The organism is Streptomyces sp. NPDC016851 (assembly GCF_055562795.1).
Genome location: NZ_JBVHEP010000017.1, coordinates 112725 through 168754, shown reverse-complemented (window position 1 = coordinate 168754; position 56030 = coordinate 112725). Strand labels below are relative to the sequence as shown.

Below are 56030 nucleotides of genomic sequence, written 5' to 3'. Positions count from 1 at the left end.
CCGGGGCGGGCGGAGCGCATCAGGTGGAAGGCCTGCTGGAAGACGCCGGGGACCTGCGCGGCCTCCAGCACGGTCACGGCCATCTTGGTGACCGGCTTGGCGATCGAGGCGATGTCGACGGCCTGGAAGTCCTCTTTGTGGATCACGGCGGTCGGGGCCTGGCCGGTGATGCACAGGATCGGGACGGAGTCGCCGGTCGCGGAGTACAGGCCCGTGATCATGTCGGTGCCGGCCGGGCCGGAGGTGCCGATGCAGACGCCGATGTTCCCTGCGTGGGTGCGGGTGTAGCCCTCGGCCATGTGCGAGGCGCCCTCCACGTGGCGGGCGAGGGTGTGGTGGATGCCGCCGGAGGCCTTGAGCGCCGCGTAGAAGGGATTGATCGCCGCGCCCGGGACACCGAACGCGTCGGTGACGCCCTCACGCTTGAGGATCTCAACTGCCGCGCGGGCAGCGGTCATTCGAGCCATCGAGTACTCCTGCTTCGGCTGTCGGATTCGCACTCCCGTCGCGCCCCGCGGTGAGCTCTTCCGTATTGCGGAAATAAACTTCTACGATCTGGAATGAATGTATGTGGGGTGGGCGAAGGGCGTCAAGAGAGAGGGCAAGCGGCGGACAGGCGGGGCCTCGCCGGAGCACGATGGGCGCGCTGTCCCGATGTGACGCCGTACGGGAGTGGTCATGGCCGAGAGCGTGCCGGTGCGCTGTCCGTCCTGCCGACGAGAGCACCGCTTCACGGCCCCGTCGTACCCGTGTGTGTGCGGAGCACCCGTCGCCCCGCGGCTCGACCCGGACGGCACGGTGACGCCCGTCGCCCATCGCGTCTGGCAGGACGACTGGGTGACGGTGCGGTGCGCGTCCTGCGGCCGGTGCGGGCAGTGGCCGCGGCCGGAGGTGGGGTGCCCGTGCGGGGTGGTGCTGCGGGTGCCGGTCGTGGAGGGGAGAGGCGGGGCCGGGCGGGGCGGCGCGCCGGGCGCGAGTGCCGAGGCCGGTCCGCGCGACGCCGCAGCCGCCGTCAAGGGGGCCCCTGCATCAGCCGGTGCCGCCGACGGTACCGGCGCGGCCCGGCCGCCCTTCCGTTCCGTACCGGTCCGTACCGCGCTCGACGCCGTCACCGCCGCCGCGCTCTATCTGCGCTGGCTCGGCTACCGGGGCGTCCGGCGGGCGGATCAGCGGCCGCCGTCCGGGATCGGTCTGGCCGCCCGCGGCGTCGTCGCGCTGGTCGACCCGGCGGTGCGCCCCGCGACCCTGCGGGACGTGGAGTGCCTGTGGCTGACGGCCATGACGGAGTCGGCGGACTGCGTCTGCTTCTCCCTCGCCGGGTACGCGCACGACGCCCGGGCGCGCGCCGACACCCTCGGTGTCCCGCTGTTCGTCCTCGAACTCACCGGCACGCCGCGGCCGGTGAACGCCCCGGCCGGGGCACTGGACGCCACCGGCACGGAGAACCGGGCGCCCTGACCGGCCCGAAGCGGTCAGTCGTCGGCGGGCCCGGGCCTGCTGAACTCCTCGATCAGCACCGGGTACTGCTCACCACCGTGTCCCGCGGCGATCGAGCGGTCGGCCATCGCCTTGAACAGCTTGGGCAGTTCGGCGTTGACACCCACCGCCTCGCTCTCCTCGATCAGGTGTGCCATGGCCCGCGCGTCGGTCTCCAGGGCCGACACCTCGGCCGGGAAGGAGCCGCTGTCGATCTGCTCGGCGTATCCGGGCAGCCAGTCGGCCACACCGGCGGCGATCCGCCGCGCGAACGGCGCGTACGTCGCGGCGTCGACACCGGCCGTCCTGAGCAGCGCGGTGCCCTGGAGCCAGGCGTTCAGGACGCTCCACATCATGGCCAGTCCGGCCACGTCGTACAGGGACGCCAGGCCATGGTCCGCACCGAGGTGGGTGACGGTGCCGAGCGCGTCGAGGGTCGGCTTGTGCGCGTCGAAGTCCGCCTGGGGGCCGCTGTGCAGGATCACCGCCTCGGGCGTGCCGATGGCCGGCGGGACGGCCATGACGGCGCCGTCCAGGTAGCGGGCGCCGCGCTGCTCGGCCCATCGAGCGGTCTCCCGGGCCTGGGCCGAGTCGCCCGAGGTCAGATTGACCAGCGTCGTGCCGCCGAGTGCGACGTCGCTCGTGCCGAGCAGCTCCCGCACGGCCTGGTAGTCGGTGACGCAGATGATCGTCAGGGAGCCCGCCCCGACCGCGTCGCCGACTGTCGGTGCGAGCCGTGCGCCCCGGGCCACCAGCCCGTCGGCCTTGGAGGTCGTGCGGTTCCACACGGTTGTGGGATGCCCGGCTTTCAGGAAGGCGCCGGCGAGGGCCTGGCCCATGAGTCCGAGTCCGATGACTGTCACGGGTGTGTCGGTGTTGTTCATGGCAGCATCGTCAACGTTGATACCGGTGTGAAGGTCAAGTGAGGTTTCGATGCGTATCGGGGAACTGAGTCGCCGGACGGGCGTCAACGCCCATCAGTTGCGCTACTACGAGGCCCAGGGCCTGCTGGAGGCGGACCGCGGCACGAACGGATACCGCGAGTACGACGAGAGCGCGGTCCTGCGGGTGAGACAGATCCGCCACCTGCTCGGTGCCGGCTTATCGTCGGAGGACATCGCTTATTTGCTGCCCTGCGCGGTCGGAGAGGCGCCGGAGCTGCTCGGGTGTCCCGAACTGCTGACGGCGATGCGGTCGCGGCTGCGCCGGCTGGACGACCAGATGGCCGCACTCGCCCGCTCCCGGAACGCCCTCGCCGACTACATCGACGCGGCCGAGCGCATGAGCGACCGGACCTACCCGCCCTTTGACGGCGCCGCCCCTGAGCGCGTGCCCGCCTGACGAGCTCGACGCGGTCCGTGATGGGACGGCCGGGTCCGGTGCAGTGCTTCCCGGCCGGCCAGACGCGTCGTGGACCACCAGTGGGGGCCGGCCCGGTCGCGTGCCTCTTCCCACTCCCCGTCCGGGAACTGCTGCTCGGTGTAGGCGGCGATCCCGCTGCGCACCGCGCCGCATACTCACCCCATGCGTATCCGCCCCGCGACCGCCGCCGAACTCCCCGCCCTCCAGGACATCGAACGTGCCGCCGGTGCCCCCTTCCGCGGCCTCGGCATGGCGGAGATCGCCGACGACGAACCGCCCCCGCTCGACGTACTGGAGCGCCACCGCGGGGCGGGCCGCTGCTGGGTCGCGGTGGACGAGCGGGATCGCCCGGCCGCGTACCTCCTCGCCGAACCCGTGGACGGCGCCCTGCACATCGAGCAGGTCTCGGTCCACCCGCGCGCCGCGCGCCGGGGCGTGGGCCGGGAACTCCTCGCGTACGCCGCCGACCGCGCCCGCGAGCAGGGCCTGACCGCCCTGACCCTGACCACCTTCACGGAGATCCCGTGGAACGCCCCCTACTACGCCCGCCTCGGCTTCCACACCCTCGCGGAGGAGGACCTCACCCCCGGCCTGCGCGAGATCCGCGCGACGGAGGCCGAACACGGCCTGGACCGCTGGCCCCGCGTGTGCATGCGCGCACCGCTGTGACCGAAGCGCGGTAATCCGCGCGCGGTCCGGCGCGCACCGCTGCCACGATGTGTCCCATGGGCGACATCGAACCCGGCACGCTCGTCGTGCGCCGCGCCGAGCCGTCGGATCACACGGCGCTGACCGAGACCGATCCGATCGCGGCGGCGGGAGACCGGGCGCGCCGCGCCGGCATCCGGCGCTGGTGCGAGCAGGGCCTGGCACTGCTGGCCGAGGACGCGCGCGGGCCCGTCGGCTACGGCGTGCTGGAGTACACCTTCTTCGAACAGGGCTTCCTCACCCTGCTGACGGTCGCGCCCGCCGCACGCCGGCAGGGTGTGGCCACGCGGCTGCTCACGGCCGTCGAAGCCGCGTGCACCACGCCCAAGCTGTTCACCTCGACCAACGTCTCCAACCAGCCCATGCAGCAGCTGCTCCTGAGCGCCGGCTGGCAACCCGCCGGTCTGGTCCACGGCCTCGACGACGGCGACCCGGAGCTCTTCTACCTCTGCCCGCCCGCGAACCTCTCCCGCAGTTCCACCTTGCGCACCTTCCCGGACACCGTCATCGGGAAGGAGTCGAGGAGCTGAAGACCGGTCGGGATCTTGTAGTGGGCCAGGCGGTCCTGGCAGAAGGTCTGGAGTTCCTCCAGGGTGAGCGGGTCGGCGGGGTCGTGGGGGATGACGCAGGCGAGGACCTCCTCGCCGTAGCGGTCGTGCGGGACGCCCACGACCTGGACGTCCTGGATCTTGGGGTGGGCGTAGAGGAACTCCTCGATCTCGCGGGGGTAGATGTTCTCCCCGCCCCGGATGATCATGTCCTTGATGCGGCCGACGATCTCGACGTAGCCGTCCTCGCGCATCACCGCGAGGTCGCCGGTGTGCATCCAGCGGCCCGCGTCGATGGCCTCGGCGGTCTTCTCCGGCTCGTTCCAGTAGCCGAGCATCACGCTGTAGCCGCGGGTGCACAACTCGCCCGCCGCGCCCCGCGGCTGGGTCACGCCCGTCGCCGGGTCGACGATCTTCACCTCGATGTGCGGCAGCACGCGGCCGACCGTGCCGGTGCGGTGTTCCAGGTCGTCGTCGCGCCGCGTCTGCGTGGAGACGGGCGAGGTCTCCGTCATGCCGTAGCAGATGGACACCTCGGCCATGTTCATCTCGTTGACCACCCGCTTCATCACCTCCACCGGGCAGGGCGAGCCCGCCATGATGCCGGTGCGCAGGGAGGAGAGGTCGTACGAGGCGAAGCCGGGGAGGTTCAGCTCCGCGATGAACATGGTGGGAACGCCGTAGAGCGAGGTGCAGCGCTCCTGCTGGACCGCCTCCAGCGTGGCCTTCGGGTCGAAGGACGGGGCCGGAATCACCATGCAGGCGCCGTGCGAGGTGGCCGCGAGGTTGCCCATGACCATGCCGAAGCAGTGGTAGTAGGGCACCGGGATGCAGATCCGGTCCTGCTCGGTGTAGGCGATCGACTCGCCCACGAAGTAACCGTTGTTGAGGATGTTGTGGTGGGAGAGGGTGGCCCCCTTCGGGAAGCCCGTCGTGCCCGACGTGTACTGGATGTTGATCGGGTCGTCGCAGGACAGGCCGTCGTCCGTGATCCGGGCGCCGGGTGTCCCCCGCCCGAGCAGCGCGTCCCAGCTCGGGTCGCCGAAGTACACGACCTCGCGCAACTCGGCGCATCTGCCCCGCACTTGGTCGACCATCGCCCGGTAGTCGCTCGTCTTGTGGCTGAGGGAGGCGAACAGGAAGGAGATCCCGGCCTGGTTGAGGACGTACTCGACCTCGTGGGTGCGGTAGGCCGGGTTGATGTTCACCATGATCGCGCCGATGCGGGCGGTGGCGTACTGGACCAGGACCCACTCGGGACAGTTGACCGCCCAGATGCCCACCCGGTCGCCCTTGGCGACCCCGGAGGCGAGGAGGGCGGAGGCCAGTTCGTCGACGGCCGCGCCGAACCGCGCGTACGTCCAGCGCCGCCCGGACTCCACGTCGACCAGCGCCTCACGGTCCGGCCAGGTGGCCACCGCCCGGTCCAGGTTCGCCCCGACGGTGTCGCCGAGCAGAGCCGTCGCGCTGGTGCCATGACTGTACGAGTTCACCGGAAGTCCTCCTCGCGGTACTCGGCGTCCGATCCGGCCGCCGTCGCCTCGCGCAGCTCGATGCGGCGGATCTTGCCCGAGACGGTCTTGGGCAGGGCCCCGAACTCCAGGCGGCGGATGCGCTTGTAGGGGGCGAGGGCCTCACGGGAGTGCTCGAACAGCACCTTCGCCGTGTCGGGGCCCGGCTCCCAGCCCTCCGCCAGGACGACGTACGCCTTCGGCACCGCGAGCCGCAGCTCGTCCGGCGCGGGCACCACCGCCGCCTCGGCCACCGCCTCGTGCTCCAGCAGCGCGCTCTCCAGCTCGAAGGGGCTGATCTTGTAGTCGGACGCCTTGAAGACGTCGTCCGCGCGGCCGACGTAGGTGACGTAGCCGTCCTCGTCCCGTGCGCCGATGTCGCCCGTGCGGTAGTAGCCGCCGGCCATCGCCTCCGCCGTGCGGTCCGCGTCGCCGTGGTAGCCGGTCATCAGGCCGACGGGGCGGTCCGACAGGTCGAGCGCGATCTCGCCCTCGCGCGCGCCCGGCGCGCCCGAGACGGGGTCCAGCAGCTCGACGCGGTAGCCGGGGCTCGGCCGGCCCATCGAGCCGGTCTTGAGGGGCTGGCCGGGGCTGTTGGCGACCTGCACGGCCGTCTCGGTCTGGCCGAAGCCGTCCCGGATGGTGACGCCCCAGGCGCGGCGGACCTGCTCGATGACCTCCGGGTTGAGCGGCTCACCGGCGGCGACGACCTCGCGGGGCCGGGTGCGCAGCTGCGTCAGGTCGGCCTGGATGAGCATGCGCCAGACGGTGGGCGGGGCGCAGAAGGTGGTGACGCCGGCCCGGTCCATCTCGGCCATGAGACGGGCGGCGTCGAAACGCGTGTAGTTGTACAGGAAGACGGTCGCCTCGGCGTTCCAGGGGGCGAAGAGGTTGGACCAGGCGTGCTTGGCCCAGCCGGGTGAGGAGATGTTCAGATGCACGTCGCCGGGCTTGAGGCCGATCCAGTACATGGTCGACAGGTGCCCGATCGGGTACGAGGTGTGGGTGTGCTCGACGAGTTTGGGCCGGGCGGTGGTGCCCGAGGTGAAGTACAGCATCAGCGGGTCGTCGGCCCGGGTCGGGGTGTCGGGGGTGAAGCCGGCGGGGGCGCCGTAGGCGTCGTCCAGCGGCAGCCAGCCCTCGGGCACGGCTCCCGCGTCTCCCCCGCCTCCCCCTCCCCCGTCTCCCGCGGCGATGCGCGTGTAGTCGCCGGGGACCTCGGCGAACTTGCCGGTGTCCTCGGAGCGCGCGATGACGTGCCGGACCCGGCCGCGGTCGACGCGGTCGCGCAGGTCGGCGGGGCCGAGCAGCGGAGTGGCCGGGATGACCACCGCGCGCAGCTTCATCGCCGCGAGTGCGGTGATCCACAGTTCGGCCTGGTTGCCGAGCATCACGAGGATCCGGTCCTCGGCGCGCACGCCCCGGGCGCGCAGCCAGTTGGCGAACCGGTCGGAGTGTCCGGACATCTCCTGGAAGGACAGCCGTGTCTCGCGGCCGTCCTCCTCGACGATGTGCAGCGCGGTGCGGGCGTTGCCGTGCGCGATCTCGTCGAACCAGTCGAGCGCCCAGTTGAAGTAGTCGGGACGGGGCCAGCGGAAGCCCTCGTAGGCCGTGCCGTAGTCCTCGCGGTGCTCCAGCAGGAAGTCCCGCGCGCTGCGGAACGCCTCCGTCGCCGATGTCATGTGTCCTCCTTGGTACCGGACCATTGCCGGGCGGCTCCGAGCCATCGTGTAATCCGTGATGCAGGTCTCACTACCCCCGAACGGGGGGTGCGCCCGCGCAGGAGCCGTAGTGAAGGGGCGAGCAGGTGACAGCAGACGCGTCCGACGCGGTCGAGATACGCAACGCGCTGCTGCGTCTGCGGCGCGCCACCGGCCTGCCGGTCGCCTTCGGCGGCCTGATGGAGGCCGGGCAGCGGATGCGCATCAGCGAACTGAGCGGCACGGCGACGCACGCCCTGCGTTCCCTGGTGGTGACGTCGGGGAACGGGCTGGGCGGCAAGACGGTGGTGCTCGCCCGGCCGTGCGTGGTGACGGACTACTCGGTGTCGCGGCAGATCAGCCACGAGTACGACGCCCCGGTGGCGGTGGAGGGACTGCGCTCGGTGCTGGCCGTGCCGGTGATCGTGCGGCACTCGGTGCGCGGGGTGCTGTACGGGGCGCTGCGCACGGCCCTGCCGCTGGGCGGGCGCATGCTGGACGAGGCCGTGGAGGCGGCGCGGGACGTCGAGCGGGCACTGGTCGTGCGGGAGGAGGCCCGCACGCTCGCCGCGGAGGGCGGGTCCGGCGCGGGACGGGAGTTCACCGCCGGGGGCGGGCCCGGCGCGGGACGCGAGCAGGTGCGGGAGGCGCACGCGGCGCTGCGGGCGCTGGCCCCGAAGATCGCGGATCCCGGGCTGCGGGCCGAGCTGCTCGACGCGTGTGCCCTGCTCACGGCCGGCACCACACCGTCGGAGCGGGTCCGGCTCACCCCCCGCGAGGTGGACGTGCTGGCGTGTGTCGCCGCGGGGGCCACGAACGCGGTCGCGGCCGAGCGGCTGGGGGTGACGCCCGAGACGGTCAAGGGGTATCTGCGGTCGGCCATGCGGAAGCTGCGGGCCGGGACCCGGGGCGAGGCCGTGGTCGCGGCCCGCCGGGCGGGATGGTTGCCGTAGGTTTGTGATGTTTTTCCGTTGCCCCTGCCGTTCGATATGCCGACGGGTTCCCGACCGGGCGCCACCGCCGTGTTCCGCCGCTTTCCGGAGACCCATAAATTCACGCTCGGACCTGCGTTGTTATTTCCCTCACCACACCGTCCGTCCGAAATTCAAAGAGCTGTTGCCTAATATTGGCCAGGACACGCCACACGGAGGGGAGCGGTGACCGTGCCACGGGACTTCCAGGAGCCTCCCAGGAGCCGCCCCGACGTGGTCATCGGCCGGGAGGACCTGTTCACGTCGGCGCGTGAACAGCTCGGCCGAGGCGGCAGTGTGCTGCTCCACGGCCCCGCGGGAATTGGAAAGTCGACGGTCCTGCGTGCGCTGGCCGCCGATTACGCCGGTGCGGCCCGGACCGTGTTGCGCTGCTCGGCCACCGAGTCCGAATCCCACCTGCCGTTCCTGGCGCTGGCCGATCTGTTCGGACTGGTGCTGGACGACGTCTCCGGTGCGCTGCCCGCCGCGCAGCGCACCGCGCTGGAGTCCGCGCTCACCGGGCGCGGCGAATCCACCCTCCAGAGCGACGGACTCGCGCTGCGCCTCGCCGTGCTGTCGGCGCTGCGCGCGCTGGCCGCCAAGGGCCCGGTGCTGGTCGTCGCCGACGATCTGCAGTGGCTGGACGCGGCCAGCGCCGAACTGCTCGGTTTCGCCGCGCGCCGGCTGGGCGACACGCCCGTGCAGATGCTGTGCGCGGTGCGGACCGAGGGCCAGGAGTACGACCGGCATCTACGCGCGTCTCCGCCCGACACGCTCGCCGTCCGGCTCGGCCCGCTGTCCCGCACGCAGGTCTCGACGCTGCTCGACCACCGCGGCTACACCCCCCTGTCCCGCTCCACGATCCGCGACATCCACCGCACCAGCGGCGGCAACCCCCTCTTCGCGCTGGAACTGGGCCGTGCCCTCGCCGAGAGCCCGACCCGGCCCCGGCCCGGCGAGCCGCTGCCCGTGCCCACCTCGCTGCGGGCGCTGGTGCTGAGCCGGCTGGAGATGCTGTCCGACGAGGCGCGCCGCACCCTGCTCGTGGCCAGCGCCGGTGCCCGCCCCACGCTGGCGCTGCTGCACGCGGCCGGCCGGGAGCACGCCGAGGCCGAGACCGCCCAGGCCGCGGCGCTGGGACTGCTGGCGACCGAGGGGGAGGGTCCCGCCGTACGGTTCGCGCATCCGCTGATCTCGGCCGCGCTGTACGCGGAGGCCCCGGCGCGCGAGCGGCGGGCCGTGCACGCCGCGCTGTCCACGGCGGCCTCCGATCCGATCGAGCGGGCCCGGCATCTGGCCCTGGCGACCACGGGCACCGACCCGGAGGTGGCGGCCCGGCTCGCCGAGGCCGCCGCGCTGGCCCGGGACCGCGGGGCCCCGTCGGTGGCCGCCTCGCTCGGTCTGCTCGCGGCCCGGCACACCCCGGCGGACAGTGCGCCCGGCCCGGACGAGCGGCGGCTCCAGGCCGCGGAGGACGCGATCACCGCCGGCGAGGCCGACCTCGCCCGGGACATCGCCCGGGACGTGCTGACCCGGGCCAGCGTGCCCGCGGAGCGCGTGCGGGCCTGGATGGTGGTCATCGAGGCGGCCGGGCAGGCGCTCGGCGACGTCGACGCCGTCTTCCCGCAGGCCCTGGCGGACGCCGGCGACGACCCGCGGCTGCTCGCCCTGGTCCACTACCAGCTGGCCTGGCGCGGCCTGGTCGTCGAGGGCGACTTCGCCGAGGCCCGGCAGGAGGCCGCGCACGCGGCGGAGCTCGCCGCCCGCGGCCAGGACCGGCGCACCGAGCTGATGGCGCTGTCCTTCCAGGCCTCCACCGAGACCCTGATGGGCCACCCGGACGCGCCCGCGACCGTCAAGCGGGCGCTGAAGGAGCCTCAGGACCCGTACGTGGCCTGCCATCACAACGGCGCCGGCTCGGCCCGGTTCCGCTGGCTGATCATGAGCGACCAGCTGCCCGAGGCGCGGGCGACCATCACCGCGCTGCTGCGCGAGGTGCGCAGGCGCGGCATGGTCGAGAGCGAGGTGCACTTCCTGCGCTTCCTCGCCGACACGGAACTGCGCTCCGGGCACTGCGGCCGGGCCCTGGACCTGGCCCGCGAGAGCCTGCGGCTCGCCCGGGACGCCGGGATCGGCGAGGGCGCCTCCGCCATGCTCGCCTCCCTCGCGGAGGCCTCCGGCGGGGACGTCGACCGGGCGCTGGCCCTCGCCCGTGAGGCGGCCGACCACGCCGAGGTCGACGGCGACCAGATGTATCTGTCCCGGGCGCTGGCGGCGCTGGGCTACGCCCAGTCGGTGGCCGGGGACCCGGCGGGCGCGGTCCGTTCGCTGCGCCGGGTGCGCGAGCTGGAGCAGGGCCTCGGCATCAACGACCCGGCGCGCGGCCGCTGGCACGGCGACCTCGCCGAGGCCCTGGTCCGCGTCGGCGAACCGGGCGAGGCCCAGGACGTCATCGACACGGCACGGGTGCACGCGCGGCGGCTGGGCCGGGAGAGCGTGCTGGCCGTCCTCGACCGGGCCGAGGCGCTGGTGCGGGCGGCCCGCGGTGAGCACGAGGCCGCCCTGGTCCGGCTGACGTCCGTCCAGGACCGGCTCGGCAGGCTGGGCTACGGCCTGGAGGAGGCCCGGGCCGCCTTCGCACTGGCCCGGCTGCGCGCCCAGACCGCCGCTTTCCCCCGCGGCGGCGGCACTCCCCTGCCGGGGCCGGCGTCGTACGACGAGGCCGCCCGGCTGTTCCGGCGCTGCCGTGCGCTGCCCTGGCTGCGGCAGGTCGACGCGGCCGCCGCTGCCGGTCCCGCGGCGGTGGAGCCGGCCTCCGCCGCACCGCCCGTCGCGCTCGACGCGCTGGAGGGCCTCGCGGCGATGGAGCGTCAGGTCGCCTCGCTGGTGATGGAGGGCGCGACCAACCGGGAGATCGCGGCCCGGCTGTTCATCAGCGTCAAGACCGTCGAGGCGACCCTGACCCGGGTCTACCGGAAGCTGGGGATCCGTTCCCGGGTGGACATCGTCCGGCTGGCGGCGGGCCGGCGCACGACCTGACCCACGCGCGCCCACCAGGCCCGTTCGGCCCGACCGAGGGTTTTCCCTGCCCAACTCCCTTAGGGGGTTCCCTCATTGGGAGCCCGCCGTGGTGGGCTCTAGCTTTGTCGCGTGCCGCTCGCCGGGCACACGGAGATCCGAACAACGGCGTCAGGGTCACCGTGCACCACCACCCGCGCGACCCCCCACCGGCAACTCCCCGAGGAGACGCATGTTCGGGTTCGACCGTGTCAGGAAAGCCGCCGCCGTCGCCACAGCGACCGCTGCCGCCGCCGCCACCGCGCTGCTCGCCGCTCCCTCCGCCGTCGCCGCGCCCCAGCCGATCGTCGGCGGCACCACGACCACGACGACCGCCTACCCGTTCGTCATGCAGATCACGGACGCCTCGCAGAGCCAGTTCTGCGGCGGCACGCTCGTCTCGCCCACCAAGGTCGTCACCGCCGCCCACTGCATGGTGGGTGAGACCACCAGCAGCGTGCGCGTCGTCGGCGGCCGCACCTACCGCAACGGAACGAACGGCACGGTCAGCAGAGTCAGCAAGATCTGGATCCACCCGAACTACACCAGCGTCACCGACGGCGAGGACGTGGCCGTGCTGACGCTGTCGACGTCGATGCCGTACACGCCGGCGAAGTACGTCTCCTCCTCGCAGACTTCGGTGTACGCGGCCGGCGCCACCGCCCGCATCCTCGGCTGGGGCACCACCTCCTCGAACGGCAGCGCCTCCAACCAGCTGCGCACCGCGACCGTACCGACCGTGTCCGACTCCAGTTGCGCGAGCTCCTACGGCTCCGACTTCCTGAAGAGCGACATGGTGTGCGCCGGGAAGACCTCCGGCGGCGTGGACACCTGCCAGGGCGACAGCGGCGGCCCCCTGCTCATCGGGGGCGTCCTGGCAGGCATCACCTCCTGGGGCGAGGGCTGCGCCCAGGCCGGTTACCCGGGTGTCTACACCCGGCTGACCACCTTCTCCAACCTGGTCACGACGCAGATCAACTCGTAACCGGGCAAAGTTCCTGAGTACCCCTCAGGTGACAGACCAGGGGGCGTTGCGGGCCTCCACGAGCGGCCCGCAACGCCCCCTCTCCATGCGCGGGGCCGGGCCGCCGTCACGCGTCGCGTACGACGCCGTAGCGGATGTCGTACGACGTCTCCGGGTGCATCACCCGCAGCATCCGCTCCCCCTCGGCGGTGACCTCCTCCCGCTGGGCCCTGGTGAGGCGGCCGAAGGGCTCGATGACGAGCGCGTGTTCCTCCAGGCGCCACAGGCCCGCGAGGAATCCGTCGACGAGAAGGGTGCGGTGGGCGATGTTGCCCTGCCAGGCGCGGCCCCGGTACTCGGGCGGGACGACGCGGGTGCGGTCGGCGTGGGAGAGCAGCAGGTTGTCGAACTCGGGCAGGAAGCGCGGCGGGGCCGGGGTGTCCGGGTCGGGGCGGGGGGCGTCCGGCAGGTCGAAGAGCTCGACGCCGCTCTCGTCCCGGAAGGTGACCAGTCGCGGGCGGAGACGTTCGAAGGCGTCGCGCAGGCGGGTCAGTCCGGCCCAGGTCTGCATGTCCCGCACGGAGGCCGGGCCGAAGGCGGCGAGGTAGCGCAGCACGACCGCGTCGGGCGTGGCGGCCGGTCCGGCGGGACGGCCCAGCCAGTGCTCGGCGGTGGTCAGAGCCACCTGTCCGCTCCGGCCCCACAGGCCGCGCGGAGTCACCTGCACGAGCGGCAGCCGGCACCGGGCGGCTACGGACAGGGCCTGCGGGTCGGCGTCCGGCCATTCCTGGAGCAGGGCCTCGCGCAGCTGCTTCATGGTGCGGGGCTCGGTCTCGACGAGCTCGCGGGCGAGGGCGGCGAGCCGGTCCAGGTCGACACCGGCGAGTCCCTTGCGGAACTGCGTCAGCTCCCGGTCCCGGGCGGGCTGCACCAGCGGACGCAGCGTGAGGCAGTCGTCCGCGGTGTGGGTGTGGATGGTGGAGCGCATCGTGACGATCCGGACGACCTCGCGGTCGGCCATCAGCCGGGACAGCGCCTCGGGGGTGAAACCGTCGAGGCGGGCGGCGAGCGCGTAGTACGGGGGCTTGACGTTCTGCGCCTGGAGACCGACCAGGTGCTCGACGGCCGCGGCGGCGGAGACCCGGGCCGGCCGCAGGAGCAACTGGCGGTCGAGGGTGGCGCGGTTGAGGGCCCGGGTACCGAGGAGGGGTGCCGTGACGCTCCGCTTGGTGTTCGTCATACGGGCACGGTAGCGGGAGTTGCGGACAGGTTCTGTCCGCAACGGACGGGACTGCCGGAGCCGGCGGTATTCCGGGCGCGGCGGGGTAATGGGAGGTCGATCAGCCCCCAGTTGAGAAGGAGCCGAGGATGACCGACGACGCCTACCTGTTCCTGCTTGACGACGCGTCCGCGCGGCTCGGCGTGGCCCCCGCCGCCGTCGGGGAGCTCGCCTGCATGGAGACTCCCGCGGTGCGCGCGTGGCTGGACGCTCAGGGAAGCACGCCGGCCTCCCCGCACCTGCGCCTGCTGCCGCCGGAGGAGACGGCGGCCATCCCCGAGGGAGCGGAACGGCTGCCCGTCCCGCTGAGCGAGGAGGAACTGAGCCGGGTCCGCCCCCGGATGGCACCGGAGCCGCTCGCCCGGATCGAGGAGGAACTGCTCGCCTACCGCGACTGCGCGGACGGGCGGGACGGCCTGATCGGACGCGCGCTGGCCGCCGGCGTGCCACCGCACCGCATCGCCGAACTGACCGGGGTGGACCCCGCGACGGTGACCGACGCGGCGAGCCGCTGAGGACGCCGCGGCTGCTCGGCCGGCGTCCGGGCTCACGCGCCGGGTCCCGGGTCCGGCTGGACGGCTGACTCGATGCCGGCGCGGGCCGCCTCCAGCTGGGCGGCGAACGCGATGCCGAGGAAGAGCGCGACCGCGGTGAGGTTGGCCCACAGCAGCAGGGCGATGAAGGCGGTGAGCGGCCCGTACACGGCGCCGAAGGCACCGCTCTCCTCGACGTACAGCGCGAGCAGCCAGGTGGCCGACACCCACAGCAGCAGATGCACGGCCGAGCCGAAGGCGAGCCAGGTGTAGCCGGGCTGGACGCGGCGGGGCGACCAGCGGAAGATCACGGCAGAGGCCACCCAGGCCAGCGCGAGCCCCACGGGGATGTCGAGCGCGCCCCACCACCGCGACCCGCTGTCCTCCCAGCCGGCCGAGTCCGCCACGGCGTCGACCACGGCCTCGCCGGCGACGAGCACGACGAACCCCAGCACCAGGGGCAGACCGGCGGCGAGCGCGAGAACGATCGCCCGCCCGTACTTGCGCGGGAAGGGCCGGTCGCGCTCGATGCCGTAGATGCGGTTGGCGCCGCGCTCGATCTGGCCCATGGCCGAGGCGAGGTTCAGCAGCGCGAAGCCCAGACCGAGCCACAGGGCGAGCGTGCCCCAGACATCGCCGTGCGCGGTGCGGCGTGTCCCTTCGAAGGCGTCCTCGACGATCTGCGCGCTGGCCCCCGGCACGATCCGGCCGAGCGTGAGCTCGATGACCCGGCCCACGCCCTCCGTGTGCACCGACGTGGCAAGACCGACGAGTGCCACGGTGCACGGGACCAGCCCGAGCACGACCTGGAAGGCGAGGGCCCGCGCGTTGGTGAAGCCGTCCGCGTACCGGAACCGTGCGAAGGCGTCGGCCAGCAGCCGCAGCCCTCCGTAGTGGCGCAGGGCGGTGAACGCCTCGTCTCCGGAGAGCTCGTCTCCGATCATGTCCCGGGTCTGCGGGACGTGGACGGCGGTACCCATGGCGTGCACGCTCCTTGTCGTGAGGCGGCTCCCTGGCGGAGGCTGCTCCCTGTCCGGTCCGGTTGCCTTGTGTACGTCTCCCCTCAGGGGAGATCGGGATCACAGAAACGGCGAGGGAAAGGTCACAGCCTCGTCCACTGCTGCTCCTCTGTGTCCGTGTCCTAGCATCCGAGCATGACGGTCCTGCCTGACGACGGGCTCGAGCTGGCCGGCGACTTCCCTGATGTGCCCCATGAGCAGTGGCAGCGCCTTGTGGCGGGTGTGCTGCGCAAGTCGGGCAAGGAAGTGGAGGGCGCCGAGGCCGAGGAAGCCCTGTCCACCGCGCTGGAGGACGGGTTGCGCACCCGGCCTCTCTACACCGCGCACGACACCGCGCCCGAGCCGGGCCTGCCCGGATTCGCTCCCTTCGTGCGGGGCGGCCGGGCCGAGGGGAACACGCTCGGCGGCTGGGACGTACGGCAGCGGCACACGGTGGCCGACGGCGGCGCGGTGCTCGCGGATCTGGAGAACGGCGTCACGTCCCTGTGGCTGGCCGTGGGTGAGGGCGGCATCCCGGTGCCGGAGCTCGGCCGGGTCCTCGACGGTGTCCACCTCGACCTCGCCCCCGTCGTCCTCGACGCGGGGCGTGAGACCGAGCCCGCCGCGCGGGAGTTGCTGCGGCTGTACGAGGAGCGCGGTGTCGCCCGGGAGGCGGCGCGCGGCAATCTGGGCGCCGACCCGCTGGGCCAGGAGGCCCGGAGCGGGCAGCAGGGCGACGTCGCTCCGGCGGCGGAGCTCGCGCGGCTGTGTGCCGAGGAGTACCCGGGGCTGCGGGCCCTGACCGTGGACGCGCTGCCGTACCACGAGGCCGGCGGCTCGGCCGCCCAGGAGCTGGGCTGCTCGCTGGCCACGGGAGTCGCGTATCTGCGGCACCTCACCGAGGCCGGGCTGAGCGTCGAACAGGCCTGTGCGCAACTGGAGTTCCGGTACACGGCGACCGCCGACCAGTTCCTGACGATCGCCAAGCTGCGGGCCGCGCGCCGGCTGTGGGCGCGGGTCGCCGAGGTCTGCGGGGCGCCGCGCGCGGGGGCACAGCTCCAGCACGTCGTGACGTCCCCGGTGATGATGACGCGCCGCGACCCGTGGGTGAACATGCTGCGCACCACCATCGCCACACTGGCCGCCGGGGCGGGCGGGGCCGACTCGGTCACCGTGCTGCCCTTCGACCACGCCCTCGGCCTGCCGGACGCGTTCGCGCGCCGCATCGCCCGCAACACCTCCACCATCCTCATCGAGGAGTCGCACCTCGCCCGGGTGATCGACCCGGCGGGCGGCTCCTGGTACGTGGAGCGCCTCACCGACGAACTCGCCCACGCGGGCTGGGAGTTCTTCCGGCGGATCGAGCGGCTGGGCGGCCAGGCGGCGGCCCTGCGGTCGGGGGACCTCGCGCAGGACCTGGCCGAGACGTGGCAGGCCCGCCGTAAGAAGCTTGCGAAGCGGCGCGAACCCGTCACGGGCGTCAGCGAGTTCCCGCACCTCGCGGAGAAGCCGGTGGTCCGCGAGAGCGCGCCCGAGCCGCCGTCCGGCGGGCTGCCGCGGGTGCGCCGCGACGAGGAGTTCGAGGCGCTGCGCGCCCGCTCCGACGCCCATCTCGCCGCGACCGGCTCGCGGCCCCGGATCTTCCTCGCCGCGATCGGCCCGGCCGCCGCGCACACCGCGCGCCTCACCTTCGCCTCGAACCTCTTCCAGGCGGGCGGCATCGAGCCCGTCACGGACGGCACGTTCGAGGACAGCGGCGCGACGGAGGCCGTGCTGTGCTCCAGTGACGCGCTGTACGAGGAGAAGGCTTCGGAGGTGGCCGCCGAACTGCGGTCGGCCGGCGCCTCGCACGTGTTCCTCGCGGGCCGTCCCGGGCAGTACGCCGGTGTCGACGCGTACGTCTTCGCGGGCTGCGATGCCGTGGCCGTGCTCTCCGCGACCCTCGACCGCATGGGAGTGTCCTGATGACCGCCCCCTCCGACCGTTCCGTCCCCGACTTCTCCGGGATCGAGCTGGGGACCCCGTCCTCGGACGGCGGCCCCGACGAGTGGCGTACGGCGGTCAAGAACGCCTCCGGCGGTGACGACCTGCTGTGGGAGACCCCGGAGGGCATCGCGGTCAAGCCGCTGTACACCGGGCGTGACCTGGAGGGCCTGGACTTCCTGGAGACGTATCCGGGCGCGGCACCGTATCTGCGCGGCCCGTACCCGACGATGTACGTCAACCAGCCCTGGACGATCCGCCAGTACGCCGGTTTCTCCACGGCCGAGGAGTCCAACGCCTTCTACCGGCGCAACCTCGCGGCCGGGCAGAAGGGCCTGTCGGTCGCCTTCGACCTGCCCACGCACCGGGGCTACGACAGCGACCATCCGCGCGTGACCGGTGACGTCGGCATGGCGGGCGTGGCGATCGACTCGATCTACGACATGCGGCAGCTGTTCGACGGGATCCCGCTGGACAAGATGACGGTGTCGATGACGATGAACGGCGCCGTGCTGCCGGTGCTGGCGCTGTACATCGTCGCCGCGGAGGAGCAGGGCGTACCGGCGGAGAAGCTGGCGGGGACCATCCAGAACGACATCCTCAAGGAGTTCATGGTCCGCAACACCTACATCTATCCGCCGAAGCCGTCGATGCGGATCATCTCCGACATCTTCGCCTTCACCTCGCAGCGGATGCCGCGCTACAACTCCATCTCCATCTCCGGCTACCACATCCAGGAGGCGGGCGCGACGGCCGACCTGGAGCTGGCGTACACGCTCGCGGACGGCGTGGAGTACATCCGGGCGGGCCGTGAGGCCGGTCTGGACGTGGACGCGTTCGCGCCCCGGCTGTCGTTCTTCTGGGCGATCGGCATGAACTTCTTCATGGAGGTCGCCAAGCTGCGGGCGGCGCGGCTGCTGTGGGCGAAGCTGGTGAAGCAGTTCGACCCGCAGAACGCCAAGTCCCTGTCCCTGCGCACCCATTCGCAGACCTCCGGCTGGTCGCTGACCGCGCAGGACGTGTTCAACAACGTGACGCGCACCTGCGTGGAGGCCATGGCGGCCACCCAGGGCCACACCCAGTCGCTGCACACCAACGCCCTCGACGAGGCGCTGGCCCTGCCCACCGACTTCTCGGCGCGCATCGCCCGCAACACGCAGCTGCTGCTCCAGCAGGAGTCCGGCACGACCCGCGTGATCGACCCGTGGGGCGGCAGCGCGTACGTGGAAAAGCTGACGTACGACCTCGCCCGGCGGGCCTGGCAGCACATCCAGGAGGTCGAGGCCGCGGGCGGCATGGCCAAGGCCATCGACGCGGGCATTCCCAAGCTGCGCATCGAGGAGGCCGCGGCCCGCACCCAGGCCCGGATCGACTCCGGGCGGCAGCCGGTCATCGGCGTCAACAAGTACCGCGTCGAGACCGACGAGCAGATCGACGTCCTGAAGGTCGACAACTCCTCGGTGCGGACGCAGCAGATCGAGAAGCTGCGGCGGCTGCGCGCGGAGCGGGACGAGACGGCGTGCCAGGACGCGCTGGACGCGCTGACCCGGGCCGCCGGCGGCGAGGGCAACCTGCTGGAGCTGGCGGTGCGCGCGGCCCGCGCGAAGGCGACCGTCGGGGAGATCTCCGACGCCCTGGAGAAGGTGTACGGCCGGCACGCGAGCCAGATCCGTACGATCTCCGGCGTGTACCGCAACGAAGCAGGGGAGTCCCCGTCCGTGGACCGCACCCGAGCCCTGGTCTCCGACTTCGAGGAGGCCGAGGGCCGCCGCCCGCGCATCCTGGTCGCGAAGATGGGCCAGGACGGCCACGACCGCGGCCAGAAGGTGATCGCGACCGCCTTCGCCGACCTCGGCTTCGACGTGGACGTCGGCCCGCTGTTCCAGACCCCGGCCGAGGTGGCCCGGCAGGCCGTCGAGGCGGACGTGCACATCGTCGGCGTCTCGTCGCTGGCGGCCGGTCACCTCACGCTCGTCCCGGCGCTGCGCGAGGCGCTGGCCGAGGAGGGGCGTGAGGACATCATGGTCGTGGTCGGCGGTGTGATCCCGCCACAGGACGTGCCGACACTGCTGGAGATGGGCGCGGCGGCGGTCTTCCCGCCCGGGACGGTGATCCCGGACGCGGCGTACGACCTGGTGAAGCGGCTGTCGGACGGACTCGGGCACGACCTGTGATCGATGTCGACGCGTATGTGAAGGGCGTACTCGACGGGAAGCGGGCGATCGTCGCCCGGGCCATCACGCTCGTCGAGTCGACCCGCCCCCAGCACCGGGTACTGGCCCAGGAGTTGCTGACCGCGCTGCTGCCGCACAGCGGCCGGGCCCGGCGGATCGGGGTCAGCGGGGTGCCGGGCGTGGGCAAGTCGACGTTCATCGACGCGTTCGGCTCGATGCTGACGGGGCTCGGGCACCGGGTGGCGGTGCTCGCCGTCGACCCGTCCTCCAGCCGTACCGGCGGCTCGATCCTCGGCGACAAGACGCGCATGGAACGGCTGGCCGTGGACCCGGCGGCGTTCGTCCGCCCCTCCCCCACCGCGGGCACGCTGGGCGGGGTCGCCAAGGCCACGCGTGAGTCGATCGTGGTGATGGAGGCAGCGGGCTATGACGTGGTCCTGGTGGAGACGGTCGGCGTCGGGCAGTCCGAGACCGCGGTCGCGAACATGGTCGACTCCTTCCTGCTGCTCACCCTCGCCCGCACGGGCGACCAGCTCCAGGGCATCAAGAAGGGCGTCCTGGAACTGGCCGACGTGATCGCCGTGAACAAGGCGGACGGGCCGCACGAGCGCGACGCCCGTGCCGCCGCGAGGGAGCTGGCGGGCGCGCTGCGGCTGATGCACGGCAAGGACGCGTTCTGGACGCCGCCGGTGCTGCACTGCAGCGCCCGCGAGTCGTCCGGCCTGGACACGGTGTGGGAGCGCCTGGAGCAGCACCGCACCCTGCTGGACTCCACGGGCCGCCTGACCGCCAAGCGCCGCGACCAGCAGGTCGACTGGACCTGGAGCATGGTCCGCGACGAACTCCTCGGCCGGCTGCAGGCCGACCCGGCGGTACGGGCTCTGGCGCCCGTGCTGGAGCAGCGGGTCCGGGAGGGTGAGCTCACCCCGACGCTGGCCGCCGAGCGGATCCTCGGCGCGCTCGGCGGTGGCTCCGAGGCGGGTTCCTAGACCGGAAACAACCGGAACGGCGATTTCGCATACCCGGCTTGCATGACTATGCAAAGTGATACATACTCTTTCTATGTCCAAGGTCCTCACCTCCCTGCCCGCCGGCGAGCGCGTCGGCATCGCCTTCTCGGGCGGTCTCGACACCTCCGTCGCGGTCGCGTGGATGCGCGACAAGGGCGCCGTCCCGTGCACCTACACCGCCGACATCGGCCAGTACGACGAGCCCGACATCGCGTCGGTGCCCGGCCGTGCGAAGACCTACGGGGCCGAGATCGCGCGTCTGGTCGACTGCCGTGCCGCGCTGGTCGAGGAGGGCCTGGCGGCGCTGACCTGCGGCGCGTTCCACATCCGCTCGGGCGGGCGGGCGTACTTCAACACCACGCCGCTCGGCCGTGCCGTCACGGGCACGCTGCTGGTGCGCGCGATGCTCGAGGACGACGTCCAGATCTGGGGCGACGGCTCGACCTTCAAGGGCAACGACATCGAGCGGTTCTACCGCTACGGCCTGCTCGCCAACCCGCACCTCAGGATCTACAAGCCCTGGCTGGACGCGGCGTTCGTGACCGAGCTCGGCGGCCGCAAGGAGATGTCGGAGTGGCTCGTCGCGCACGGGCTGCCCTACCGCGACAGCACGGAGAAGGCGTACTCCACCGACGCCAACATCTGGGGCGCCACGCACGAGGCGAAGACCCTGGAGCACCTGGACACCGGCGTCGAGACCGTCGAGCCGATCATGGGCGTGAGGTTCTGGGACCCCGAGGTCGACATCGCCACCGAGGACGTGACGATCGGCTTCGAGCAGGGCCGCCCCGTGACGATCAACGGCAAGGAGTTCTCCTCCCCCGTCGACCTGGTCATGGAGGCCAACGCCATCGGCGGCCGGCACGGCCTGGGCATGTCGGACCAGATCGAGAACCGGATCATCGAGGCCAAGAGCCGCGGCATCTACGAGGCCCCGGGCATGGCCCTGCTGCACGCCGCGTACGAGCGTCTGGTCAACGCGATCCACAACGAGGACACCCTCGCCCAGTACCACACCGAGGGACGGCGGCTCGGCCGGCTGATGTACGAGGGCCGCTGGCTGGACCCGCAGGCGCTGATGATCCGCGAGTCGCTCCAGCGGTGGGTCGGCGCGGCCGTCACCGGCGAGGTGACGCTGCGGCTGCGGCGCGGTGAGGACTACTCGATCCTCGACACGACCGGCCCGGCGTTCAGCTACCACCCGGACAAGCTGTCCATGGAGCGCACCGAGGACTCCGCGTTCGGCCCGGTGGACCGGATCGGTCAGCTCACCATGCGCAACCTGGACATCGCCGACTCCCGCGCCAAGCTGGAGCAGTACGCCGGCATCGGGCTGATCGGCACCGGCAGCCCGACCATCGGCGCCTCCCAGGCGGCCGCGACCGGGCTGATCGGCACCATGCCGGAGCTGCCGCAGGGCGGCGCCGAGGCCATCGCCTCCCGGGGCGCGGTCTCCGAGGAGGACGCGTGGCTGGACCGCGCCGCGATGGACTCCGGCACGGACTGAGCCCACGAAGGGATCCGAAAGGCCGGCTCGACGGTGTCGAGCCGGCCTTCGCGTTCGGATCCCCGGTGGGTCAGCGGGACGTGCCCGCCATCTCCCGGACCGGTGCGTCCAGGGCGTCGAGGCTGCGCAGGATGTCCTCCACGCGCTGCTTGGCGTCGCCGAAGAGCATCTGGCTGTTCTCCCGGAAGAACAGCGGGTTCTGCACACCCGCGTACCCGGCGGCCATCGACCGCTTGAAGACGACGACGTTGGCCGCCTCCCACACGTGCAGCACCGGCATGCCGGCGATGGGGCTGGCCGGGTTGTCGGTGGCGGCCGGGTTGACCGTGTCGTTGGCGCCGATGACCAGGACGACCGAGGTGTCGGCGAAGTCGTCGTTGATCTCGTCCATCTCCAGGACGATGTCGTAGGGCACGTTCGCCTCGGCGAGCAGCACGTTCATGTGCCCGGGCAGCCGGCCGGCCACGGGGTGGATGCCGAAGCGCACCTCGACGCCCCGCTCGCGCAGCTTGCGCGCCAGTTCGGCGACCGGGTACTGGGCCTGGGCGACCGCCATGCCGTAGCCGGGCGTGATGATCACCGAGGAGGCGTCCCGCAGGAGTTCCGCGGTCTCCTCCGCGCTGATCTCCCGGTGCTCCCCGTGCTCGCCGTCGTCGGCAGCCGCCGCCGGCGTGCCGAAGCCGCCCGCGATCACCGAGAGGAAGGAGCGGTTCATCGCCTTGCACATGATGTACGACAGGTAGGCACCGGAGGAGCCGACCAGCGCGCCCGTGACGATCAGCAGGTTGTTGGCGAGCAGGAAGCCCGAGGCGGCGGCGGCCCAGCCGGAGTAGCTGTTGAGCATGGAGACGACCACCGGCATGTCACCGCCGCCGATGGAGGCGACCAGGTGCGCGCCCAGGGCGAGGGCGATGACGGTGACCGCGATGAGGAGACCCATGTTCGGACGGGCGACGAACGCGACGGTGAGCGCGACGAAGGCGACCAGGGCACCGATGTTCAGGACGTGCTTGCCGGGCAGCGTGAGCGGGCGCGAGTTGATGCGCGCCGAGAGCTTCAGGTACGCGACGACGGAACCCGTGAACGTGACGGCGCCGATGAACACGCCGATGAACACCTCGGCGTGGTGGATGCCGAGCAGCGAACCGGTGAGCTCGGCGTCGACGTCGAGGTAGCCGTTCCAGCCGACGAACGCGGCGGCGAGGCCGACGAGGCTGTGCATGATGGCGATCAGCTCGGGCATGCCGGTCATCTCGACCACCCGCGCCCGCCACAGTCCGATGCCCGCGCCGATGGCGGTGGCGACGGCGATCAGCACGAGACCGGTGGCGGTGATGTCCTCCGACGCGAGGCCGACGGTGGCGGCCAGCGCGACGACCATGCCCGCGATGCCCCAGACGACTCCCGAGCGGGAGGTCCGGTGCTGCGAGAGCCCGGCGAGGCTGAGGATGAACAGCAGCGCGGCGACGACGTAGGCGGCTTCTGAGGCCGTGACTGTGGTCATCCGTGATCAGCCCTTCGAGAACATGCCGAGCATCCGGCGGGTGACGGCGAATCCGCCGAAGATGTTGATGCTCGCCAGCAGGATCGCGGCGAACGACAGCACGGTGACGGCGGTGTTCCCGTGCCCGATCTGGAGCAGCGCGCCGACCACGACGATCCCGGAGATGGCGTTGGTGACCGACATCAGCGGGGTGTGCAGGGCGTGGTGCACGTTGCCGATGACGTAGAAGCCGATGACGATCGCCAGCACGAACACCGTGAAGTGGCCGATGAGTTCGCTCGGCGAGAAGGCCGTCACCGCGAACAGCGCGAGCGCCCCGGCGGCGACGAGGGCGTACGAGGACCAAGCCGGGCGGGAGGGCTTCGCCGGTGCCTCGGAGGGGGTCGGTTCCGGCTCCTTCACCCCGCCCGGGGCAGGTGCGGCGGACACCTGGACCGGGGGCGGCGGCCAGGTCTTCTCGCCGTCGCGGACCACGGTCATCGACCGCTGCACCACGTCGTCGAAGTCCAGGACGAGCCGGCCGTCCTTGCCCGGGGTCAGCAGCTTCATCAGGTTGACGACGTTGGTGCCGTACAGCTGCGAGGCCTGGGCCGGGAGCCTGCCGGGCAGGTCGGTGTAACCGATGATCGTCACGTCGTTGTCGGTGACGACGGCCTTCCCGGCGACCGTGCCCTCGACGTTGCCGCCCTGGGCCGCCGCCATGTCGACGATCACGCTGCCGGACTTCATCCGCGCCACGTCCTCGGCGGTGATCAGCCTCGGCGCGGGGCGGCCCGGGATGAGCGCGGTGGTGATGATGATGTCGACGTCGGCGGCCTGCTCGGCGTACAGCTGCGCGGCGAGCCGGTCGTAGTCCTCCGAGGTGGCCCTCGCGTAGCCGTCGGTGCTCACCTCCTGCTCGACGCCCACCGTCAGGAACTCACCGCCCAGCGAGCGGACCTGCTCGGCCACCTCGGGCCGGGGGTCGGTGGCGCGGACCACGGCGCCGAGGCTGCGGGCCGCTCCGATCGCGGCGAGCCCGGCCACCCCGGCCCCGGCCACGAGCACCTTGGCGGGCGGCACCTTGCCGGCGGCGGTCACCTGGCCGGTGAAGAACCGGCCGAAGGCGTGCGCGGCCTCGACCACGGCCCGGTACCCGGCGATGTTCGCCATCGAGCTGAGCACGTCCAGGGACTGGGCGCGCGAGATGCGCGGCACGGCGTCCATGGCGAGCACGGTGATCGGCCGCCGCGCCAGCTCGTCGACCAGTTCCGGGTGCAGCGCGGGGCCGATGAGGGCGATCAGCGTCGCCCCGTCCCGCAGCCGGCCGATCTCCTCGCTGGAGGGGCCGTTCACCTTGAGCACGATCTCCGCCTGCCACGGGTCGCCGAGCCGCGCTCCGGCCTCCTCGTAGGCCGCGTCGGAGAAGCGGGACGAGGCTCCCGCCCCCGGTTCGACCACCACCTCGTAGCCGAGCGCGGCAAGTCTTCCCACGGTGGCCGGCGTCGCCGCCACCCTGGTCTCGCCCGCAGTGGACTCGGCGGGTATGCCGATCCGCTGGGGTTCCGGTTCCGCTGGGACCATCGTCTGCCTCTCCGTCGTTGGGGTGCCTGTCCTCCTTGGTGCCCGCATCCTGCACCCTCGACGCCGCATAGGCGGCGGGCCGTGGTCACATGGCCGACGAGGTCGTCCTCACATCACCGAGGGGTTGCCGTGAGGCGCATTCAGGGGTAGCGGTGTGTGTCCAGTGGGGCGGAAGGTTCTTCTGATGCGTCACGGCGGCGCCGGGCGCAGACTGAACCCGTGAGCAGCACGCGCCCGGGGCACGGCGGGACCGCGGCACGGCTTCGTCCTCGCGCCACCTCCCGCGGCATGCCCGCCGGCGACGCGGACGCCGTGGCCCGGGACATCACCGAGTCGGTCACGGGCAACGGCGACTCCCGGCCGCCCACCGGCACCGGCCCCGCCGCCGAGGCGACACGGGACGCCATGGGTGCCGTCCGCATGGACTTCGCCGAGGCCAACCAGTGGGTGTTCCACGGCATGGCCATCGCCCTGGGCATCGGCTTCCTGTGCGCCCTGCGCCACCCGGGCGGCCGGGTGTCCACGACGGCGGCGGAGCAGGGCGAGCCGGTCGGGCAGACACGCTGACCGCCCGTACGGCGCACTCGTCAGGTGAACAGGTCGGTCGTGCGCCTCTGGATCTCCTGCGGGGTCAGCTCCTCGATCGTCTGGGAGATCATCCAGAGATGGCCGAACGGATCGGCGAGACGGCCGCCGCGCTGCCCGTAGTGCTGGTCGGCGACCGGATACACCACGCTCGCCCCGCCCCGCAGCATGGCCTCGGCCACGGCGTCGGCGTCGGACACGTCCAGCGCCATGATCACCGGGCTGCCGCCGAGCGAGTCGGGCGCCGGGTCGCTCTCGTCGGCGTCCTTGACCGCGATCACCGCGCCGCCGAGCCGCAGCATGGCGTGCACGATCTTCCCGTCGGGGTCGGTGTACCGCTCGATCTCCTCGGCGCCGAACGCGGTCCGGTAGAAGTCGATCGCCCGGGGTCCGTCGGAGACCACGAGGCGGGCGTAGAGCCGGGTGAGGGACGGAGTGCCGTTTGTGTTCGTCATGCCTTCACGATGGCCGGTCCGGGCTGCCGTGGATTGTAGAAAACGGTCGGCCGGGCAGGACCCGTCAGCCGCCGAGCGGAACGTGGTTGCGTTCCCGGGGTGAGCGCGGCGCGTACGCGGTCGGGGTGATCCCGGCGAGCGCGCGGAACTCGTGGATCAGATGCGCCTGGTCGTGGTAGCCGCACTCGGCGGCCAGGAGCGCCCAGTCCGGCTCCCCGGACCCGGCGTTCACACGGCCCAGCAGCCGCTGGAAACGCCGTACCCGCGCATACCGCTTCGGCGGGAGTCCCAGCTGTTCGGTGACCCTGCGGGCCAGCCGCCGGGAGGTCCAGCCGAGCCGGTCGGCGACCTCGCCCACCGGCGTTCCGCGGTCGAGCAGCACCGCGGCGAGACGGATGGCCGGGTCGGGCTCCAGGGGACGTTCCGACCGCCGCAGAAGGACCGTCTCCAGCTCCCCCAGACATGCGTGCGGGCCACCGGCGGCAATGGCCTCCAGCAGCCGCTCGCGCAGCACCGCGCCGTCCGTGCCCCACAGCTCGTCGAGCCCGGCGAGCCGGTCGCGGACCGCGCTGACCGGAACGGTGAGGAACGGATACGCCCCCGCGGGCCGGAACGCCACCCACAGGACCGCGCGCTGCTGCGCCGGGTCGATCACCGACGGCGCCGTGTACGGCCCCTGCAGGGCCGCACCCCGGGTACGGCTGTCCGACGGGCCCAGGGCGTCCCCGTCGAGGTTCACCAGCAGCTGCGCCCCGCCCGTCGGCAGGGACAGCTCGGCGGGGTGCGCGAACCGTCCCTCGACATAGCCGAGGGCACCGATCAGCGGCGCGAGCCCCGCCGCCGACGGCCGGACCGTGAGCGAGACGGGAATCTCCTCCGCCGTGCGAGCCATACGCCCAGCCTAGGATCCCCGCCGCACCTCCAGCCACACCGCCTGGTCGGGCCCCAGCAGGCCGTCCTCGAGCGGCCCGCTGGTCAGGAGCAGCTCGGTGTGTGCGGGCAGCTTGCACGGCTCCGTCGAGAGGTTGACCAGGCACAGAAACCCCGGCTCGCGGCTGAAGGACAGCACCCCCTCCGGGGCGTCCAGCCAGGTCATCGAACCCTCTCCGAGGGCGGGGTGTTCGCGGCGGATGCGCAGGGCCGTGCGGTAGAGCTCCAGCATGGAGGCGGGGTCGCCGGTCTGGGCCTCGGCGCTGAGCGCGGCCCAGTCGGCGGGCTGCGGCAGCCAGGGGTCGGCCATGGTGTCGTCGGGGCTGAAACCGTAGGGAGCGGCCTGGCCCGACCAGGGGATGGGCACGCGGCAGCCGTCACGGCCGCGGTCGGTGTGGCCCGAGCGCTCCCAGATCGGGTCCTGGAGGGCGGATTCGGGCAGGTCCTCGACTTCGTGGAGGCCGAGTTCCTCGCCCTGGTAGACGTAGGCGCCGCCGGGCAGGGCGAGCATCAGCAGGGCGGCGGCCCGGGCACGCCGGGTGCCGAGCTCCAGGTCGAGGAAGCCGTCGGGTTCGAACCGCGCGTTGGCCATCCAGCTCCGCGCGGCGGTACGGCCGTAGCGGCTGGGGTGGCGCATCACGTCGTGGTTGGACAGCACCCAGGTGGCGGGGGCGCCGACCGAGCCCAGCATGGCGAGGGAGTCGTCGATGACCGCGCGCAGGTCCTTGGCGTCCCAGCCGCACATGAGGAAGTCGAAGTTGAAGGCGGTGTGCAGGCCGTCCCGGCGGACGTACGCCGCCAACCGCTCCGGTGTGTCGGCCCAGGCCTCGGCGACGAAGGAACGGTCGCCGGGGAACTCGTCGGCGACCTTGCGCCAGGCCCGGTATATCTCGTGCACCTCGTCACGGTCCCAGTGCGGGTGGTCCAGGTGCTGCCGGACCGGACCGTCCGCCTCGTCGTGGCGGGGCGGCAGGTCGGGCAACTCCGGGTGTTTGATCAGGCCGTGGGCGACGTCGATGCGGAAGCCGTCGACGCCCCGGCTGAACCAGAACCGCAGGATCGACTCGAACTCGGCCCGCACTTCGGGGTGTTGCCAGTTGAGGTCGGGCTGCTGGGGTGCGAACAGGTGCAGGTACCAGTCGCCGTCGGGCAGCCGGGTCCAGGCCGGGCCGCCGAAGCAGGACACCCAGTCGTTGGGGGGCCGGCTGCCGTCGGGTCCGCGGCCGGGGCGGAAGACGTAGCGCTCGCGTTCCGGGCTGCCCGGCCCGGCGGCCAGCGCGGCCTGGAACCAGGCGTGCTGGTCGGAGGTGTGGTTGGGCACGATGTCGGGGATGACGCGGATCCCGTGCGCGTGCGCTTCGGCGATGAGCTGCTCGGCGTCGGCGAGGGTGCCGAAGCGGGGGTCGATGGCGCGGAAGTCGGCGACGTCGTAACCGTGGTCGGCCATCGGCGACTTGTACCAGGGGTTGATCCAGATGGCGTCCACGCCGAGGGACTTCAGATACGGCAGGCGGGAGCGGATGCCGGCGATGTCGCCGACACCGTCGCCGTCGCCGTCGGCGAAGCTGCGGATGTAGACCTGGTAGATGACGGCACTGCGCCACCAGAGGGCGGTGGGCGACACGTGGCTCCTTGTGGAAGTCGGGTGGTTACTTCGCGGCACCGGCCGTGAGCCCGGCGACGATACGGCGCTGGAACAGCAGCACCATCACGACCAGCGGAATGGTCACCACGACGCCCGCTGCCATCTGGCTGCCGAACGGCGTCTGGTACGTCGTCGCCCCCGAGAACTTGGAGATGGCGACGGTCGCGGTCTGCATGCTCGGCTTGTTGGTCATCGACAGGGCGATCAGGAACTCGTTCCAGGCGGCGATGAAGGTGATGATCGCGGTGGTGAAGATGCCCGGCGCGGCGAGGGGGACGATGACCTTGCGGAAGGCCTGGCCGCGGGTGCAGCCGTCGACCATGGCGGCGTGTTCCAGTTCGTCCGGCATCTGCCGGAAGAACGTGGTCAGGTTCCACACCGCCAGCGGCAGCGTGAACGACATGCTGGGCACGATCATGGACTGGTAGGTGTTGATCCAGCCGATGTCGGTGAACAGCTTCAGCAGCGGCACGACGATCGAGACCACCGGGAACATCGAGGTGGCGATGATCAGCGTGAGGATCAGCCGCTTGAAGCGGAAATCCAGCCGGGCCATCGCGTACGCGGTGAACGTGGCCAGCAGCAGCGACAACGCGGTCGTGATGCCCGCGACGATCAGGCTGTTGAGCAGCGCCCTGGTGAAGCCCTGGCCCGGGCTGAACACGGATCGGTAGTTCTCGAGCGACACCGCGGAGGGGAACAGGGAGGTGCTGAAGATGTCGCCGGTGCTGCGGAGGCTGGAGACCAGCATCCAGTAGAAGGGGGCCAGACAGTAGGCCACCACCAGGGCGATGCCCAGGTAGGGCAGCCGCTGCCGCCACTTGGCCGTGAGGGTCATGCCGTCACCTCCCGGACGCGGCGGCGCGGCGTTCTGACGGCGTGGCTCTTGCGTTTCTTCGTCCCGCCCGCGCCCCCGATGAAGTCGGCGCCGAGCAGCCGTACGAAGGCGAGCGCGATGAGGAAGACGTAGAGGAAGAGGAGCACCGCGTAGGCGGAGGCCGGTCCGAAGCGGACGTTGGACGCCTCGTTCTGCGCGAGCATCGACAGCGTCTCGACGGAGCCCTTCTGGGCGCCGATGAGGATGTAGGGCAGGTCGAACATCCGCAGCGCGTCCAGGCAGCGGAACAGCACCGCGACCATCAGCGCGGGCTTCACCAGCGGCAGGGTGATGCGCCAGAACTGCTGGAGGGCGCTCGCCCCGTCGAGCCGGGCCGCCTCGTAGACCTCCTTCGGGATCACCTGGAGGCCGGCCAGGACCAGCAGGCCGATGAAGGGGGCGGTCTTCCACACGTCGGCGATGACCACCGCGATCTTGGCGGAGAACCCGTCGGCGGTCCACAGGACCTGGTGGCCGATGAGGACGTTGGCGATCCCGTCGGCGTTGAAGATCCACTTCCAGAGCAGTCCGGAGATGGCCGTGGGGATCGCCCAGGGGACGAGGATGCTGGCCCGCACCACGGCCCGGCCCCGGAAGGCCCGGTGCATGATGAGCGCCATGGCGACGCCGATCACGGTCTCCAGCGACACCGTGACGACGGTGAAGAAGGTGGTGTTCCAGAAGGCGTTCCAGAAGCGGTCGCCGGCCTGGGTGAAGATGTCGGTGTAGTTCTTCAGCCCGACGAACGGTTCGGTGTTGCTGATGAATCCGGTCTTCGGGTCCAGCCCCTTCGGGCCGTACAGGGACTCGTCGAGTGCCATCAGCGTCGGGTAGAGCACGACGACCGTCAGCACCAGCAGCGTCGGGGAGACGAGGAGCGCGGCCAGGCGGCCGGTGCCCGCGGTGGCCCGGGGGCGGCGGCGCCGGGGGCGTTCGGGTGCCGGGGGCCGCCCGGGGCGGCGGGCGGCCGCCGTCCCGGGCGCGTGCGGGGCGGTGTCGGGCGGGATCGCGGTGCCGGCCATGACCCGCGGCCTCACTGCGCCGTCAGCTTCTGAAGGTCCCCCTGGAGGTCCTTCAGCGCCTGGGAGCTGCTCTTCTTGCCGGTGAGCGCGGCGTAGACCTCGTTCTGGATCGCGGCGGTCACGTCCCCGTACTGCACGACGCGCGGGCGCGGCACGGCCTTCGTGATCGACTGCTTGAGGTCGGGCAGGTACGGATACTGCTTGTCCAGGGACGCGTTGTCGTAGAGGTCGGCGTAGGGCGGGGCGAGGGAGGCGTTCTTGAGGAAGTAGGTCGCGCTCTCCTCGCTGGTGAAGAACTTCATGAAGTCCAGTGCCGTGGCCTTGTTCTTGGCGAAGGACGACAGGGCCAGGTTGGAGCCGCCGAGGCTGGAGGCGCCGGGGCCGTTCAGGCCGGGCAGGGGTGCGACGGCGAACTTGCCCTTGATGGCGCTCTTCTGGGCGAGGGAGTACACGTAGGGCCAGTTGTTCAGGAAGATCAGCTTGCCTGCCTGGAAGGCCTGGCGGCCGTCCTCCTCCTGGTAGGTGATGGCCTCCTTCGGGATCGTCTTGTCCTTGAAGGAGTTGACGAGGAAGTCCAGGCCCTTCTTGGCCTGCGGGGTGTCGACGTCGGGCTTGCCGCCGGCATCGACGATCTTGCCGCCGGCGGAGTTGACGGCCTCGGCGAAGTTCACCGTCAGTCCCTCGTACTTCTGGAACTGCCCGGCGTAACAGGACATGTTCTTCGCCTCGGGGAGCTTCTTCACCTTGGCGCAGTCGGCGGTCATCTGGGCCCACGTGGTGGGGGACTGGGTGACGCCGGCCTTCTTCAGCAGGTCGGTGCGGTAGAACAGCAGGCCGCCGTTGGAGCTGGCGGGGACGGCGTAGAGCTTGCCGCGGTACTGGGCGGTCTGCACGACCGGCTGGAGCATCTTGCCGAGCGGGAACCGGCTCGCGGGCAGCGGCTCGATCCACTGGTGGGCGGCGAACTCCGACGTCCACACGACGTCGGTGGCGAGCACCGTGTAGGCGTCGGACTTCGTCTCCGCGTTCTGGATCATCTGCTGGCGCTGCGAGTCGGCGTCCGTGGGCAGCTGGATGAAGGTGACCTTCTCCTTGGGGTGCGCCTTGTTCCAGCGGTTGATGATCGTCTGGACCGTGCCGGTGGTGTCCTTGCCGGCGACGTACGTGATGGGGCCGCGGCCCTTGAACGACGCGGCCCCGGCCTGCGCGGACTGCCCTGAGCCACTGCCGCCGGACGAGCCGCAGGCGGTGAGGAGGAGTCCGGCGGCGGTGAGCGCTGCGGAACACTGAATCGCTCTGGCGGTGCTGGTCTTCACTGTCTCTCCTGGTCGTGATGGACCGAAGTCGTGTCTCTTCCCCCGGGATGGCTTTGGTCATGAGATTGCGTTGCCACGGCATTCCGCTGATAAAAACCGCAGTTCACAGCAGATAAGAGGCGTCCCTCCGGGGCGACTTCGAACCTGTCGAGACAACGTTTGCACGCTAGGAGTGCCGGGCCGGGAAGTCAATGCGTTGCGACGTGGTAAGAAGGCAAGAATCAGGTGAGACAGCGCTGTCACCAAGTGCCATGGAGCGCAGGGTTGCTGTGCTAGCGTCCGGCGCATGCCACCAGGTCAGCGGCACCCCACGATGGCTGACGTCGCCGAACGGGCCGGGGTCTCCACCTCCACGGTCTCGCGCACGCTGCGCGGGCTGTCCACCGTCTCGCCCGAGGTCCGCGCCCGCGTCGAACAGGCCGCACGGGAGCTGAACTTCGCGGTCTCGCGCCATGCGGCGAGCCTGGTGACGGGCAGGACGTGCAACGTCGCGGTGCTGGTGCCCACGCTCAGCTCGTGGTTCGTGGGCGCGGCCCTGTCGGGTCTCGCCCTCGTCCTGCGGGCGGCCGGCATGGAACTGACGGTCTATGTGATCCCCGGCATGGCCGAGCGCACGGCGTTCTTCGAGCATCTCCCCGCGCGGCGCAACGCGGACGCGCTGCTGGTGTTCTCCTTCGACCTCACCGAGGAGGAGACCGCCCGGCTGGACAGCCTCGGCATGCCGGTCGTCTACGTCAGCCAGCACGTCGACGGCCGCCCGAGCGTCTACGTCGACGACGTGGCGGGCGCCCTGCGCGGCACCCGGCACCTGCTCAACCTCGGCCACCGCCGGATCGCCTACGTACGGACGGTGGGCACGGGCGGCTTCTCCTTCAGCTCGCAGGAGCGGCTGGTCGGTTACCGGCAGGCGCTGGCCGAGGCGGGCCTGTCCCCGGACGACGACCTCGTGGTCGCCACCCCGGCGGGCGACAAGCGGGGCGCCGCCGAGGCGGTCGGCAGGCTGCTGGGGCTGCGGGAGCCGCCCACCGCGGTCTTCGCCGAACAGGACGAGGTGGCCGTCGCCGTGATCTGGACGCTGCGCGCGACGCGCGTCGAGGTACCCGGGCAGGTGTCGGTGATCGGCTTCGACGACCAGCCGGTGGCCCAGTGGTTCGATCTGACGACCGTGGCCCAGTCGCCCTCGGCCATCGGCCGGGAGGCCGGCGCGCTCGCCCTGTCACTCGTCAACGACCCCGGCGGGGACCGCGAGCGGCACGTCGTGCTGCCCACCCATGTACTTCCCCGGACGACCACCGCCCCGCCTCCCGCGCCGCGCGACACGGCCGAGGAGCCGTCCCGGCCGCCGTCGGCCTGACGGCAGTCGCAGACCTGACGGCAGTCGCAGACCTGACGGCAGTCGCAGGCCTGGACGGCAGTCGCCGTGCCCGCCGGACGCCCCCGGCCTAGACTCGGCCGAAACGAGGGGCGGTTGCGTATGACCACCGGAGAGAACACCGTGGGGGACGTCTTCAGCGCGGGAGCGCGGGAGTTCCACAGCTGGTCCCGGGTGTTGTGGGACCCGGTCGGCGAGGCGACGGCGGACGTGGCAGGCCTGACCGTCGGCGAGTCGGTGCTGGACGCCTGCTGCGGGGCGGGGGCGTCGGCGCTGCCGGCCGCGCGGGCCGTGGGGGCGGCGGGCCGGGTGGATGCCGTCGATCTCGCGGACGGGCTGCTGGCGATCGGGGAGCGCCGGGCGCGCGAGGAGGGCCTGGCGAACATCCGCTTCCACCGCCACGAGGTCACCTCGTGGCCCGCGCCCGGCCCCGGCTACGACGTCGTGCAGTGCGGGCTCGGGGTGTTCTTCTTCCCGGACATGGACCGGGACTCGGCCGCGCTGACGCGGATGCTGCGTCCCGGGGGCCGGTTCGTCGTGACGGTCTGGGAGAAGGGCGCGCTCGGCGGCTGGCAGGCGGCGCTGCGGGGCGCGGTCCTGACGCAGCGCGATCTGCCCCGCCCGCCCCAGATGGACCAGCTGGCCCGGATCGACACCGCCGGCGCCCTCGCGGCCTGGCTGACGGACCTGGGTGGGAGCGAACCCCGGGTCGTCCGGCGGCACTTCGAGGCCCCGCTGTCCCCGGAGACGGGGTGGGCGCTGACCACCGGCAGCGGGACGCGCCGGATGCTCGACGGGCTGTCACCGGCCGCCGTCGAGCGGGTGCGGGCCGAGTTCACCGCCCGGCTCACCGCCGACTCGGTCACCGACCTCGACGTACGCGTCCTGACGGGGACGGCCCGCTTCGCCGGCTGACCGGCCGGCCGGGCGGGGCGGCGGGCAGGAGGCCGCGGCCGGCCCGCGCCCGCAGGGGCCGCAGACGCCGCTCAGTTCGAGGGTGTGCTCCAGCTCCGTATAGCCCGTGGTCTCGGCGAGCCGGGCGGCCCACTCCTCGACGGCCTCCGCGTCCACGGGCCGGCTGCGCCCGCAGCGGCGGCAGATGAGGTAGTGGCGGTGCCCGCCGGCCGGACGCCCCAGGTAGAGCCGCTCGCCGCCCTCGTCGCGCACGACGTCCACCAAACCGGCGCGGTCCAGTTCGCGCAGGGTGCGGTAGACGGTGGTGAGCCCGACGGTGCTGCCGGAGTCGGCCAGCAGCGCGTGCAACTCCTGCGCGGAGACGAACTCGCGGCGGCGGCCGAGGGCCTCGAGCACGGCCCGGCGCTGCCACGTACTGCGCAGTCCCGGCGTATGGAGGCGCTCCACGGCAGGGCTCTCCTCCGTTTCGCCCATCACTGGACTCCTTGCTCGGCCGGCACGGTCATCGGCCCCCCATGCTAGATGAACATGATTTTCACCGCGATGACCGACTCGGACCGGCCCCTGTGCCAGCGCCTGCGCAAACCGTTGACGGAGGTAAGAGCCCCACTTATCTTCTGACCGAATTCACGAACTGCGTTCGAAATGTCGGACACAGTGGCCCCCTTTTGGAGAACTCCCTTGAGACGCACTGCCGTCCGGCTGCTCCTGGCCGCCCTCGTCGCCCTCGCGACCTGCCTGACGGGCGCGCCCGCGCACGCCGCCGTGCCCGACTCCCCCGCCGTCACGTACACCAACCCGATCGCCGAGAAGCGGGCCGACCCGCACATCTTCAAGCACACCGACGGCTACTACTACTTCACGGCGACCGTCCCCGAGTACGACCGCATCGTGCTGCGCCGGGCGACGACCATCCAGGGGCTCAAGTCGGCCCCCGAGACGACGATCTGGACCAAGCACGCCAGTGGCGTGATGGGGGCCCACATCTGGGCGCCGGAGATCCACTTCATCGACGGCAAGTGGTACGTGTACTTCGCGGCGGGCGCCACGAACGACATCTGGGCGATCCGCATGTACGTCCTGGAGGGCACGGGCGCCAACCCGCTCACCGCCGCCTGGACCGAGAAGGGGCAGATCAAGACGCAGTGGGAGAGCTTCTCCCTGGACGCCACCACCTTCGTCGTGAACGGCGTGCGCTACCTGGCCTGGGCGCAGCGCGACCCGTCCGTGAACAACAACACGGACGTCTACCTCGCGAGGATGGCCAACCCCTGGACGATCACCGGCACTCCGGTGATGCTGACGCGGCCCACCTACTCCTGGGAGACGGTCGGCTTCAAGGTCAACGAGGGCCCGGCGGTGATCCAGCGCGGCGGCAAGGTCTTCATGACGTACTCCGCCAGCGCCACCGACAGCAACTACTGCCTGGGCATGCTCACCGCCTCCGCGAGCGCGAACCTGCTCAGCCAGGCGTCCTGGAGCAAGAGCCCCACCCCGGTCTTCGCCAGCAGCGCCGCGACCAGCCAGTACGGCCCGGGCCACAACTCCTTCACCGTGTCCGAGGACGGAAAGAGCGACGTCCTCGTCTACCACGACCGCAGTTACAAGGACATCAGCGGCGACCCGCTGAACGACCCCAACCGCCGCACCCGTGTGCAGAAGGTCTACTGGAACGCCGACGGCACCCCGAACTTCGGCATCCCCGTGGCCGACGGGGTCACCCCGCAGCGCTTCTCCTCGTACAACGTCCCGGACCGGTTCATCCGCCACTACGACTACCGGGCCCGGATCGAGGCGAACGTCACCAAGCTCGCCGACTCGCAGTTCCGGGTCGTGCCCGGACTGGCCGGCAGCGGCACCGTCTCGCTGGAGTCGGCGAACTTCCCCGGGTACTACCTGCGGCACAAGAACTTCGAAGTGTGGCTGGAGAAGAACGACGGCAGTGCGCAGTTCGCGTCCGACGCCGCCTTCCACCGGCGCGCCGGGCTGGCCGACCCGGCGGGCGTCTCGTACGAGTCGTACAACTACCCGGGGCGCTACGTCCGCCACTGGGAGTACCTGCTGAACGTGCAGGCGGTGAGCACGGCGACCGATCGCGCGGACGCCACGTTCTACGCCCAGTGACCAGGGAGTCGTTGCCCGTAATGCCCTGATTGTCTTCCCGGTGGGCGGGCACTCAGGGCGTGTGCACATTCAAGACGGCATGCGACCGCGCAGGGTTCTGCTGACCGGGTGGTTCAGCTTCCGGGACGGGGAGGCGACCGCCGGGGACGTGCTGGCCCTGCGCCGGGTGGAAGACGTACTGCTGGGCACAGGCATCCCCTACGACGTCGCCTGGAGTCCCGGCTTCCGGCCCGAGGCCCTGCATCTGGACCGGCTGTGGCCGGAGGACTACTCCCACCTGGTGTTCGTGTGCGGCCCGCTGCACGGGCCGCAGATCGAGGAGCTGCACCGGCGGTTCGCGCACTGTGTGCGGATCGCCGTCGGCACCTCGGTGATCGACCCGGCCAGCCCGGCCGTGACCGGCTTCCACCGGGTGCTGCCCCGGGACGGGCCGGACAGCGAGCCGGTGGAGGACCTCGCGGCCCGCGCCCCGGACGCGCCCGCCCGGCCGGTCGTCGGGGTGATCCTCACGCACGGGCAGCAGGAGTACGGGGAGCTGCGGCGGCACGCGCAGGTCGCCGAGGAGGTGACGCGCTGGCTGGCCGCCAAGGACTGCGGCCGGCTGGAGCTGGAGACGCGGCTCGACACGCACGACTGGCATCTCAGTGCCACCCCCGCGCAGCTCCAGTCCGTGCTGGCCCGGCTGGACCTCGTCGTCACCGACCGGCTGCACGGGCTGGTCATCGCGCTGCGGGTCGGCACCCCGGTGCTGGCCGTCGACCCGGTCGAAGGCGGCGCGAAGATGACCGCGCAGGCCCGGGCCTGCGGCTGGCCCGCGCTGGTGCCCGCCGAGCGGCTGGACGTGCGGCAGCTGGACCGCTGGTGGGACTGGTGTCTGACCGGCGGCCGGGTCGCCGCCCGGCAGATCCGGGACGGGTTCCGTGAGGGCACGGTGCCGGACAGCGCGGACCGGCTCGTCGAGGCGCTGGCGCGGCCGGGCCCCGGTTAGTTCCCGGGTTTCACGGGGCACCCGCTTGTACGTCCGCCGCTGTACGTCCCCCCGTCGCACGTCCCCCGCCTGTACGTCCCCGTGGTACGTCCCCGTGGTACGTCCCCCCCGGGAGGAGAGACGGTCCGGCCGCCCGGAAGGAGAAAGCGCGTGTCCATCGGCCGACTTCCCGAGAACGAGCAGCGCATCCTCGACGAGATGGAACGCGCGCTGCGCCGCGACCGCCGCCTCGACCGCCGGCTGCGCACCCTGCGCCTGAGCCGCCGCCCCGATCCCGCCCGGCTGCTGGCCCGCCTCGGCTCCTACCGCCCCCGTGTCTTGACCGTGGCGGTCCTGCTCGCGGTGTCGGCCGGGCTGATGGTGGCCGGGATCGTCACCTCCGAGCCGGGGGTGATCTGGGCCTTCGCCGCCTTCTGGCCGCCGACGCTGTTCGCCCTGTTCCGGCTGATGTGCCGGTGGTGCGGGGGCTGAGGGCCCGCCGCTGATCCGACGGGCTGAACCCGCACCCCGCGTCGTGGGGGTGCGGGTTCAACCCGTGTAGCGGCGGGCCTTCGAGGCGCGCTGGGCCGGTTCCAGCAGGCGCAGGCGGGACTCGACCTCGTGCGGGAGGACGCGGCGTTCGCGCAGCACCCACGGGAGGGCGGCGGCGGCCTCGGCGAAGGCGCGCAGGGACGCGGTGTCGCGCGGCACCGTGCGGGCCAGGTCCACGGTCCGGCGCAGGGCGGGACCGGCCGGGCGGCGCAGCCAGGTGAACCACAGGGTGTTGCGGATGCCGTAGGACCGGCGCAGGGTGGCGTCCCGGGCCACGGACGGGTGGTGGTGCACCACCAGGTGGTCGGCGTACGTCAGCCACCATCCATCGGCCGCCAGGTCCGCGGCGAGCAACTCCTCCTCGCCGCCCAGCCACAGCCGCGGATGGAAACCGCCCGCCGTCCTGAAGGCCTCGGTGCGCAGCACGGTCGCGGCGGCGAGGAACGAGCCGAGGGCCGGCCCGGGCAGCCAATCGGGCCCGGGGACGGGCGAGTTGCGCAGTTCCTCGACGATCGGGTCGTCGGTGCCGTCCGGTTCGACGACGATCCGGGCCGTGACCGAGCCCACGGCCGGGTACCGGTCGAGCAGGTCGGCGGCCCCCGCCAGCGATCCCGGTGCCCACCAGGAGTCGTCGTCGCAGAAGGCGATGTAGGGCGTACGGACCTGCCGGATCGCCAGGTTGCGGCCCACGGCCCCGAGGTTGCGGCCGGGCCGCAGCAGCCGGACCCAGGGGTGACTGCGGGCGACGGCGTCGGCCGTGCCGTCCGTGGAGCCGTTGTCGGTGACGATCACCGGTGGCTTCTCCGGCAGTTCGGCGAGCCGGTCGAGCGTGCGCAGCAGCTCCCGGCGCCGGTTGTGGGTGATGACGACGACGGTGGTACGGGGGTCGGTCATGCGGCGGCTCCCTCCAGCAGGCGCGCGGCCCGCTCCACGTGCGGCGGCAGCGGCCTGCGGTCGCGCAGGGCCGCGGGCAGCCGGGCGAGCGTCCCGCGCAGGGCCTGCCGGGCGTGGTCGTCGTGCCGGGCCTCGGCGGCGAGGGCCCGGGTGCGGGCGAGTGCGTAGGGCACGGGGCGGCGCAGCCAGGCGGTGAGGAGTTCGTTGCGGCGCTGGACGACAGGCCGGCCGGTGCGGACCGAGGGCGCGGGGTGGTGGTGGGCGATGATGTCCGGGCAGTGGGTGACGCCCCAGCCGCGGGCCGCCATGTCGTAGGCGAGGAGGGTCTCCTCACCGCCGAAGAACAGCAGCCGGTGGAATCCGCCCGCGTCGAGATAGGCGCTGCGGCGGACGACGGATGCGCAGGCCAGGAAGCCCAGGACCTGGGTGCCGGGCAGGTCGGCGGCCGGCCCGAGGGGCGAGGCGGCGAGGACCTCGTTGAGCGGGTCGGGGTCGGCGGTGGGCCCGACCAGGGTGCGGGCGGCGATGAGGCCGAGCCGCGGATGCTCCTCGAAGAGGCGGGCTGCCCTGGTCAGGGCGCCGGGCGCCCACCAGGAGTCGTCGTCGCTGAACGCCACGTAGGGGGTGTCCAGGGCGCGGGCACCGTGGTTGCGGGCCAGGGCGCCGTGGTTGAACGGCAGCGCCAGGACCTGGACCTGTGGGAAGTCGCGGGCGAGCATGACGCGTGTGTCGTCGGTGGAGGCGTTGTCCGCGACGAGGATCCTGGGTCGTTCGGGGAGGGTGACGAGGTGGCTCAGGGCCTCGGCGAGGGCGGCGCAGCGGTTGCGCGTGGCGATGACGATGCCCACGGGCGTGGCGTCCGGGTACGGGATGGTCATCGTGCGGTGCCCCTCACGGGTGTCGGGTGCCGGGAAGTTCGTCGACGGCGCGCAGGACGTCGTCGGGGGTGATGCGCAGCAGCGCGGGGTCGGGGCGGCGCCCGTGCGGGTCGCCCTCCGGGCCGTACCACAGCGCGCGGTGGCGCGGGCCGGGCGGCGGGCCCCAGCGGCTCGGCGCGACCGGGCCGAAGAGGGTGACGGAGCGTGTGGCGTGGGCGACGGCGAGGTGGGCGATGCCGGTGTCGCCGCTGATCACGGCGTGCGCGTCGGCGACGAGGGCGGACAGCCGCCCGAACGGGAGGCCGCCGCCGAACACGTCGGTGTCGGGCACACCGGCCTGCTTGGCGAGCCGGGCCACCAGGTCGCTCTCGTCCGGGCCGCCGGTCACCACGACCCTCAGGCCCCGGGCGCGCAGCCCGTCGGCGACGGCCGCGTACCGCTCGACGGGCCAGCAGCGGGCGGGTGAGCCGGCGCCGGGGTGCAGCACGACCGCGCCGGGTGCCGGGGAGGCGGTGCCCGGCCGGGGCAGGTGCAGGTCGGCCGGGTCGGCGTCGATGCCGTACGACTGGAGCAGCCGGCACCAGCGGTCGCGTTCGTGTTCCTCCGCGTACCAGGGCGGGCCGTCGATCTCGGGCGTGTCCGGGTGGGCGAAGGCGAGCAGCTTCAGCGGACGCAGGCCCGTGAGCAGCCGGTGGCTGGGCGGTCCGTTGCCGTGCAGGTCGACGGCGACGTCCGGCGGCGGGCCGCTCCAGTCGAGCGCGCGCGGCACGCCCCGCCCCGGCGCGGAGGCGGGCAGCAGCCGGTCCACGGCCCCCGTCGCCTCGGCGACCGGTTCGAGCTCGGCGGGGGCGGCCAGCACGAGTTCATGGTCCGGGTAGGCCCGCCGCAGCGCGCGCAGGGCCGGGACCCCGGCGAGGAGGTCGCCGAGGCCCAGGGCGCGCAGGACGAGGAGGCGGGGGGACTTCGGATCAGGTGCCGTGTCCGGTGTCATGCCAGCAGACTGCCTCGTGCCCTCCGCGTCTGCCCCCACAGTCCCGCTCATCGGGTGCGTCATCGTGCTCCTTCCGCCGCCCGTTCCATCAGGGCCGTCGAGGAACGGCCGTCGAGGTAGGGCAGGAGGACCGCCTGGCCGCCCCACTTCTGGAGGAGGGCGGCTTCCGGCAGGTCGGCGGCCGCGTAGTCGCCGCCCTTGACCCAGACGTCGGGGCGCAGGTCGGCCAGGAGCCGTTCGGGGGTGTCCTCGTCGAAGACGGCCACCGCGTCGACGCAGGCCAGCGCGCGCAGGACGCGGACCCGGTCGGCGAGCGGGTTGACCGGGCGGCCGCCGCCCTTGCGGCGGCGCACCGAGTCGTCCGAGTTGACGCACACCACCAGGCAGTCGCCGAGCCGCCGGGCGGCCTGGAGCAGGCCGACGTGGCCGGCGTGCAGCAGGTCGAAGCAGCCTCCCGCGGCGACGACGGTGCCGTGGGCGGCGCGGATCCGGGCGGCCAGGGCGTACGGGTCGTCGTCACCGGGCGGCGGTGCCGGTGCGGCGTCCGCGCTCGGTACGGCGGCCGCTCCGCCCGCCGCGACGAAGCCGGTCGCGGCGGCGACGGCGCCCTCGACGGCCTCGGCGACCAGGACCCCGTCGGCGAGCAGCCCGGCCGCGGTGGCGGCGAACCGGTCCCCGGCCCCGCAGCTGTCGCCGGGGTGCGCGGCGGGCGCGGGGACGAGCAGCGGGTGTTCCCCGTAGGACAGCAGGGCGCCGCGGGAACCGAGGGTGACCGCGACGGCGGCGGCCCGCCAGTGCCGCACGAGGGCGGCGGCGCTGTGGGCGGCGGCGTGCAGGTCGCGGCGGGCGGTGCCGTCCTGCGGGGCGAGGCCGTGGGCCTCCTTCTCGGCCGGTGTCACCAGCCGGGTGCCGGGCACGGGCGCACCGCCGCGCGGGTGCGGGTCCCAGATCAGCGGCGGGCGCGCGGCGAGGACATCGCGCAGGGCGTCGGCGGTGCCGCGGCCGTAGTCGGAGACCAGGACGGCGGGCGCGGAGCGGACGGCTTTGCGGGCGGCGTCGGTGGCCTCGCGGGTGCGGCCCGCGCCGCGGTCCAGCCGGACCACCGGGCGGTCCTGCGCGAGGACGCGGGTCTTCTCGGACAGCGGGCCGGTCAGGGGCAGCGGGACGAGGGTGAGCCAGGGCTCCAGGAGACGGCGCAGCGCGCGGCTGGCCGGGTCGTCGCCCACTCCCGCCACCAGGGTGACGTCGCGGCCGTCGCGGGCGGCGAGGTAGGCGGCGAGTGCCGCGCCGCCGGGCCGGGTCCGCTCCCCGCAGTCGTCGACGACCGGCACGGGCGCGTCGGGCGCGAGCCGTTCGGCGCGGCCGGTCACGTCCCGGTCCAGCAGCGCGTCACCGACGACGACGAGGGGTGCCTTGCCGTTCATGTCACCTCCTGCCGTTGCCGTCGCGCCGCGGGTCACCGCCGTCCCGCCACCGGCCGTCGCGGTCCCGCCGGCCGCCGTGCCCGTTCTGCCGGGCGCCGCTGCCGCCGCTGCCGTCGAGCCACCGGCCGTCACCGGCACGCAGACCGCCGGGCCCGTCCCGCCGGCCGTCGCCGTCCCACCTGCCGCCGGGCCCTTCCTGCCGGCCATCGCCGTCCCGTCGGCCGGTGTCGTGCCTGCGCCAGGTCCCGTTCTCCACCGCCGCGTCGAACGCCTCGCACACCATGTGCACCGTCACCAGGTGGAGTTCCTGCACGGTGGCCCCGGTCGGCGCCTCGACGCACAGGGACTCGTCGCTGCCCGCCATCAGCGGGTTGGGCGCGGGGCCGGTGAGGGCCCACACCCGCACGCCCGCTGCGCGGGCGGCGTCCGCGGCGGACAGCAGGTTGGCGCTGGCTCCGCTGGTGGACAGCAGCATCAGGACGTCGCCGGGGCGGCCGTGGGCGCGCACCTGGCGGGCGAACACCTCGTCCACGCCGTAGTCGTTGGCGATGGCGGTGGTGCTGGAGGTGTCGGCATGCAGGGCGATCGCAGAGAAGGCGGGCCGGTCGTCGCGGTAGCGGCCGACGAGTTCGGCGGTCAGGTGCTGGGCCTGCGCCGCGCTGCCGCCGTTGCCCGCGGCCAGCAGCCGGCCGCCGCCGGTGAGCACGGCCGCCAGGTGCTCGCCCCACCGCTGGGTGATGTGCGCCGAGGCGCGGAACGCGGTCAGGGCGTCCTGGAGTTCGTCGCAGTGCCCGGTGACGGGCGGGTGCACGGTCATCACGCCACCTCCTTCTGCTGTGCGTGTCCGGCGAGGACCTGGCGGTGGACCTGCTCCACGCCGTCGGCGACGCGCCGCCAGGTGTAGTGGGCGAGGACGCGGTCGCGGCCGGCGCCGCCGTAGCGGCGGCGCAGTGCGTCGTCGGCGAGGAGTTCGCGTACGGCGGCGGCGATGGACTCGGGATCCTGCGGCGGGACGAGCCGGCCCGTGGTGCCCTCGGCGACGCTGTCGCGGTGGCCGCCGACGTCGGTGGCGACGACGGGCACGCCGCAGGCCATCGCCTCCAGCGGCACGATGCCGAACGGCTCGTAGACCGGCGTGCACAGCACCAGGTCCGCGCTGCCGATGAGTGCGGGCATGCCGTCCGGGTCGACCGCGCCGAGCAGCCGGACCCGGTCGGCCACACCGGTGCTCCGCGCGAGCCGCCGCAGCCGCCGCGCCTCGGGGTCGTCGGCGAGCCGGTCGGCGGCGGGTCCGCCCGCGATGAGGAGTTCGGCGTCCGGGACCCGGGCGAGGGCCCGTACGGCCTGGTCGTAGCCCTTGCGCGGGACGAGCCGACCGCAGGCGAGGAGCCGGTGCCGTGCGCGGCGTGCCGGGACGCCGTCGGACCGTGCCCCGGGCCGGAACTGCTCGGCGTCCACCCCGCAGGGCACCACGGAAACCTGGCGGCGCGGCACGCCCAGCTCGGCCAGTTCGTGCACCTCGTCGGTGCAGGTGGCCAGTACGCGGGCGCAGCCGCGGCCGATCTGCCGCTCGATGCCGACGCGTTCGGGCGGGCTGGTGTCGAGCCGGCCCTGGTGGCGGCGCTTGACCGTGCCGAGGGCGTGGAAGGTCTGCACAACGGGCACGCCGTACGGCTGGGCGCCGATCCGGGAGGCCATGCCGGACATCCAGAAGTGGGCGTGCACCACGTCCGGCCGCTCGCGGCCCCAGGCGCGGGCCAGCCAGGCCCCGAAGTCGGGCATGTACGGGAACAGTTCGTCCTTGGGGACGGGCTCGGCCGGTCCGGCGGGCACGTGCTCGACGACGGCCCCGCCGGGCAGCGGCACCCGGTCGGGCAGGCCGGCGGCGTCGCGCCGGGTGTAGACCGTCACGTCATGGCCGCGCCGGGCCAGTTCCTCGCTCAGGCGGGCCACGTACACGTTCTGGCCCCCTGCGTCGACGCCGCCGAGCGCGGCGAGGGGGCTCGCGTGCTCGGACACCATGGCGATCCTCATCGGGCCACCTCCTTCAGCAGCCGCTCCCAGTCGTCCAGGAAGCGGGACAGCCCGTAGCGGGCGAGCGCCGCCGCCCGTGCTCCCTCGCCGACCATGCGCGCGTGCAGCGGGTCGGCGACGAAGTTCCGTACGGCGCGGGTCAGTTCGTCGATGCGGTTGGAGACCACTCCGGCGCCGGGCGGTACGGCCTCGGTGACCTCGGTGGTGGCGAGCGCGACCACGGGCATGCCGAGGTGCATCGCCTCCAGCAGGGACAGGCCGAGGGAGGTCCAGCGGACGGGGTGGACGTAGACGCGTCGCCGCGCCATGGCCGCGTGCAGTTCGTCCTGCGTGAGTTCGTGGGAGCGGCAGCGGTCGGCGGGGATGCCGAGATGGCCGGCGAGGCCCTCGGTGCCCATGCCGAAGACGTCCAGCGGGGCCGCCTCGGCGAAGGCCGGCAGCAGGTCGGTGCCGGTGGTACGGCCGCGCCGGACCGGCTCGTTGACGGCGACGGCGGCGCGTTCCAGCTCCCCGGTCCACAGCGGCCCGGGGTCGACGATGCCGTGCTCGATGACGGTGCTGGGCGTCGGACCCGCGTCCCACATCAGGCGGTTGAAGTGCGTGACGTGGACGAGGGTGACGCCGGGGATTTCGGCGGCGGGGTGGCGGGTGTCCGGGACGTCGCCGTGCGGGGCGTTGTGCTCCAGGTACACCAGGGGCGGGCGGCGGCCCAGCCACCGGTCGACCAGGTCGAGTTCGTGCGGGCGTTGCAGCACGACGAGGTCGATGTCCTCGTCCCGCAGCCGCTCCGGCGGCACTTCGACGACCGAGTCGGGCCAGTCCCAGGTACGGGCCCGGCCGAGCCCGTCGGGGCCCCGGTCGGGCGTGACGGGCACGACGTAGGTGTGCGGTCCCTGCACGAACGCGGTGGTCCACGACCCGTGCACGTGCCAGAGCAGGATCCTCATGCCGCCTCCCCCATCAGCTTCTCCACGGCGGTCACCACGTCGTGCGCGGTGACGGTGTCCAGGCAGGGATGACCGGGCACCGGGCACTCCCGCGCCCTGCTGTCCGCGCACGGGGCGTCCTGGTCGCCGAGCAGCACGTACGGGACGCCGTACGGCCGCCAGCGCTCGGCGGGGACGACCGGTGAGAACAGGGACACCACCGGGGTGCCGACGGCGGCGGCGAGATGGGCGGGGCCGGTGTTGCCGGTGACGACGACGGTGGCGCCCGCGAGGACGCCGGCGAGTTCCGCGGCTCCGGTGCGGCCGCCGAGGTCGAGGGCGTGCGAGCCCGCGACGTACGCGGTCAGGTCCCTCTCCCCCGCGCCGCCGGTGACCACCACGCGGTGCCCGGCGGCGGCCAGTTCGCGCACCGCCTCGGCGCAGCGGTCGGGGCTCCACGCGCGTGCGGGGACGCTGGCGCCGGGGTGCAGGACGACGTACGGCTCCGGGCCGGTGAGCCCGGCCGTGTCGGGCGGCGGGAGCACCCGGGGCCGGCCGTCGTCGGCCGCCGGGAACCCGGCGGCCTCGGCGAGGTCGAGCGCCGCCTCCACCTCGTGGGCGTGCGGGGCGCGGTGGTGGCGTACGTCGAGGAGGGAGCCGGGGTAGTCCTCGCTGTCGGCGGCGATGAAGTCCACGCCGGCCAGGCGCAGCAGCAGCGCGGTCGGCAGCGGGGACTGGTGGAACGACGTGAGGATCAGGGCCGTGTCGGCGTCGATGGTGTCGATGAGCAGCTCGACCTCGCCGCGGCCGACGGGCGGGGGCGTGAGGCCCACCCAGGGCGCGTCCCACACGAGGACGTCGTCGACGCCCGGGAGCAGCCGGGCGGCGGGCGCGCCGCGCGGTCCGCACAGCAGGGTGACGGTGTCGGCGCGGGCGGCGACCGCGCGGATGGCGGGTCCGGCGAGCAGGACGTCGCCGAAGCTGTCGAGACGGGTGACGAGTGCCTTCACGCGTCCCTCCCCTGCCTCGGGGCGGCCGTGTAGGCCTCCTGGATCGGGCGTTCGTCGGCGAGGACGCGGCCCTCGGGCGGTCCGTCCAGTACGGCGCGGACGGCGGTCAGCAGGTCGGGGGCGACATGGTCCGCGTCCGCGGTCTCCTCGGGCCGGGTGTGCGCGGTGGGGACGAGGATGCCGTGGGCGCCGGCGCGGCGGGCGGCCTCGACGTCGGCGCCGATGTCGCCGATGACGACGCAGTCGGCGGGGTTGGTGCAGATCCGCCCGGCCGCCCACAGCACCATGCCGGGCTGGGGTTTGCGGCAGTGGCAGCCGTCGTCGGGGCCGTGCGGGCAGACGGCGAACACCTCGAAGGGGCCGAGGAGTTCGTCGACGCGGTGGTTGACGCGGCGGACGTCGGCCTCGGTGAGCAGTCCCCGGGCGACACCGGACTGGTTGGTGACGACGCCGGTGCGGATGCCGCGTGCGCGCAAGCGGGCGAGCGCCTCGCGGGCGCCCTCGACGGGGCGTACGCGGTCGGGGTCGGCGTTGTAGGGGACGTCGTGGACGAGGGTGCCGTCGCGGTCGAACAGCACGGCCTTGACCGGGCTCATCGCGCCACCTCCTGCCAGGAGGGGGCGTGGCGGTGGCGCAGGGCGCCGGTCAGCCGGTGCCAGGTCGCGGCGGGCGGGATGAGCACGCTGGTCGCCAGCATGGTCGTCACCTCGTCGCGGGTGCGCGGGCCGGGGGCGATGCGGGCCCGGGCGAACTCCGCGGTGCCGGCCGCCCAGCCGAGCGCGCAGGCCGCGGCGGCCCGGCCGTGTCCGGTGGCGGCGAGGGCGCACGCGGCGACGCCCGCGGTGGTGATCGCCGCGTGCTTGCGGATCCGGCCGCGCGGCGCGACGGCCTTGTCCCACCAGTCGGGTCCGTGCAGCTGCCGCATGAGGGCGTCGTCGGCGTTGCCGCGCTGCTGGCGCACGGACACCCAGCGGTCGGCGGGGCGCACGGGGTGGCGGGTGGTGCGGCGGCCCTGCCGGATACGCCAGCCCGCGTCGAGGAGTCGCAGCGCGAGGTCGGCGTCCTCGCGGAAGGCGCGCCGGAAGCGTTCGTCGAAGCCGCCGGCCTGTTTGAGGGCGTCGGTGCGGTAGGCCATGTCGGCGGTGATCCAGTGGGCGCGGGCGAGTCCGGCGGTGCCGCGTTCCCAGTCGGTGGGCCGGCGTTCGCCGGGCAGCGGGACGGTGATGTCGCCCTGGACGCCGGCGATGTCGGGTGTCGCCTCGGAGAGGTCCTCGGCCAGTTGGTCGCCCCAGTGGGGTCCGACCTGGACGTCGTCGTCGAGGAACACGGTCCATGGCGCGGTCACGGCCCGCAGTCCGGTGTTGCGGGCGGCGGCGGGCCCGCGTCCGCCGCCGCTGAGCACGCGGGTGCGCTCGCGCAGGTCGCCGAGGACGCTCAACGGGTGTTCCAGCGTTCCGGGTTCGGGGTCGGGGCGGTCGTCGACGAGGACGATCTGCTCGGGGCGCGGCCCGGTCGCGGCGGCGAGCGCGGCGAGGCAGTCGGCGAGGGTGTCCCGTACGAGGGTGGGGATGACGACGGCGTAGGAGGTCATGCCGCTGCCCTCCCCGCGTCGAACATCCGCCCCCGGCGGACCGCGTACGGGCCGATGGCCAGCAGGTCGACGGGCGCGGAGCCGAAGCACTCCAGCGCGTCGCGCGGGTCGTCGACCATGGGCCGGCCGGCGGTGTTGAGGCTGGTGTTGACGACCACGGGCAGTCCGGTGCGCCGCTCGAAGGCGCTCAGCATCCGTGCCACCAGGGGTTCGCGCCGTTCCTCGACGGTCTGGATGCGGGCGGTGCCGTCGACGTGCACGACGGCGGGGATGCGGTCGCGCCACTCCTTCGCGACGTCGTGCACGAACAGCATGTACGGGCTGGGCAGCGGGCCGCCGGAGAACAGGTCGGCGGCGCGGTCGGCGAGGACCATCGGGGCGACGGGCCGGAACTCCTCACGGCCCTTGACGTGGTTGAGGCGTTCCAGGTTGTCGGCGCGGCCGGGGTGGGCGAGCAGGGAGCGGTGCCCGAGGGCGCGCGGCCCGTACTCGCTGCGGCCCTGGAACCAGGCGACCACTCCGTCCCGGGCCAGTTCCTCGGCGACGGTCTCGGCGATGTCGTCGGGCTTCTCGTAGGGGATCGCCGCCGTGTCGAGCCAGGCGCGCAGTTCGTCGTCGCTCCAGCCGCGGCCGAGGTCGGCGCCGGGCATCGGGTCGGCCTGTCCGGTCTCCGTCGCGGCGAGGTGCAGCGCCCCGCCGAGCGCGGTGCCGGCGTCCCCGGCGGCGGGCTGCACCCACACGTCCCGGTACGGGCCCTTGGCCACGATCTTGGAGTTGGCGACGCAGTTGAGGGCGACGCCCCCGGCCATCGTGAGTGCCTCGCCCCCGGCCTCGCGGTGCAGCCAGTGCACGAGCTCCAGCAGGACCTCTTCGAGGACGGCCTGGGTACTCGCGGCGAGGTCGGCGTGGTCCTGGTTCCAGGGTTCGCCCTTGGCGCGGGGCGGCGCGAAGGCGGCCCAGTCGACGCCGTGGGCGCGGAAGCCGCCGTGGCCGGTGGGGTGGACGTACTGCCGCAGCTGCGGCAGGAAGCGCGGGGTGCCGTAGGAGGCGAGGGCCATCACCTTGTACTCATCGCTGCTGCGCAGGAACCCGAGGTGTTCGGTGAGGTCCTCGTAGACCAGGCCGAGCGAGTCGGGCAGCGCCTGCGTGGCGAGGGTGTCGAGCTTGCCGTCGCGGTAGCGGCCGGCCAGGTGGGAGGCGGCCTCGCCGCGGCCGTCCAGGACGAGGACGGCGCTGTCGGGGTGCGGCGATGCGGGCCCGGCGGAGGCGGCGTGCGCGACGTGGTGGGGGACGAAGACGACCCGGTCGGGGTCGAGGCCGGGCAGGGCCTCGGCGAGGAACTCGGGGGCGCGGCGCGCGTACTCCAGGCGCAGTGGGTCCCAGGGGTCGTTCAGGCCCATGTCGCGGGCGGGCCGGGCGAGCTTCGGGTCGAAGGAGTAGGTGACGGCATCCAGGTCCCCGGGCCGCAGGCCCGCCTGCTCCAGGCACCAGCGGGCGGACAGCTCGGGCAGTTCCCACGCGGAGAACGGCAGTGGGCGCTTGCCGTGCTTGCGCCGGCTGAAGCGCTCCTCCTCGGCGGCCGCGACCGTGTGGCCGTCGACGACCAGAGCGGCGGCTGGGTCGTGGAACAAGGCGTTGATACCAAGGATGCGCATGTGCTCCGTCCCGAGCTGTGTGGCGTACTCCGGCGTCTCGGCGAGTGCCGCACTGCGGCTGTCTCAAACTGTTGGAGACAACTCACCGCCCGATAGCCGGATTTTTCACTTCATGTAGCGTTAAGAACCCACGCCGTGATCGCGCTCAGGCGGCCACGGAGCGCGAGAACCAGCCAATGGTCCGTTCGAGTCCCTCGCTCCAGCCGATACGGGGCTGCCAGCCGAGCCGCTCCCGGGCCAGCCGGGTGTCGGGGCGGCGCCGGGCCGGGTCGTCGACGGGGCGGTCCACGAACCGGATGCGGGAGGCGGAACCGGTGATCTCCACGATCCTGCGGGCCAGCTCCAGCATCGTGATCTCGTCGCCGCCGCCGATGTTCACGGGCCCGGTCTCGGCGGAGGCGGCCAGCGCGAGGACGCCGTCCACGGTGTCGTCGACGTAAGCCAGCGAGCGCGTCTGCCCGCCGTCCCCGGCGACGGTCAGGGGCATGCCGTCCAGGGCCTGCGCGATGAAGGTGGGGACGGCGCGGCCGTCGCCGGTGCGCATGCGGGGGCCGTACGTGTTGAAGATGCGGACGATGGCGGTGTCGGTGCCGCGCGCCTGGCGGTGGGCGGTGACCAGGGCCTCCGCGAACCGCTTGGACTCGTCGTAGACGCTGCGCGGTCCGATCGGGTTGACGTTGCCCCAGTACGTCTCGCGCTGCGGATGCTCCAGCGGGTCGCCGTACACCTCGGAGGTGGAGGCGAGCACGAGGCGGGCTCCGTCGGTGTGGGCCCGCTCCAGCGCGAGGCGGGTGCCCGTGCTGCCGACGTCGAGGGTCTCCAGCGGCAGCCGCAGGTAGTCGGCGGGCGAGGCCGGGCAGGCGAAGTGCAGAACGAGGTCGAAGCGGCCCGGCAGCGCCCGCCAGACCGCCGGGTCGGTGGCGTCACCGCGTACGAAGCGGAAGCCGGGCCACTGCTCCAGGTCGGCCACGTTGGCGCGGGAGCCGGTGGCCAGGTTGTCCAGGCACACGACCTCCGTGCCGGCGTCGACCAGCCGTGCGCACAGATGGGACCCCACGAAACCCGCACCGCCGGTCACCAGGGCCCGGCGCCAGGCGCGTCCGCTCACGGGACTCTCCTTCCGCTGGCGTTCACTTGCGTATCGGCGTGAGTAACCAGACGGGGAGCCGGAACACTATAAACCGGACGTATACACAGTGTGTATAGTCCCGGCATGCCTTCTCTGACCAAGAAGATGAAGAAAACGGGGACCGCGTTCCGAACGGCCGGAACGCTCGCGGCGACCGCCGCCCTGACACTGCTCCTGAGCGGCTGCTCGGGACTCGACACCACGGCTCCCAGCGCCGTCCGCGCCCAGGCGGCGACGGACGTCCGGGCAGCGCGCTTCGGCACCGTCGACTGCCGTGAGGTGAAGTGCATCGCGCTCACCTTCGACGCCGGGCCGAGCGAGCACTCCGCACGCCTGCTGGACATCCTGAAGGAGAAACAGGTCCCGGCGACCTTCTTCCTCCTCGGCAAGCGGCACATCGAGAAGTACCCGGAGCTGGTGCGGCGGATGGCGGACGAGGGCCACGAGGTGGCCAGCCACACCTGGGACCACAAGATCCTGACCCGGCTCAGACCCGAGGAGATACGCGAGGAGCTCGAACGCCCCAACCAGGAGATAGAACGCCTCACCGGCCGGCGCCCGACCCTGATGCGCCCGCCGCAGGGCCGCACCGACGACACCGTCCACGAGATCTGCCGCGAGCTGGGCCTCGCCGAGGTGCTGTGGAGCGTGACGGCGAAGGACTACACGACGACCGACCCGGACCTGATCACCCGCCGCGTCCTCGCCCAGGCGTCCCGGGACGGGATCATCCTGCTGCACGACATCTACGACGGCACGGTGCCGGCGGTGCCGGGGATCATCGACGCGCTCAAGGAACGGGGCTATGTGTTCGTGACGGTGCCGCAGTTGCTGGCACCGGGGAAGGCTGAGCCGGGAAAGGTGTACCGGTAGGGGCCGACAGAGGGTCGACGCCCCGGCGGGAAAAGGAGTTGCGGCCGCCGTCGCGCGCGGGGAGGGTGCGAGCGCACACCCCTTAGGGCGCTGAAGGGAGCACCGTTGTCGCACTCTGACACTCCGGTCGTCCGGGAGTTCGCCGTGGCGGACCGGGACGCCGGGCCGTACGGCATCACGGCCGGGCCGGACGGGGCGCTGTGGCTCACGTTCGTCCACAGCGGCCGGATCGGGCGTCTCACGCCGGACGGCGAGCTCACGCAGTTCGCGCTGGACTCGCCGTCCTGCCGCCCCATGGTCATCGCGCCCGGGCCGGACGGGGCGCTGTGGTTCACCCGCTCCGCGGACCACCGGATCGGCCGCGTCACGGTCGACGGCGAGACGGAATCGTTCGCCTTGCCGACGCCCGACTGCGGCCCCTACGGCATCACGGCCGGCCCGGACGGCGCGGTCTGGTTCACGCAGATGAACACGGACCGCATCGGCCGCCTGACGACCGACGGGGAGATCACCGAGTTCGCCCTCCCGGTGACGGGCACCTTCCCCTCGGCGATCACCCCGGGCCCGGACGGCGCCCTGTGGTTCACGCTCAACCAGGCCAACGCCATCGGCCGCATCACCGTCACCGGCGACATCCGCCTGCACCCCCTGCCCACCCCGGACGCCGGCCCGGTCGGTATCACCAGCGACGGCACCGACCTGTGGTTCGTCGAGATCGCGGCCGGCCGGATCGGCAGGGCCTCCCCCGACGGCCGGATCGAGGAGTTCCCCCTCCCCGACGGCACCTCCCGCCCCCACGCCATCACCACGACCTCCCGCGGAGCCTGCTGGTTCACGGAGTGGGGCACCAACCGCATCGGCCACCTCTCCCTCACGGGAGAACTCCTCGAACTCCCCCTCCCGTCCCCGAACTCCGAGCCGCACGGCATCACGACGACCCCGGACGGCACCGTGTGGGCGGCCCTGGAGACGGGAGCGGTGGCACGGGTGACTCCGTAGGCGAAGCGTTCGGGGGCGGGGAGTCCTTACGATCGTCGCGTGGCGAACATCCTGCTCGTACGTACCGTTCCGCTTCCCCTCGACGAGGCGTGGCGGCGGATCACGCTGTGGCCGCGGCACGGTGACGTGGTGCCGTTGACCTCGGTCAGGGTGGTTCCGCCCGAGCCGACCGGCGTGGGCACGGTCGTCGTAGCCCGGTCGGGTGTCGGGCCGCTGGCCTTCGAGGACCCGATGGAGGTCACGCTGTGGCAGCCGCCGGAGGACGGGGCGCCGGGGATGTGCCGCCTGGAGAAGCGGGGCCGGGTGGTGCTGGGCTGGGCGGAGCTGGAGGTGCGGCCGGGGCCCGGGGGCCGTAGCCGTGTGCTCTGGCGGGAGGAGATCCGAATCCGGCTGCTGCCGTCACTCTTCGACGGCCTGCTGCGGCTCTCGGCGCGGTACGTGTTCGGACGTGCGCTGAACCGTTTGCTCAGGCGTCCGTGACGCCCCGGCGGCAGCCGAGGGTGGCCTGCTGAGCCGCCTCAGGCCACCGACCCGATCCGGCCGGCCGGCTTCGGCCCCGGCTCGTGGTGGATCGGCATATGCGCCCCGGTCAGCGAGACCCCGTTGCCGCCGCGCCGCCCGGCGACGATCTCCGACGCGATCGACAGGGCCGTCTCCTCGGGCGTACGGGCCCCGAGGTCCAGGCCGATCGGCGAGTGCAGCCGGCTCAACTCCAGCTCGGTCACGCCGACTTCCCGCAGGCGTGCGTTGCGGTCCAGGTGGGTGCGCCGGGAGCCCATCGCACCGACGTACGCCACCGGCAGCCGCAGCGCCAGCTTCAGCAGGGGCACGTCGAACTTGGCGTCGTGGGTGAGGACGCACAGGACCGTACGGCCGTCGACGTCCGTGCGCTCCAGGTAGCGGTGGGGCCAGTCGACGACGATCTCGTCGGCGTCCGGGAAGCGCGCCCGGGTCGCGAAGACGGGGCGCGCGTCGCACACCGTGACGTGGTAGCCGAGGAACTTGCCGATACGGACCAGGGCCGAGGCGAAGTCGATCGCGCCGAACACGATCATGCGGGGTGCCGGGACCGAGGACTCGATCAGGACCGTGAGCGGTGCTCCGCATCGAGAGCCCCGCTCTCCGATCTCCAGGGTGCCGGTGCGGCCGGCGTCCAGGAAGGCGCCCGCCTCCCCGGCGACCGTGCGGTCCAGTTCCGGGTGGGCGCCGAAGCCGCCCTCGCAGGAGCCGTCGGCCCGGACCAGCAGGGCCCGGCCCGTCAGTTCGCGCGGTCCCGACACGATCCGCGCCACCGCCGCCGCCTCCCCTCGCGCGGCGGCGGTGAGCGCGGACGCGACCACCTGACGGACCGGATCGCCGGCCCGGACCGGGGTGACCAGGATGTCGATGACGCCGCCGCAGGTCAGACCCACGGCGAAGGCGTCGTCGTCGCTGTATCCGAAGCGCTCCAGGACGGTCTCGCCGTCCCGCAGCGCCCGCTCGCACAGCTCGTAGACCGCGCCCTCCACGCAGCCGCCGGAGACCGAGCCGATCGCCGTGCCGTCGGCGTCCACCGCGAGCGCGGCGCCGGGCTGCCGGGGCGCGCTGCCGCCGACGGCCACCACGGTGGCCACGGCGAAGTCACGGCCCTGCTCGACCCACCGGTCCAGCTCCTCGGCGATGTCCAGCATCTGTCTCGGTCTCCTTGGGGTCGCGGAGGGCCGGGCGTCAGTGGACGCCCAGCCAGCTCTCGATCGGGTTGAGGGCGAAGTAGACGAGGAACACCGCCGTCAGGATCCACATGAAGGCGCCGATCTCGCGCACCTTGCCCTGGGCGGTCTTGATGGCGACGTAGGAGATGACGCCCGCGGCGACACCGGTGGTGATGGTGTACGTGAACGGCATCAGGACGACCGTCAGGAACACCGGGATGGCGGTGGCCCGGTCGGCCCAGTCCACGTGCCGGGCGTTCATCAGCATCATCGCGCCGATGACGACGAGGGCGGCGGACGCGACCTCCTGCGGCACGATCGCCGTGAGCGGCGTGAAGAACAGACAGGCCGCGAAGAACGCACCGGTGACGACCGAGGCGAGGCCGGTGCGCGCGCCCTCGCCGACGCCCGTGGCCGACTCGATGAACACCGTCTGCCCCGAACCGCCGGACACGCCACCGATCGCGCCGCCGGCCCCGTCGATGAACAGCGCCTTGGACAGGCCCGGCATCCGGCCCTTGTCGTCGGCGAGCTTGGCCTCGGTGCCGACACCGATGATGGTCGCCATCGCGTCGAAGAACCCGGCCAGCACCAGCGTGAAGACGATCATGCCGACGGTCATCGCGCCGACCTCGCCCCAGCCGCCGAACTCCACGTCCCCGAAGAGCGAGAAGTCGGGCATGGACACCGCGCCGCCGTGCAGTTCGGGGGCCCCGGCCGCCCACTGCTTGGGGTCGATGACGCCCGCGGCGTTCAGGATCGCGGCGACGACCGTGCCGCTGAGGATGCCGATGAGGATGGCGCCCGGGATGTTCCGGGCCTGGAGCATGAAGATCAGCAGCAGGGTGCCGGCGAAGAGCAGCACCGGCCAGCCGGCCAGTTCGCCCGCCGGGCCGAGCGCGAGGGGAGTGGCCTTCCCCTGGTGCACGAAGCCGGACTTGTAGAAGCCGATGAGGGCGATGAACAGGCCGATGCCCATGGTGATGCCGTGCTTGAGCGCGAGCGGGATCGCGTTCATGATCATCTCGCGCAGGCCGGTGACGACCAGCAGCATGATGACCACGCCGTACATCACGCACATGCCCATCGCCTGCGGCCAGGTCATCTCGGGCGCGACCTGGGAGGCGAGGACCCCGGAGACGGACAGACCCGCGGCGAGGGCGAGCGGCACCTTGCCGACGAGACCCATGAGCAGGGTGGTGAGGGCCGCCGCGAACGCGGTCGCGGTGATCAGGCCCTGCTGCGCGAGGGTGTTCCCGGCCGCGTCCTTGCCGGACAGGATCAGGGGGTTGAGCAGGAGGATGTACGCCATCGCCATGAAGGTGGTGACGCCGCCGCGCACTTCGCGCGCGACCGTGGACCCTCTGTGGGATATGTGGAAGTACCGGTCGAGCCAGGACCGTCCGGCCGGGACGCGGGTGCCTTCGCCCGCGTCTTCGGCTGTGGTCCTCGGCTCCAGTGACTGCTGGGTCATGTGGGCCTACTCCCAAGTTTCATAGGGGGTTGGGATGCACGACCCGGGGGACGGCCCGAGACGAACTGGGAGCCCGGGGGACGAAGTCCCCCAGGACTATGCGACTGCTCAGCCCTCGGAGAGCTGTGTACCCGTCAGGTGCTCGGGCCGTACCGGGGTCCGGTTCAGCTCGAGCCCGGTCGCGTTCCGGATGGCCGCGAGGACCGCCGGGGTCGACGACAGGGTGGGCGCTTCGCCGATGCCGCGCAGCCCGTACGGGGCGTGGTCGTCGGCGAGTTCGAGGACGTCGACCGGGATGGTCGGCGTGTCGAGGATGGTCGGGATCAGGTAGTCCGTGAAGGAGGGGTTCTTCACCTTCGCCGTCTTCGGGTCGACGATGATCTCCTCCATGACGGCCACGCCGAGGCCCTGTGTCGTGCCGCCCTGGATCTGGCCGAGCACGGACAGCGGGTTGAGCGCCTTGCCGACGTCCTGGGCGCAGGCCAGCTCGATGACCTTCACCAGGCCGAGCTCGGTGTCGACCTCGACGACGGCGCGGTGCGCGGCGAAGGAGTACTGGACGTGCCCGTTGCCCTGGCCGGTGCGCAGGTCGAAGGGCTCGGTCGGCCGGTGCCGCCACTCCTCCTCGACCTCCACGACCTCGTCCTCCAGGACGTCGGCCAGGTCCCCGAGGACCTCGCCGCCGTCGGTGACGACCTTGCCGCCCTCCAGGAGCAGTTCGGCCGTCGCCCAGGCCGGGTGGTAGGAGCCGAACTTGCGGCGGCCGATCTCCAGCACCTTCTCGCGGACCAGCTCACAGGCGTTCTTCACGGCACCGCCGGTGACGTACGTCTGCCGGGAGGCCGACGTCGAA

The 56030-nt window shown here is 72.8% G+C and carries 50 protein-coding genes and 2 pseudogenes (2 of these 52 cut by a window edge); 21 read left to right on the top strand and 31 right to left on the bottom strand.

The genetic code is table 11. The features are described 5' to 3' along the window. Positions 1-467 carry the beginning of a glyoxylate carboligase gene (gene gcl / locus ACZ3I3_RS26140; protein WP_467368934.1) on the bottom strand. 1318 nt of this gene lie to the left of the window's left edge, so 467 of the gene's 1785 nt are visible here — the first part of the coding sequence; the start codon lies at positions 465-467; its stop codon lies off the left edge, out of view. A gap of 211 nt (positions 468-678) precedes the next feature. On the opposite strand from gcl, the gene ACZ3I3_RS26135 reads away from it, so the two are divergent. After that, on the top strand, positions 679-1458 hold the full coding sequence (locus ACZ3I3_RS26135; RefSeq protein WP_467368932.1) for a hypothetical protein: 780 nt from the start codon (positions 679-681) through the stop codon (positions 1456-1458). A 14-nt stretch (positions 1459-1472) separates the two neighbouring features. Here the strand turns inward: ACZ3I3_RS26135 and ACZ3I3_RS26130 are convergent, their stop codons facing one another. Continuing rightward, complete coding sequence (locus ACZ3I3_RS26130; RefSeq protein ID WP_467368930.1) at positions 1473-2360, bottom strand: NAD(P)-dependent oxidoreductase; 888 nt, start codon at positions 2358-2360, stop codon at positions 1473-1475. A 49-nt stretch (positions 2361-2409) separates the two neighbouring features. Between ACZ3I3_RS26130 and ACZ3I3_RS26125 the strand changes: the two genes are divergently transcribed. Then, positions 2410-2817 (top strand): MerR family transcriptional regulator, encoded by a 408-nt coding sequence (locus ACZ3I3_RS26125; RefSeq protein ID WP_467368928.1) that lies wholly within the window; start codon positions 2410-2412, stop codon positions 2815-2817. A 32-nt stretch (positions 2818-2849) separates the two neighbouring features. On the opposite strand, the pseudogene ACZ3I3_RS26120 reads toward ACZ3I3_RS26125, so the two are convergent. Beyond that, positions 2850-2975, bottom strand: a pseudogene (locus ACZ3I3_RS26120) (alpha/beta fold hydrolase); the annotation flags it as partial. A 25-nt stretch (positions 2976-3000) separates the two neighbouring features. Here ACZ3I3_RS26120 and ACZ3I3_RS26115 point away from each other — a divergent pair. Beyond that, positions 3001-3507 (top strand): GNAT family N-acetyltransferase, encoded by a 507-nt coding sequence (locus tag ACZ3I3_RS26115; protein WP_467368926.1) that lies wholly within the window; start codon positions 3001-3003, stop codon positions 3505-3507. A 56-nt stretch (positions 3508-3563) separates the two neighbouring features. Continuing rightward, the gene (locus tag ACZ3I3_RS26110; protein ID WP_467368924.1) at positions 3564-4076 is read left to right on the top strand and encodes a GNAT family N-acetyltransferase; all 513 of its coding nucleotides are present in this window, start codon (positions 3564-3566) and stop codon (positions 4074-4076) included. Here ACZ3I3_RS26110 and ACZ3I3_RS26105 read toward each other — a convergent pair. Then, positions 3989-5587, bottom strand: a complete 1599-nt coding sequence (locus ACZ3I3_RS26105) for an AMP-binding protein (protein ID WP_467368922.1) — start codon at positions 5585-5587, stop codon at positions 3989-3991. The genes ACZ3I3_RS26110 and ACZ3I3_RS26105 overlap by 88 nt on opposite strands. Then, a complete protein-coding gene (locus tag ACZ3I3_RS26100) occupies positions 5584-7287 on the bottom strand; it encodes an AMP-binding protein (protein ID WP_467368921.1) in 1704 nt (567 codons plus the stop codon). The genes ACZ3I3_RS26105 and ACZ3I3_RS26100 overlap by 4 nt, the downstream gene beginning before the upstream one ends. 125 nt (positions 7288-7412) lie before the next feature. Here ACZ3I3_RS26100 and ACZ3I3_RS26095 point away from each other — a divergent pair, with 125 nt between their 5' ends. The 3 genes from ACZ3I3_RS26095 to ACZ3I3_RS26085 all read left to right on the top strand — a co-directional run bounded on the left by ACZ3I3_RS26095 (position 7413) and on the right by ACZ3I3_RS26085 (position 12318). Beyond that, entirely contained in the window at positions 7413-8258 is an 846-nt protein-coding gene (locus ACZ3I3_RS26095; protein WP_467368919.1) for a LuxR C-terminal-related transcriptional regulator, read from the top strand. Positions 8259-8462: 204 nt separating this feature from the next. Then, the gene (locus ACZ3I3_RS26090) at positions 8463-11315 is read left to right on the top strand and encodes a helix-turn-helix transcriptional regulator (RefSeq protein ID WP_467368917.1); all 2853 of its coding nucleotides are present in this window, start codon (positions 8463-8465) and stop codon (positions 11313-11315) included. A 211-nt stretch (positions 11316-11526) separates the two neighbouring features. After that, positions 11527-12318, top strand: a complete 792-nt coding sequence (locus tag ACZ3I3_RS26085; protein WP_467368915.1) for a S1 family peptidase — start codon at positions 11527-11529, stop codon at positions 12316-12318. Positions 12319-12424: 106 nt separating this feature from the next. Here ACZ3I3_RS26085 and ACZ3I3_RS26080 read toward each other — a convergent pair whose 3' ends face one another. Continuing rightward, positions 12425-13537, bottom strand: a complete 1113-nt coding sequence (locus tag ACZ3I3_RS26080) for a winged helix DNA-binding domain-containing protein (protein WP_467368913.1) — start codon at positions 13535-13537, stop codon at positions 12425-12427. 128 nt (positions 13538-13665) lie between these two features. Here ACZ3I3_RS26080 and ACZ3I3_RS26075 point away from each other — a divergent pair, with 128 nt between their 5' ends. Further along, positions 13666-14091 carry a DUF6003 family protein gene (locus ACZ3I3_RS26075; protein WP_467368911.1) on the top strand — a complete coding sequence of 142 codons (426 nt, stop codon included), beginning with the start codon at positions 13666-13668 and terminating at the stop codon, positions 14089-14091. Positions 14092-14123: 32 nt separating this feature from the next. Here the strand turns inward: ACZ3I3_RS26075 and ACZ3I3_RS26070 are convergent, their stop codons facing one another. Further along, on the bottom strand, positions 14124-15089 hold the full coding sequence (locus ACZ3I3_RS26070; RefSeq protein WP_467368909.1) for a YihY/virulence factor BrkB family protein: 966 nt from the start codon (positions 15087-15089) through the stop codon (positions 14124-14126). A 174-nt stretch (positions 15090-15263) separates the two neighbouring features. Between ACZ3I3_RS26070 and ACZ3I3_RS26065 the strand changes: the two genes are divergently transcribed. The 4 genes from ACZ3I3_RS26065 to argG all read left to right on the top strand — a co-directional run bounded on the left by ACZ3I3_RS26065 (position 15264) and on the right by argG (position 21781). Further along, positions 15264-17072, top strand: a complete 1809-nt coding sequence (locus ACZ3I3_RS26065) for a methylmalonyl-CoA mutase family protein (RefSeq protein WP_467368907.1) — start codon at positions 15264-15266, stop codon at positions 17070-17072. Continuing rightward, positions 17072-19264: a methylmalonyl-CoA mutase gene (scpA, locus tag ACZ3I3_RS26060; RefSeq protein ID WP_467368905.1), complete on the top strand. Its 2193-nt coding sequence runs from the start codon at positions 17072-17074 to the stop codon at positions 19262-19264. The genes ACZ3I3_RS26065 and scpA overlap by 1 nt, the downstream gene beginning before the upstream one ends. Then, complete coding sequence (gene meaB, locus ACZ3I3_RS26055; RefSeq protein ID WP_467368903.1) at positions 19261-20253, top strand: methylmalonyl Co-A mutase-associated GTPase MeaB; 993 nt, start codon at positions 19261-19263, stop codon at positions 20251-20253. The genes scpA and meaB overlap by 4 nt, the downstream gene beginning before the upstream one ends. Positions 20254-20326: 73 nt before the next feature. Next, positions 20327-21781, top strand: a complete 1455-nt coding sequence (gene argG / locus ACZ3I3_RS26050; RefSeq protein ID WP_467368901.1) for an argininosuccinate synthase — start codon at positions 20327-20329, stop codon at positions 21779-21781. A 70-nt stretch (positions 21782-21851) separates the two neighbouring features. Here argG and pntB read toward each other — a convergent pair whose 3' ends face one another. Continuing rightward, the gene (gene pntB, locus ACZ3I3_RS26045; protein ID WP_467368899.1) at positions 21852-23285 is read right to left on the bottom strand and encodes a Re/Si-specific NAD(P)(+) transhydrogenase subunit beta; all 1434 of its coding nucleotides are present in this window, start codon (positions 23283-23285) and stop codon (positions 21852-21854) included. A 6-nt stretch (positions 23286-23291) separates the two neighbouring features. After that, the gene (locus ACZ3I3_RS26040; RefSeq protein WP_467368897.1) at positions 23292-24848 is read right to left on the bottom strand and encodes a Re/Si-specific NAD(P)(+) transhydrogenase subunit alpha; all 1557 of its coding nucleotides are present in this window, start codon (positions 24846-24848) and stop codon (positions 23292-23294) included. A gap of 219 nt (positions 24849-25067) precedes the next feature. Between ACZ3I3_RS26040 and ACZ3I3_RS26035 the strand changes: the two genes are divergently transcribed. Beyond that, positions 25068-25415, top strand: coding sequence for a hypothetical protein (locus ACZ3I3_RS26035; protein ID WP_467368895.1), 348 nt, complete (start codon positions 25068-25070; stop codon positions 25413-25415). A 20-nt stretch (positions 25416-25435) separates the two neighbouring features. On the opposite strand, the gene ACZ3I3_RS26030 is transcribed toward ACZ3I3_RS26035, so the two are convergent. The 6 genes from ACZ3I3_RS26030 to ACZ3I3_RS26005 all read right to left on the bottom strand — a co-directional run bounded on the left by ACZ3I3_RS26030 (position 25436) and on the right by ACZ3I3_RS26005 (position 31678). After that, positions 25436-25888, bottom strand: a complete 453-nt coding sequence (locus ACZ3I3_RS26030) for a VOC family protein (protein ID WP_467368894.1) — start codon at positions 25886-25888, stop codon at positions 25436-25438. A gap of 64 nt (positions 25889-25952) precedes the next feature. Beyond that, positions 25953-26780, bottom strand: a complete 828-nt coding sequence (locus ACZ3I3_RS26025) for a helix-turn-helix domain-containing protein (RefSeq protein WP_467368892.1) — start codon at positions 26778-26780, stop codon at positions 25953-25955. A gap of 9 nt (positions 26781-26789) precedes the next feature. After that, positions 26790-28442, bottom strand: coding sequence for a glycoside hydrolase family 13 protein (locus ACZ3I3_RS26020; protein ID WP_467368890.1), 1653 nt, complete (start codon positions 28440-28442; stop codon positions 26790-26792). Positions 28443-28467: 25 nt separating this feature from the next. Beyond that, positions 28468-29301: a carbohydrate ABC transporter permease gene (locus ACZ3I3_RS26015; RefSeq protein WP_467368888.1), complete on the bottom strand. Its 834-nt coding sequence runs from the start codon at positions 29299-29301 to the stop codon at positions 28468-28470. Continuing rightward, entirely contained in the window at positions 29298-30362 is a 1065-nt protein-coding gene (locus ACZ3I3_RS26010; protein ID WP_467368886.1) for a carbohydrate ABC transporter permease, read from the bottom strand. Before ACZ3I3_RS26010 ends, ACZ3I3_RS26015 begins: the two co-directional genes overlap by 4 nt. 11 nt (positions 30363-30373) lie before the next feature. Further along, complete coding sequence (locus tag ACZ3I3_RS26005; protein ID WP_467368884.1) at positions 30374-31678, bottom strand: ABC transporter substrate-binding protein; 1305 nt, start codon at positions 31676-31678, stop codon at positions 30374-30376. A 286-nt stretch (positions 31679-31964) separates the two neighbouring features. Between ACZ3I3_RS26005 and ACZ3I3_RS26000 the strand changes: the two genes are divergently transcribed. Next, positions 31965-33032, top strand: a complete 1068-nt coding sequence (locus ACZ3I3_RS26000) for a LacI family DNA-binding transcriptional regulator (RefSeq protein WP_467368882.1) — start codon at positions 31965-31967, stop codon at positions 33030-33032. A gap of 120 nt (positions 33033-33152) precedes the next feature. Further along, positions 33153-33965 (top strand): class I SAM-dependent methyltransferase, encoded by an 813-nt coding sequence (locus ACZ3I3_RS25995; RefSeq protein WP_467368880.1) that lies wholly within the window; start codon positions 33153-33155, stop codon positions 33963-33965. Here the strand turns inward: ACZ3I3_RS25995 and ACZ3I3_RS25990 are convergent. Beyond that, positions 33852-34439: a Fur family transcriptional regulator gene (locus tag ACZ3I3_RS25990; RefSeq protein WP_467368878.1), complete on the bottom strand. Its 588-nt coding sequence runs from the start codon at positions 34437-34439 to the stop codon at positions 33852-33854. The two genes, ACZ3I3_RS25995 and ACZ3I3_RS25990, sit on opposite strands and share 114 nt — an antisense overlap. A 207-nt stretch (positions 34440-34646) precedes the next feature. Here ACZ3I3_RS25990 and ACZ3I3_RS25985 point away from each other — a divergent pair, with 207 nt between their 5' ends. The 3 genes from ACZ3I3_RS25985 to ACZ3I3_RS25975 all read left to right on the top strand — a co-directional run bounded on the left by ACZ3I3_RS25985 (position 34647) and on the right by ACZ3I3_RS25975 (position 37548). Next, positions 34647-36089, top strand: coding sequence for a family 43 glycosylhydrolase (locus ACZ3I3_RS25985; RefSeq protein WP_467368876.1), 1443 nt, complete (start codon positions 34647-34649; stop codon positions 36087-36089). A 79-nt stretch (positions 36090-36168) separates the two neighbouring features. Then, positions 36169-37077, top strand: a complete 909-nt coding sequence (locus ACZ3I3_RS25980; protein WP_467368874.1) for a polysaccharide pyruvyl transferase family protein — start codon at positions 36169-36171, stop codon at positions 37075-37077. Between the two features lie 150 nt (positions 37078-37227). Beyond that, complete coding sequence (locus tag ACZ3I3_RS25975) at positions 37228-37548, top strand: DUF3040 domain-containing protein (RefSeq protein WP_467368872.1); 321 nt, start codon at positions 37228-37230, stop codon at positions 37546-37548. Between the two features lie 57 nt (positions 37549-37605). Here ACZ3I3_RS25975 and ACZ3I3_RS25970 read toward each other — a convergent pair whose 3' ends face one another. The 12 genes and pseudogenes from ACZ3I3_RS25970 to ACZ3I3_RS25915 form a co-directional block, all read right to left on the bottom strand. Then, complete coding sequence (locus tag ACZ3I3_RS25970) at positions 37606-38502, bottom strand: glycosyltransferase family 2 protein (RefSeq protein ID WP_467368870.1); 897 nt, start codon at positions 38500-38502, stop codon at positions 37606-37608. Beyond that, the gene (locus ACZ3I3_RS25965; RefSeq protein ID WP_467368868.1) at positions 38499-39380 is read right to left on the bottom strand and encodes a glycosyltransferase family 2 protein; all 882 of its coding nucleotides are present in this window, start codon (positions 39378-39380) and stop codon (positions 38499-38501) included. Before ACZ3I3_RS25965 ends, ACZ3I3_RS25970 begins: the two co-directional genes overlap by 4 nt. A 13-nt stretch (positions 39381-39393) precedes the next feature. Continuing rightward, positions 39394-40371, bottom strand: coding sequence for a glycosyltransferase family 9 protein (locus ACZ3I3_RS25960; protein WP_467368866.1), 978 nt, complete (start codon positions 40369-40371; stop codon positions 39394-39396). A gap of 59 nt (positions 40372-40430) precedes the next feature. Continuing rightward, positions 40431-41795: a D-glycero-beta-D-manno-heptose 1-phosphate adenylyltransferase gene (gene rfaE2, locus ACZ3I3_RS25955; RefSeq protein ID WP_467368864.1), complete on the bottom strand. Its 1365-nt coding sequence runs from the start codon at positions 41793-41795 to the stop codon at positions 40431-40433. 243 nt (positions 41796-42038) lie between these two features. After that, positions 42039-42612 (bottom strand): annotated as a pseudogene (locus tag ACZ3I3_RS25950) (D-sedoheptulose-7-phosphate isomerase); the annotation flags it as partial. Further along, positions 42612-43829, bottom strand: coding sequence for a glycosyltransferase (locus tag ACZ3I3_RS25945; protein WP_467368862.1), 1218 nt, complete (start codon positions 43827-43829; stop codon positions 42612-42614). The pseudogene ACZ3I3_RS25950 and the gene ACZ3I3_RS25945, both read right to left, overlap by 1 nt. After that, positions 43826-44776 (bottom strand): glycosyltransferase, encoded by a 951-nt coding sequence (locus tag ACZ3I3_RS25940; protein WP_467368861.1) that lies wholly within the window; start codon positions 44774-44776, stop codon positions 43826-43828. The genes ACZ3I3_RS25945 and ACZ3I3_RS25940 overlap by 4 nt, the downstream gene beginning before the upstream one ends. Continuing rightward, the gene (locus ACZ3I3_RS25935) at positions 44773-45765 is read right to left on the bottom strand and encodes a glycosyltransferase family 9 protein (RefSeq protein WP_467368859.1); all 993 of its coding nucleotides are present in this window, start codon (positions 45763-45765) and stop codon (positions 44773-44775) included. The genes ACZ3I3_RS25940 and ACZ3I3_RS25935 overlap by 4 nt, the downstream gene beginning before the upstream one ends. After that, positions 45762-46361 carry a D-glycero-alpha-D-manno-heptose-1,7-bisphosphate 7-phosphatase gene (locus ACZ3I3_RS25930; protein WP_467368857.1) on the bottom strand — a complete coding sequence of 200 codons (600 nt, stop codon included), beginning with the start codon at positions 46359-46361 and terminating at the stop codon, positions 45762-45764. The genes ACZ3I3_RS25935 and ACZ3I3_RS25930 overlap by 4 nt, the downstream gene beginning before the upstream one ends. Then, complete coding sequence (locus ACZ3I3_RS25925) at positions 46358-47356, bottom strand: glycosyltransferase (protein WP_467368855.1); 999 nt, start codon at positions 47354-47356, stop codon at positions 46358-46360. Before ACZ3I3_RS25925 ends, ACZ3I3_RS25930 begins: the two co-directional genes overlap by 4 nt. Next, positions 47353-49011 (bottom strand): carbamoyltransferase family protein, encoded by a 1659-nt coding sequence (locus tag ACZ3I3_RS25920; RefSeq protein WP_467368853.1) that lies wholly within the window; start codon positions 49009-49011, stop codon positions 47353-47355. Before ACZ3I3_RS25920 ends, ACZ3I3_RS25925 begins: the two co-directional genes overlap by 4 nt. Before the next feature lie 145 nt (positions 49012-49156). After that, positions 49157-50119, bottom strand: a complete 963-nt coding sequence (locus ACZ3I3_RS25915; protein ID WP_467368851.1) for an NAD-dependent epimerase/dehydratase family protein — start codon at positions 50117-50119, stop codon at positions 49157-49159. Positions 50120-50245: 126 nt separating this feature from the next. On the opposite strand from ACZ3I3_RS25915, the gene ACZ3I3_RS25910 reads away from it, so the two are divergent. From ACZ3I3_RS25910 to ACZ3I3_RS25900, 3 genes are all read left to right on the top strand, one after another. Further along, positions 50246-51013, top strand: coding sequence for a polysaccharide deacetylase family protein (locus ACZ3I3_RS25910; protein WP_467369008.1), 768 nt, complete (start codon positions 50246-50248; stop codon positions 51011-51013). A 105-nt stretch (positions 51014-51118) separates the two neighbouring features. After that, a complete protein-coding gene (locus ACZ3I3_RS25905; protein ID WP_467368849.1) occupies positions 51119-52012 on the top strand; it encodes a Vgb family protein in 894 nt (297 codons plus the stop codon). A gap of 39 nt (positions 52013-52051) precedes the next feature. Next, on the top strand, positions 52052-52492 hold the full coding sequence (locus tag ACZ3I3_RS25900) for an SRPBCC family protein (protein ID WP_467368847.1): 441 nt from the start codon (positions 52052-52054) through the stop codon (positions 52490-52492). 38 nt (positions 52493-52530) lie between these two features. Here the strand turns inward: ACZ3I3_RS25900 and ACZ3I3_RS25895 are convergent, their stop codons facing one another. The 3 genes from ACZ3I3_RS25895 to ACZ3I3_RS25885 form a co-directional block, all read right to left on the bottom strand. Further along, entirely contained in the window at positions 52531-53682 is a 1152-nt protein-coding gene (locus ACZ3I3_RS25895; RefSeq protein ID WP_467368845.1) for an XdhC family protein, read from the bottom strand. A gap of 37 nt (positions 53683-53719) precedes the next feature. Then, entirely contained in the window at positions 53720-55177 is a 1458-nt protein-coding gene (locus tag ACZ3I3_RS25890; RefSeq protein ID WP_467368843.1) for an NCS2 family permease, read from the bottom strand. 108 nt (positions 55178-55285) lie between these two features. Continuing rightward, positions 55286-56030, bottom strand: partial view of a xanthine dehydrogenase family protein molybdopterin-binding subunit gene (locus ACZ3I3_RS25885; protein WP_467368841.1) — the 3' end only. 1655 nt of this gene lie beyond the right edge of the window; 745 of the gene's 2400 nt are visible here — the last part of the coding sequence; its start codon lies off the right edge, out of view; its stop codon occupies positions 55286-55288.

Coding starts and splice junctions, on each gene's coding strand:
- ACZ3I3_RS26100 (WP_467368921.1), bottom strand. CDS start 7,287: ATGACATCGGCGACGGAGGCGTTCCGCAGCGCGCGGGACTTCCTGCTG.
- ACZ3I3_RS25990 (WP_467368878.1), bottom strand. CDS start 34,439: ATGGGCGAAACGGAGGAGAGCCCTGCCGTGGAGCGCCTCCATACGCCG.
- ACZ3I3_RS26085 (WP_467368915.1), top strand. CDS start 11,527: ATGTTCGGGTTCGACCGTGTCAGGAAAGCCGCCGCCGTCGCCACAGCG.
- ACZ3I3_RS25980 (WP_467368874.1), top strand. CDS start 36,169: ATGCGACCGCGCAGGGTTCTGCTGACCGGGTGGTTCAGCTTCCGGGAC.
- ACZ3I3_RS26010 (WP_467368886.1), bottom strand. CDS start 30,362: ATGGCCGGCACCGCGATCCCGCCCGACACCGCCCCGCACGCGCCCGGG.
- ACZ3I3_RS25890 (WP_467368843.1), bottom strand. CDS start 55,177: ATGACCCAGCAGTCACTGGAGCCGAGGACCACAGCCGAAGACGCGGGC.
- ACZ3I3_RS26000 (WP_467368882.1), top strand. CDS start 31,965: ATGCCACCAGGTCAGCGGCACCCCACGATGGCTGACGTCGCCGAACGG.
- ACZ3I3_RS25930 (WP_467368857.1), bottom strand. CDS start 46,361: ATGAGCCCGGTCAAGGCCGTGCTGTTCGACCGCGACGGCACCCTCGTC.
- ACZ3I3_RS26075 (WP_467368911.1), top strand. CDS start 13,666: ATGACCGACGACGCCTACCTGTTCCTGCTTGACGACGCGTCCGCGCGG.
- ACZ3I3_RS25940 (WP_467368861.1), bottom strand. CDS start 44,776: ATGAGGATCCTGCTCTGGCACGTGCACGGGTCGTGGACCACCGCGTTC.
- ACZ3I3_RS25910 (WP_467369008.1), top strand. CDS start 50,246: ATGAAGAAAACGGGGACCGCGTTCCGAACGGCCGGAACGCTCGCGGCG.
- ACZ3I3_RS25945 (WP_467368862.1), bottom strand. CDS start 43,829: ATGAGGATCGCCATGGTGTCCGAGCACGCGAGCCCCCTCGCCGCGCTC.
- ACZ3I3_RS26135 (WP_467368932.1), top strand. CDS start 679: ATGGCCGAGAGCGTGCCGGTGCGCTGTCCGTCCTGCCGACGAGAGCAC.
- pntB (WP_467368899.1), bottom strand. CDS start 23,285: ATGACCACAGTCACGGCCTCAGAAGCCGCCTACGTCGTCGCCGCGCTG.
- ACZ3I3_RS26025 (WP_467368892.1), bottom strand. CDS start 26,780: ATGGCTCGCACGGCGGAGGAGATTCCCGTCTCGCTCACGGTCCGGCCG.
- argG (WP_467368901.1), top strand. CDS start 20,327: ATGTCCAAGGTCCTCACCTCCCTGCCCGCCGGCGAGCGCGTCGGCATC.
- ACZ3I3_RS25970 (WP_467368870.1), bottom strand. CDS start 38,502: ATGACCGACCCCCGTACCACCGTCGTCGTCATCACCCACAACCGGCGC.
- ACZ3I3_RS26030 (WP_467368894.1), bottom strand. CDS start 25,888: ATGACGAACACAAACGGCACTCCGTCCCTCACCCGGCTCTACGCCCGC.
- ACZ3I3_RS26065 (WP_467368907.1), top strand. CDS start 15,264: ATGACGGTCCTGCCTGACGACGGGCTCGAGCTGGCCGGCGACTTCCCT.
- scpA (WP_467368905.1), top strand. CDS start 17,072: ATGACCGCCCCCTCCGACCGTTCCGTCCCCGACTTCTCCGGGATCGAG.
- ACZ3I3_RS26125 (WP_467368928.1), top strand. CDS start 2,410: ATGCGTATCGGGGAACTGAGTCGCCGGACGGGCGTCAACGCCCATCAG.
- ACZ3I3_RS25920 (WP_467368853.1), bottom strand. CDS start 49,011: ATGCGCATCCTTGGTATCAACGCCTTGTTCCACGACCCAGCCGCCGCT.
- ACZ3I3_RS26070 (WP_467368909.1), bottom strand. CDS start 15,089: ATGGGTACCGCCGTCCACGTCCCGCAGACCCGGGACATGATCGGAGAC.
- ACZ3I3_RS26080 (WP_467368913.1), bottom strand. CDS start 13,537: ATGACGAACACCAAGCGGAGCGTCACGGCACCCCTCCTCGGTACCCGG.
- ACZ3I3_RS25995 (WP_467368880.1), top strand. CDS start 33,153: ATGACCACCGGAGAGAACACCGTGGGGGACGTCTTCAGCGCGGGAGCG.
- ACZ3I3_RS26130 (WP_467368930.1), bottom strand. CDS start 2,360: ATGAACAACACCGACACACCCGTGACAGTCATCGGACTCGGACTCATG.
- ACZ3I3_RS25895 (WP_467368845.1), bottom strand. CDS start 53,682: ATGCTGGACATCGCCGAGGAGCTGGACCGGTGGGTCGAGCAGGGCCGT.
- ACZ3I3_RS25965 (WP_467368868.1), bottom strand. CDS start 39,380: ATGACCATCCCGTACCCGGACGCCACGCCCGTGGGCATCGTCATCGCC.
- ACZ3I3_RS25960 (WP_467368866.1), bottom strand. CDS start 40,371: ATGACACCGGACACGGCACCTGATCCGAAGTCCCCCCGCCTCCTCGTC.
- ACZ3I3_RS26015 (WP_467368888.1), bottom strand. CDS start 29,301: ATGACCCTCACGGCCAAGTGGCGGCAGCGGCTGCCCTACCTGGGCATC.
- rfaE2 (WP_467368864.1), bottom strand. CDS start 41,795: ATGAACGGCAAGGCACCCCTCGTCGTCGTCGGTGACGCGCTGCTGGAC.
- ACZ3I3_RS26110 (WP_467368924.1), top strand. CDS start 3,564: ATGGGCGACATCGAACCCGGCACGCTCGTCGTGCGCCGCGCCGAGCCG.
- ACZ3I3_RS25925 (WP_467368855.1), bottom strand. CDS start 47,356: ATGACCTCCTACGCCGTCGTCATCCCCACCCTCGTACGGGACACCCTC.
- ACZ3I3_RS26040 (WP_467368897.1), bottom strand. CDS start 24,848: ATGGTCCCAGCGGAACCGGAACCCCAGCGGATCGGCATACCCGCCGAG.
- ACZ3I3_RS26115 (WP_467368926.1), top strand. CDS start 3,001: ATGCGTATCCGCCCCGCGACCGCCGCCGAACTCCCCGCCCTCCAGGAC.